This is a genomic window from Agreia sp. PsM10, assembly GCF_030433855.1.
GTDB lineage: Bacteria > Actinomycetota > Actinomycetes > Actinomycetales > Microbacteriaceae > Agreia.
Map to the genome: position 1 here is coordinate 1 of NZ_JARUXC010000012.1, position 56,018 is coordinate 56,018.

Below are 56,018 nucleotides of genomic sequence, written 5' to 3' on the forward strand. Positions count from 1 at the left end.
CATCTTCCACGACCTCACCACCGACCTCCGAACACCCCACATCACCACTTGACATCCATAGGACCATCCGGCGCAGAGGTGCCGTGGGTGGCATGCTCTACCGGCGCAATCCGCTCAGGGCGGGGTGGTCTCACTGCGGCCAGGGTCAGCGCAGAGCGAGGCTCCAGGTGGGGGATTCGACCGTCGTCACGGTTCCGGAGGCGATGCGGGCGCACGCGACGCCCTGCTCGTACAGCGACTGGCTCACGCTCGAGAAGCCCAAAGCCTGAGCGAGCTCGCTGTCGTCCCATCCGCTGACGGCGATGCTCGAGCCAAGAACGTCGAGCGCTCCAGCGGCGAGCTGATCGCTCATGGCGATGACGACGTCGGGTCGCATCTGGGCGAGCGCGTCTTCGGTGGCGCGGCGTGCCTCGTCGCGACTGTGCCGAGCGACGACGGCCACGGGCATGTCCCGCCACAGTCGGCCCGCCTCTTCTGTGGCATCTCGATAGCCCTCGAGTCGCGCCCGCGTCACGGGGAAGCCCACGGACGTGTCCGGTCTCCGATGCAACCCCGCCCGTCTTTCGCGATCCAGGGGCATCGACAGGATCAGCGGCGAGCTGGCTCCGGCGAGCATGTGCGACGCAATGGCTCGAGCTGCGCTCCGATCGTCGGGGGAGACGACGGAGATTCCTGGAGCCGTCGGACCGCCTTGGATGGCTGCGGGTCGGCCCGTCGCTGCGACGGCTTCGAGAACGGCGTCTGAATCGTCCGTCGTCCACAGTACGAAGCCGTCGACGGCCGCCTCACGCACGCGATCGACGTCGTCGGGTCGGCCCGTGCTCGGAATCAGAACAAGGCCGAGGCGGTTCTCGACGCAGACGCTCGATACTCCCGCGAGGAATCGGGCGGCCTGTGGGTCTTCGAAGGCGTAGCTGAGGTGCTCACCCATGACGACGCCGAGGTTGCCCGTGGCTCCGCTGCGCAAAGATCGTGCGACGGGATCGGGGCCGGAGTATCCGAGGCGCCGGGCGGCGGCGAGTACCCGAGCGCGGGTGTCGGGAGCAACGCGATCCGGCCTCGTGTAGGTGTAGCTCACGGTCATCGGAGCAACGCCCGCCTCGGTGGCCACCTGCCGCATGGTGACTCGTTTCGATGCCATGCCGTCAATCCTATCGGGTGCTGTGTATCGTTACACACATGACACGGATCCCGCTTTCCTTCATCGCCTTCGCCGGCTTCGGCGTCTTCTGGGGCGTATGGGGCGCGGCACTGCCCGCGCTGAGAGAGGCGGCGGGCCTGTCCGATGCGCAGCTCGGCAGCGCCCTGCTGTGCGTCGGTCTCGGTGCGCTGCCGGCCATGCTGTTCACCGGACGAGCCGTGGATCGATTCGGTAGCCGGATCACCGGCCTGCTCCTCGGTTGCCTCGCCCTGTCGGGGATCGTGGTGGCCCTGTTCGCGCGGGACATCCTGACCATGTGCATGAGCATGCTGCTGGTCGGCGCAGCGTCAGGGGCGTCCGATGTCGCCGCCAATGCTCTCGCGGGCCAGGAGGAGGCTCGATCGAATCGTCGCATCATCACCCTCGCTCACGCCGTCTTCTCCTCTTTCGTCGTCATCGGCAGCCTCGGCGCCGCCGCGATCTTCGGCGGCGCCGGCGGTGCGCCGCTGACCTTCATCGTCTCCGGTGTGGCGATCCTCGCGAGCGGGATCGCGGTCTTCGTCCGCGGAACCGGTTCCCGTACGACGCTCGCCCGTCGTTCCCTCCCTCCGCGCAGGCCCTTGACCCTGATGCTGCCGTTCGTCGCCGTGGGCCTCGTGGGCGCGCTCGGTTTCGCCGCCGAGAACGCCCACCAGAGCTGGGGCGCGATCTACCTCGTCGACGAGCTGCGCGCTGCGCCCGCTCTCGCGGCCATTGCGCCGGCGACCTTTGCGGCCTGTGCCGCGATCACGCGCTTCGCCGTGGGGTTCTCGAATCGGATGCCTTCTGCCGTGCTTCTCGCGGGCGGCGCCATCGTGGCCGTGGCGGGCACGGTGCTCATCGCTGCCGCAGAAGACATCGCAACGGCCCTCCTCGGACTTGCCCTGGCGGCGGCGGGAACGTCCGTGCTGTTCCCCACGCTGCTGAGCCAGGCCGTGCGGGGCGCGACCGACGACCTTCGCGGCAGCACGACATCGGTGATCGCTACGACCGCCTACATCGGGTTCCTTCTCGGTCCGGTCTACGTCGGCCTGCTCTCGAGCACCACAGGTCTTCGCGGCGCCATGATCGGTGTCGCGACTCTCGTCGCCGCGTTCGCCGTGCTCGCGCCTCTTGTGCTCAGGCTCCGAGCTCTCGCGCCGGCGGAGGCGCCTCAGTCGGGCAGTGCCGTGTCGCCGCGGTGCCCGCCGTAGAACTCCGACTGCGTCCTCATGATGTCGGCCATCGTCGCCTCCGGCCCGACCCCGTACACCGTGCCGACGAAATTCAGGGTGCGCTGCACGGCCCAGATCTCGTCGTGCCTGTCGGGGGAGAAGAGCTGCGCCGGATCGCCGACGGCCACCCAGGAGATGGGAACGACGGCGCCCGCGGCGAGCCTCGTGTTCACCTGCACGACGGCGTTGATGCGCACTTCGGCTCCGTCGCCGATGATCGCGCCGGGAAAGACCGATGAGCCCGTGGCAAGGAACGCGCCATCACCCACGACGCAGCCGTTGACGTGGGCGTGCGGCCCGATCATGACGCTGTCGCCGATGACGGCCGGATAGCCCGCCCGCCCACGGATCACCGCGTTCTCGAGCACGACGACGTCGGCGCCGATGACGACAGGTCCGTCCTCGGCCGTGACGACCGCGCCGTGCATGATGCGCGACCCGGCGCCGATCGTCACGTCGCCGGAGACGATCGCGGATGCCGCGACGAGCGCATCCGGATCGACCCTCGGCCGCGCGCCCCGGCTCTCGTACAGCATGGTCAGTGGGCCTGGTCGAGCACGGCCGCGATACGGGCGGCGGATGCGCGACCGACCGCGCGGCCCGCCTCGGCCGAAGCGCGGCGGGTCGTGGGGTCGAGGGGGTTCGGCCCGAAGGCCGTGATCGACGCGGCGTCGGCGTAGACGATGGCGGTCGGAACGCCGCCGAGCGCCTCGAGTTCGGCTGTGGGGACGGTGCCGACGCCGGGATCGCCCACGCCAGGAAGGGGCGTCACGATGACGACCCAGTCGGAGCCGGCGGCGAGGTCGGCGTTGCTGCCCGACCGGGCCCCGCCATCCATGTATCGGGAGCCGCCGATGGTGACGGGTGGCCAGACGCCCGGAACGGCGCAGCTGGCGGCGATGGCGTCGACGAGGTCGACACCGCTCGACCGGTCGAAGACGACGAACTCGCCGCGCTCGACTTCGACGGCCGTGATCCTCAGGTCGCGCTCGGGCCATTCGCTGTCGGCAAGACGCGATCGGATGACCTCGAGACGAACCGACTCGTCGACAGACGGTGTCTCGAGAGCGAGGCGGCCGATGCGCTGGAGCGCGTCGGTGGGCGAGGTCGCACCCTGGACGGCGGAGAGGAAGCGCGCCTGCAGCTCCTGCACGTCGACGTCTGCACCGAGCTCCGCGGTCTCCTCCTCCAGCTGTGCGGCGAACGACGCGGTGAGACCGGTCGTGCCCGCGAGCTGCGCGGCCACGGCCGAGCCCGCGGATGTTCCGATGAATCTCGTCGACGGCGCGAGCAGGCGGTCGACGAGGGCAGGGTCGGCGTCGAGAAGTCCCTGCACGACGCCCAGCTCCCAGGCGATTCCGGCGACACCTCCACCGGCGAAGACGAGTGATCCTGTGCCCATGCGACGACCTCCAGTTGACTGATTCCCCGTACCGCGAGCCATGCTAGCGCCGACCGGGTGAGGGCACGCTGTGCGTAACAGAGCGACACAGCGGCCCGGATGCGGCGGTTCCGGTCGTACGCTCGACCCATGACGAACATCGACACGCATCCCCTGGCCGCTGCGGCGTCGGGCGACGAGCCCTGTGTCGACCTCGTCGAAGACATCACGCCGTCTGTCGTCTCGCTCATCGGAAACACGCCGCTGATCGAACTCAACGTGCTCGCGCAGGGCCTGCCGGCGCGCGTGCTGGTGAAGCTCGAGAGTCGCAACGCCGGCGGATCGGCCAAGGACCGCATCGCGTTGCACATGGTTCGCGCGGCCGAGGCGAGCGGTGCGCTGAAGCCCGGGGCCACGATCGTGGAGTCGAGTTCGGGAAACACCGGCATCGGCCTGGCACTCGTCGGCCGCCTCACCGGGCACCCCGTCGTGATCATCCACAGCGCCTACATCTCCGACGAGAAGCGCGCCGTGCTGAAGGCCTACGGAGCGCGACTGGTCGAGGCCGACTGGGAGGCGCCGCCCGAGAGCCCGAGCAACGCGCGGGCCATCGCCGATCGCATCGCGGCCGAGCTGCCCAACGCCTGGCGACCCTCTCAATACGAGAACGAGAGCAACCCGGGCGCGCACTACCAGACCACCGGGCCGGAGATCTGGCGACAGACGGCCCACAAGGTCACGCACCTCGTCGCATCCGTCGGCACCGGCGGCACGATCAGCGGCACCGGCCGGTACCTGAAAGACGTCTCGGCCGATCGCATCCGGGTCATCGGGGCCGACCCGACCGGGTCGACCTACAGCGGCAACGTGGCCGGCCAGATCAACGTGGAGGGCGCGGGCAACCGCTGGACCCAGGCGAACTGGCCGCAGACCTACCACCACGAGGTGGTCGACGAGTACCTGGTGGTCTCCGACCAGGAGATCTACGACACGGTGCATACTCTCGCCGCCTCGGAGGCCCTGCTGCTGGGTCCGTCATCTGCACTCGCCGTGGCCGTCGCCCTGAGGGTCGCGGCGAAGGCCCCGCAGGGATCCGTCGTGGTGGCGATCGCCCCCGACACGGGCGCGAACTACCTGACCAAGGCGTTCGACGACGAGTGGCTCACCGACATCGGTGTCGGCACGTATTCGATCTGACCTGGCCCCAGCTGCCCGGCACGCCCGCTCTTCTACTTTTAGGCTCTCTTCATGGCTCTGCTTCACTTCGGATGGTTTCTCGGCGCGGGTTTCGGCGTGCAGGGATGGGGTGACCCCACTTACGGCATCGGCTACGACTGGAAGAAGCCCGACGTCTATCAGGACGCCGCTCGGCTTTTCGAGCACAGCGGTCTCGACCTGCTGATCATCGAAGACGGTGTCACGGTTCCCGACACCTACGGCGGAACGAGCGAGGTCAACCTCGCCAACGCCCGCTTCGCCCCGAAGCACGACCCGCTGCCGCTCGTGCCGTACCTGCTGTCGGCCACCCAGAACCTCGGAATCGTGCCGACGCTCAGCGCCTCGTTCTACGAGCCGTTCACGGCCGCCCGCCTCCTGGCGACGCTGCAGCACTTCGCCGACGGCCGCCTCGGCTGGAACGTCGTGACCAGCGGAAGCGACCTCGCCGCCCAGAACTACGGCCTCGACAAGCAGATCGAGCATGACCTGCGCTACGACCGCGCCGACGAGTGGGTCAGTGTCATCCGCAAACTCTGGCGCAGCTGGGCGCCCGACTCGGTGCTCGAGGACGCCGACCGCGGGGTCTTCGCCGACTTCACGAAGGTGGCGCCGATCAACCACGAGGGCCGATTCTTCAAAGTTCGCGGCCCGATCAACACCGCTCCCATGCCGCAGGAGCCCGTGATGGTGCAGGCGGGCGCGTCCGGCCGCGGCCGCGACTTCGCGGGGCAGAACTCCGACGTGATCATCGCCCTGTCATCGACGCCTGAGCGCAACCGCGAGTTCCGCGACAGCATCCGACAGGTCGCGCTGGCGGCCGGCCGCAACCCCGACCACGTGAAGGTGCTCTTCGCGGTCACGCCGATCGTCACCGCGAATGCCGAGGAGACGGCCAGCGTCAAGGCCCGCCGCTCCGATCTCAACCAGGCCGCGATCGACGAGGCGCTGCAGTCGATCTCGTACCTCTCGGGAGTCGACTTCAAGGCGTTCGACCTCGACGCGCCGCTGCCCGAACTCACCACGAACAGCAACCAGGGCACCCTCGACAACTTCGTGAAGTCGGCACCTCCCGGGTCCACGCTCCGTGAGATCCTGCAGGTGCGAGCGAACCGTGACGGCCTTGCGGTGATCGGCACCGCAGATGAGATCGTCGATCACCTCGAGGCGCTCGGCGAGGCCAGCGGCGGAGACGGATTCCTCTTCGCCGGCCAGGTGCATCCCGCCAACGTGCACCGCACCCTCGACCCGCTCGTGCCGGTGCTGCGCCGACGAGGGCTCATTCGTCGCGAGTTCGGCGATGGCGGTCTGCGCGGCAACCTCCTGGACTTCTGATGCCCGCGCTCCGGCTCGAGGGGCAGCCGGTCACGATCGACGACGTCGTCGCCGTAGCCGATGGGGCGACGGTCGCGCTGGCCCCGGATGTCGTCGGCACGATCGCCCGGTCGCGTCGCGTCGTCGAATCGGTGCAGCACTCAGGAGCCGCCGTCTACGGTCTCAACACCCAGCTGGGCGCCGGTCGGGACACGCTCGTCGCGGCCGACGAGATCGCCGCCTTCCAGAACCGCGTCATCGACAATCACCGCGGCAGCATCGGCGACCCTCTCGCCGAGCGCGAGGTGCGCGCGCTGGTCTTCGCGCGCCTCGTCGGATTCAGCCTCGGAGGTTCGGGCGTGCGACCCGAGCTCGCGGATGCCTACGCGCGGCTTCTCGACGGCGGCCCGCTTCCCGAGGTCTACACGACGGGCTCGGTCGGCGCATCCGATCTCGCCCTGCTCGCCGAGGTGGCGGCGCACGTTCGCGGCACCCTGCCGTTCGGTGCGGGGGAGGCGCTCGCGGCCATCAGCGCGAACTCCTACTCGATCGGCGTCGGCGCTCTCGTGATCGCCGATCTGCGAGCGCTCGTCGACGAGTCCGATGCTGTGGCGGCGCTGTCGCTCGAGGCCCTGGGTGCCGTCGGATCGGGCGGCTCTCTGGCGCCGTTCGACCCGCGCGTGCACGCGCGCCGCTCGGAAGGCAGGCAGCAGACGGCCCGGGCCATCCTGTCGCGGGTGGCCGGAGGCCTGCTCGACGACGGGTCGCGCCCGAAGTCGGTGCAGGATCCGCTGTCGTTCCGCACCGTGCCGCAGGTGCACGGCGCTCTTCGCGACGCCATCGCTCACGCCGCGGCGGCCGTCGAGGCCGAACTCAACACTCCCGGCGACAACCCGCTCGTCGTGCTCGACGAGTCCGGAGCCGGGGGAGCGCTGGTGTCGAACGGCAACTTCGAGCCGCTCGGCCTGGTTCTGGCCTTCGAGAGCCTGCGCGTCGCCGTCGCCCACGCGGCGAGCATCTCCGAACGCCGCATCGCCGTGCTCTCGGGTCTCGCGACGCCGCTCCGGCGTGCGGGCCGCAACGCCGTTCCGGGTCTCACCTGGTACGCGGCGGCCGACACCCTCGCCGAGGTGAGGCACCTCGCCAACCCGGTGTCGACATCCGGAACCACGCTGTCGGAGGTGGAGGACCAGGCGTCGTTCGCGCCCCTCGCGGTGCGCCTGCTGCAGCGGCAGCTGTCGCTTCACCGCCAGATCCTCGCCGTCGAGGCCCTGCATGCCGCCGAGCTCGTGGCGAGCCTCGACGAGGGGCCGACGTTGGGCCGCGGAACCCGAGACCTCGCCGCCGAGCTTGTGGAGCGGATCGGGCACTTCGACACCGGTCGGAACCTCGTAGCCCACGCCGTCAAGGCCGTCTCGTCGGCCGGCGAACGTGACAGCATTGAGCAATGACTACTTCTTCATCATCTGTGCCCACGATCACCCTGAACGACGGAAACACCATTCCCCAGCTCGGCTTCGGCGTGTTCAAGGTCGACCCCGACAAGACGTCGCGGGTCGTCAGCGAGGCGTTCGAGGTGGGCTACCGCCACATCGACACCGCCAAGATCTACGGCAACGAAGAGGGCGTCGGGCACGCCATCAAGACCAGCGGCATCGACCGCGACGAGCTGTTCATCACCACGAAGCTGTGGAACGCCGACCAGGGTTACGAGTCGGGACTCGAGGCCTTCGACAAGAGCCTCGGCCGCCTGCAGCTCGACTACGTCGACCTGTACCTCATCCACTGGCCCGCCCCGGCCAACGACAACTACGTCGAGGCGTGGAAGGCGCTCGAGAAGATCGCCGAATCGGGTCGCGCCAAGTCGATCGGCGTCTCGAACTTCACCGTTCCGCACCTCACCCGTCTGCTCGAAGAGACGAGCGTCGTTCCCGCGGTCAACCAGATCGAGCTGCACCCGGAGTTCCAGCAGCGCGAGATCACCGCGTTCGGCCGCGAGCACGGCATCGCGACCGAGGCCTGGAGCCCGCTCGCGCACGGCGCCCTGCTCAAGGACCCGAACGTGCAGGCGATCGCCGACGCGCACGGAAAGTCACTGGCCCAGGTGATCCTGCGCTGGCACATCCAGCTCGGCAACATCATCTTCCCCAAGTCGAACAGCCGCGACCGCATCGTCGAGAACTTCGAGATCTTCGACTTCGAGCTGAGCGACGACGAGCAGGCCTCGATCACCGCTCTCGAGAAGGACGGCCGCGTCGGCGGTCACCCCGACGAAGTCAACTGATCGAGCGACCGAGCAACGCGCCGACACCGTGAACAGGCTTGAGCACGCGATCAGTCCCTACCTCCGCTCGCACGCCGACAACCCGGTGGACTGGTTTCCATGGGGCACGGAGGCATTCGAGGAGGCTGCGCGTCGCGATGTTCCCGTTCTCGTCTCGATCGGGTACTCGACCTGTCACTGGTGCCATGTCATGGCGCGCGAGTCGTTCTCCGACCCGCAGTTGGCGCAGCAGCTGAACTCCCGCTTCGTGGCGATCAAGGTCGACCGCGAGGAGCATCCCGAGGTCGACTCGGTGTACCTCGCGGCGGCCGGTGCCTTCACGCAGGGGCTCGGCTGGCCGCTGAACGTGTTCGTGACGCCGCAGGGAAAGGCGTTCTTCGCGGGCACCTACTCTCCGCCGGTGCCCGTTCAGGGGCATGCATCGTTCACTCAGGTTCTCGATGCCGTCGACGACGCCTGGAAGGCGAGACGTGACCAGGTCGATCTGACGGCAGCGGCGATCTCGGATGCGCTGACGCAGGCGGCCGCTGCCACGCCGCGAGGCGCGATTCCCTCCGACGCGGATGCTCGGCTCGGAGCGGTCGAGCGCGAGCTCGAGGGCTACGAAGACATCCAGCACGGCGGATTCGGTGGTGCACCGAAGTTCCCCGTCGCCCCCGTGCTGTCGATGCTTCTTCGCCGAGACAGCCCGCTTGCCGCGCGCACCTTGCTCGCCATGAGCCGCTCACCGCTGCGCGACGCGGTCGAGGGCGGCTTCTTCCGCTACAGCGTGAACCGCGACTGGAGCGACCCGCACTACGAGCGCATGCTCTACGACAACGCGCTGCTGCTCGACGACTACGCGAGACTCGGGTCGAGCCCGGATGCCGCAGCCGCAGAGGCGCGCGAGACGGCCGACGGCATCGCCTCGTTCCTGATCAGCGTGCTGCGGCAGCCCGAGGGCGGATTCGGGTCGGCCCAGGACTCCGAGAGCACCGTGGCCGGGGCGCGCAGCGAGGGCGGCTACTACGCTCTGGATGCCGCGGGTCGGGCCCTCGAGACGCCTCCCGCCGTCGACGCCAAGATCCTCACCGGCTGGAACGGATTCGCCATCGCCGCGCTTGCGCGGGCGGGTTTCGCGCTGAACAGGCCCGACTGGATCGCGGCCGCGGAGCGGACCGCCGATCACCTGCTCGAGTCGCATCTCGGACCGGGCGGCGCGCTCGTGCGCGCATCCATCGAAGGGAGACGGTCGGATGCGGCCGCGACGCTCGAAGACTACGGCGCGTTCGCCGGGGGACTGCTGGCACTCGCCACGGCGACCGGCCGGGTGGACTACGCGATCAGCGCGCGTCGGCTCGTCGACGCGGTGCTCGACGCGGGCTTCGTGGCCCCGGGAGGACGGGACTCCGTGCTCTCGGCGCAGGACATCGCAGCCGTCGCCGACACCTCGGAGGGCGCGTACCCGTCGGGCACCAGCGCGGTCTGCGATGCGGCGCTCACCCTGTTCGACCTCACGGGAGACGGCCGCTACCGCGACGCCGTGTCGGCGGCGATCGGCTCGGTCGCCGAGGAGGCGTTCCAGCGACCCATCGGCTACGGCGCCACGCTCGAGCTCGTGCAGAGACTGATCGAGCCGAGCGAGCAGCTGGTGATCGTGTTGCCTGAATCCGGCCAGGCCGCATCCGACGATCTCGTCGACGCGGCCCGGTCTCACGCCTGGTCGTCGACGGTCGTCGTGACCGACGACGAGGCGCGAGCATGGGCCGATGCCGGGTTCGCTCTGCTCGAAGGGCGCACGACGCAGTCCGGGCTGCACACCGGGTACCTCTGCACCGATTTCGTGTGCAGGCTGCCGGTGACCGATGCCGGCGGGCTACAGCTCGCGCTTCGCCCCGTCTGAGGGCGTCACCGTGAAGATCTCCGGGGCCGCGTATCCGGCCTCGGCGAATGCCGCGGCGACCTGAGACGTGACCTCGGCGACCAGGTGCGAGGGAGTGAGCGCGATGGCGGCGCCGCCGAAGCCTCCACCGGTCATGCGGGCGCCGATGGCACCGGCCTCACGGGCTGCGACGACCGCGAGGTCGAGCTCGGGAACCGAGATCTCGAAGTCGTCGCGCATCGAGACGTGCGAGGCGTCGAGGATCTCGCCGATGGCCAGGGGGCCGCTCTCGCGAAGGGCTCGCACGGTGGCGAGCACGCGGGCGTTCTCGGTGACGACGTGGCGGACGCGGCGGAAGGTCTCGTCATCCATCACCTCGCGGGCGCGATCGAGATCGGCCACGCCGACGTCGCGGAGGCTCTCGACGCCGAGGGCGGCGGCACCGGCTTCGCAGGATGCGCGGCGAGCTGCATAGCCGCCGGTCGCGTGGGAGTGGCTGACCTTGGTGTCGATGATCACGATCTCGAGCCCCGCGGCCTGGAAGCCGAGGTCGACGATCTCCGAGCGCAGCGAGCGGCAATCGAGGAAGACGGCGGAATCGCGGCGCCCGAGGAGCGAGGCCGACTGATCCATGATGCCCGTGGGAGCGCCCACGGCCTTGTTCTCCGCCAGCTGCCCGACGCGTGCGAGCGTCGGCCTGTCGATTCCCAACTGCCAGCGCTCGTCGAGGGCGATGGCGACGGCGCACTCGATGGCCGCAGACGACGACAGCCCCGCGCCGACGGGAACGTCGGAGGAGATGTGCGCATCGAAGCCGGCCTGACCGGCGAGGTCGACTCCGTTCTCACCGAGGGCCCAGGCGATGCCCAGCGGGTAGGCGGACCAGCCGTCGAGGACCTCTGGGCTCACCCGCGCGAGCGCGATCTCGACCTCGTCGTCGCTGAACGTGCTCGTGACCCGCGCGGTATTGTCGTCGCGCAGGCCGACCGCAGCCCACGTGCGACGATCGATGGCGAACGGGAGCACGAAGCCCTCGTTGTAGTCGGTGTGCTCGCCGATCAGGTTGACTCGGCCGGGTGCCGACCAGACGCCGTCGGCCGCACGGCCGAAGCGGTCGAGGAAGTCGGCCGCAGCCTGCGCGGTGAAATCGTCGTGGGTCATACGGGGTTCTCCTGGTCTGCACGGGCTATCGCGTCGCGCACGAGCGCCGCGGATGTCTCAGGGGGCACGTCACCGATGAACGCGCCCATGGCGGCCTCGGAGCCGGCGAGGTACTTGAGGCGGTTCGCCGCGCGTCGGGGCGAGGTGACCTGAAGCATGAGTCGCACGTCGTCGCGGCCGCGGTTCACGGGAGCCTGGTGCCACGCGGCGATGTAGGGGGTGGGGGTCTCATAGAGCGCGTCGATGCCCCGCAGCAGTCGCAGGTAGAGCACGGCCAGTTCGTCGCGTTCCTCGGCCGTGGTCGCCGCGAGGTCGGGGATGTGGCGGTGGGGGAGCATGTGCACCTCGACGGGCCAGCGTGCGGCGAATGGAACGAACGCCGTGAAGTGCTCGCCGCGCAGGAGAACGCGTTCGGACGCCTGCTCGCGCTCGAGGATCCGGGCGAACATGTCTGGCCCGAATCGGTCGATCGAGTCGAGGAGCTTCGTCGTGCGGGGCGTGACGTAGGGGTACGCGTAGATCTGGCCGTGAGGGTGATTGAGGGTGACGCCGATCTCGGCGCCACGGTTCTCGAACGGGAAGACCTGCTCGATCGAGGGCATCGCGCTCAGGGCCGCCGTGCGCTGGGCCCATGCCTCGACGATCGTGCGGGCACGAGACGGCGTCTGCGACGCGAACGATCCGGTGTGCGCGGGGCTGAAGCAGACGACCTCGCAGCGACCCACCGACGTGCGGGTGCGCTCGAGCCCCAGCTCGGCGAGGTCCTCCAGGCCGCGGGGCGCATTGTCGTCCTGCAGCAGGGGACCGAACGACGGGGAGCGGTTCTCGAAGACGGCCACGTCGTAGATGTCGGGAATCTCGGAGGGGTTCGAGGGTGTCGCCGGAGCGAGCGGATCGGCGTCGTCCGATGGCAGGAACACACGATTCTGGCGGGCCGCCGCGATCGAGACCCACTCACCGGTGAGCACGTCCTGCCTCATGGTCGCGGTCACGGGGCGGGGATCGAGGACACGCTCGTCGGCCCGGCGCTCGGGAGGGAGCGTGGTGTCGGCGTCGTCGAAATAGATGAGCTGGCGCCCGTCTGCGAGCACGGTCTCGCGAACAACGATGGCGGACATGGCGAACCCTTCGGTGGGAGCGCAGGGCGCGCTCGAGATCAGAACACGCGAAAGTATGGCACGGCAAGAATTGACAAGCAATCGCAAATAAACGAAAGTCAAACAATGATCGACCATGAATACGCAAGCGCGCCCGCTGCCGTTCGCCGCACGCGCACTCTCGACCTGCTGTCCGCGGGCGGTTTCGTGCGGGTCACCGAGCTGAGCACATTGTTCGGCGTCTCCGAGGTGACGATCAGATCCGATCTCGACGCGCTCGAGGCGTCGGGCGACCTCGTGCGGGTGCACGGGGGTGCCGTGACGGCCTCGTCGCCGAGGCGCACGGAGCCCACGTTCGAAGAGGCGCTGGGCTCGCAGCGGCAGGAGAAGCTGAGCATCGCGAGCCACGCGGCATCCCTGGTGTCGCCGGGAGACTCCGTGATCGTCGACGTGGGAACGACGGCCGCGGCCCTCGCGCGTGCGCTGGTCGACCGCAGCGAGCTGCACGACGTGGTCGTGATCACCAACGGCCTGAAGATCGCCCTCGAACTCGAGCGGGCGCTGCCCCGGTTCACCGTGATCGTGACGGGCGGCACGCTCAGAGCGCTGCAGCACTCCCTTGTGAATCCACTGGCCGACGGTCTCTTCGACACGCTGCACGCGGACATCGCCTTCATCGGATGCAACGGCGTCGACGCCGAGCGGGGTATCACGAACATCAATCTGCCCGAGGCAGAGGTGAAGAGGCGGATGCTCGGGGCCGCGACCCGCAGGATCGTGCTGGCCGACGGGTCGAAGATCGGTCAGGTGCATCTGGGTCGCGTGGCCGAGGTGTCGCAGGTCGACGGAGTGATCACGGGCGGTTCGGCCCGCGCGAAGCCGCTAGCCGAGCTGCGCGAGGCGGGGCTCGACGTGACCCGGGTGTAGAGGAGGTCTGCCGCCCCGGTGCGCCAAGGAGTCGAGGTCGCCCGGTCGCTCTTCGAGAAGCCAGCGGGCACGGCCGCCGGTGAGGATCGCCACGCGTTCGTAGCCGGCCTCCCGGAGCACCCGTGCCGACTCCTGGGCGCACAGACCGTCAGTGCCGTCGTAGACGACGACCGTGGTGGCGGCGAGGTCGAGCTGGAGGGAGCGGAGCCGCACTCGATTCGCGGCCTCGACGATGGCCAGGTTGTCGGCCCCGAGGTGGTCGGCGAGCCACTGGGTCGACACGGAGGCCGATGCAAGATAGGGCCCGGGAGCAAGCGGGGTAACGGTGTTCACACGCATACGCTAACCCGGGCCACCGACAGTGCAGCCTCCCTCGTAAGCGGGGGTAACAAACCCTCAGCTAGCCTGTGAGCTGTGGAGGACGCATCCGGAACCGCTCTCGAGTTCGAATACCGGGTGAGAATCGACCATCTGCTGGCCTCGAGCATCCACCGCTATGAGGGCCGCCCGTCGGACGGGCCCAGGCCCGCAGTCGGGCCGGATGACTTCGCACGGGTGACCGTGAGGGCGCACCTCGGCATCGTCGGAGATCGGCATTTCGGCAAGGCGGCGCACCGCACGGCCTCGGTCACGATCATGGCCGTCGAATCGGTGGAGCACGTCGAACGAAGCCTGGGCCTCGCTCACGCACTCGACCCGCTCGACACGCGCCGCAACATCCTGATTCGGGGTGTCGATGTCGACCGTCTTCGCGGAGCCGACTTCTCGCTCGACTCCGGCTCCGGGCCGGTGCTCTTCCACGCGCACCGGCCGGCCAATCCGTGCGCATGGATGGACGTGATGCTCGCCCCGGGCGCACACAAGGCGCTGCGCGGCAGAGGCGGGCTGCGCTGCGAGCCGCTGAGCAGCGGCGAACTCATGAGAGGGCCCGCCGTGCTGCGCTCGTCGCACCGCCTCGACGACGGCGACGCCACGCTCTTCTAGGCCGCCGTCAGCACTCGATCACGTTCACGGCGAGCCCGCCCTCGCTCGTCTCCTTGTACTTCGTCGACATGTCGACGCCGGTCTGGCGCATCGTCTCGATCACCATGTCGAGCGACACCAGGTGCGTGCCGTCGCCGTTCATCGCGAGCCGCGCCGCACTCACGGCGGTCGACGAGGCGATCGCGTTGCGCTCGATGCACGGAACCTGCACGAGGCCGCCGACCGGATCGCACGTGAGTCCGAGGTGGTGCTCCATGGCGATCTCCGCCGCATTCTCGACCTGGCGCGGCGTTCCTCCCAGCACCGCGCAGAGCGCACCGCACGCCATGGCACAGGCCGACCCGACCTCGCCCTGGCATCCGGCCTCGGCGCCCGAGATCGACGCGTTCGACTTGAACAGCGAGCCGATGGCGGTGGCCGTCAGCAGGTAGCGGTGGATTCCCTCGCGGTCGGCGCCGCGCACGAAGTCGAGGTAGTAGCGGCCGACCGCGGGCACGATGCCCGCGGCCCCGTTCGTGGGCGCCGTGACGACCCGCCCGCCCGACGCGTTCTCCTCGTTCACGGCGAGGGCGTACGCGTGCAGCCACTCGGTCGAGGTGTCGTGGTCGCCCGTGGCGGTCAGGCGCTCGAGTTCGAGGCGCTCGCGCAGGCGGGCGGCCCGTCGCGGCACACCGAGACCCCCGGGGAGGGTGCCCGTGTTGTGCAGGCCGGCGTCGATGCAGGCCTCCATGGCGTTCCAGATGCGGTCGAGCTGCGCGAGAACGGCCTCTTCGCCGTGGAGTTCGGTCTCGATGCGCCAGGCCACCTCGGCGATGCTGAGGCCTGTCGATTCGCAGACCTCGAGCAGGGCGTCGGCGCTCGCGAACGACAGGGGATGCTCGACCAGCTGGATGCTCGACGAGTCGTCGCCGTCGCGTCGGATGAAGCCGCCGCCCACCGAGTAGTACGTCTCGCTCAGCACGGGCAGGGCGTCGGAGTCGCCCCAGGCCGTGAGGCTGAGCGCGTTCGGATGCGCGGGCAGCCGAGTGTGCGGCTCGAACGCGATGTCGGACTGTTCGAACGCGATCGGATGCGTGCCGCCCAGTTCGATGGATCGCCGGTCGCCGCCCGCGGCGAGGTCGAGGAAGCCTGCGTCACGCAACGCCGTGGATGAGCCACGAACCAGCCCCGACCAGGCGCCGTGCACCAGCGAGGGATCGCAGGTCTCCGGGTCGAGGCCCATGAGCCCGGCGACCACGGCGTCGGGCGTGCCATGGCCGAGGCCGGTGGCGCCCAGCGAGCCGTACAGGGTGCAGGTCACGCGGCGCACGGCGTCGACAGAACCGGATGCGCGGAGACGGTCGACGAAATCGAGTGCGGCGCGCATGGGGCCGACGGTGTGCGAACTCGACGGGCCGATGCCCACCGAGAACAGGTCGAAGAGGGAGACGTAAGCAGTCACATCCAGACCCTAATCGCCGAGCGGGGCTGGTGGAGCCGTGGCGCAACATCCTGACCCTGCCCGCAGAAAAACCGAGCGCTCGGAGTGCCTGATGGCACGAATCCGCGTGCGGATTGTAGACCTCGAAACGGCCTCGATGCATCGCCTGATCCGTTAATTCTTGGAGTACTAACCTGTTGACGTTTGTCACCTGATTCGACGTTCGAGGGAGTTCACGATGTCGGCTTCTGCACCTGCCCGCGATAAGGACGGCGGCGTCCGCAGCCTCGTGCCCGCCCGCATGGATCGTCTGCCGTGGACGAGATTCCATTGGTCGATCGTCGTCGGGCTGGGCTTCTCGTGGGTGCTCGACGGGCTCGAGATCCAGATCGTGGCCTCGGCCGGTTTCCAGAAGTCGCTCGACATGACCGCGGCCGAGGTGGGACTGCTCGGCACGGTCTACCTGTTCGGGCAGATAGCGGGCGCGCTCATCTTCGGACGGCTCTCCGACAAGCTCGGGCGCAAGAAGCTCTTCATCCTGACCCTGGCGATCTATCTGATCGCGAGCGGGATCGCCGGACTGAGCCCGAACATGTGGTTCCTGCTCGTGTTCCGGTTCTTCGCGGGCATGGGCATCGGCGGCGAATACGCCGCCATCAACTCGGCCATCGACGAGCTCATCCCGTCGAAGTACCGGGGCCGCGTCGACATCGCCATCAACGGCACGTACTGGGGCGGGGCGGCCCTGGGCTCGGCCGCCAACCTGTTCCTGCTGAACCCCGACATCTTCGACGAGAACGTCGGATGGCGCATCGGCTTCTTCATCGGCCCGGTGCTCGGACTCGCGATCATCTACCTGCGTCGGCACATTCCCGAGAGCCCGCGCTGGCTGATGACCCACGGGCGCGAGCAGGAGGCGGAGTCGACGGTCGACGACATCGAGAAGCGCGTGCACGACCAGGGCGGCGACATCGAGCCCGTCGACGAGAGCAAGGCGATCACGGTCACACAGACCGAACACGTGCCCTTCCGCACGATCCTGCACGTTCTGTTCAAGCTCTATCCGAAGCGCACTCTTGTGGGCGCCACGATGATGGTCACCCAGTCGTTCCTCTACAACGCGATCTTCTTCACCTACGCGCTGGTGCTCCAGAACTTCTACGGCACCTCTCCGTCATCGACCCAGTACTTCTTCTTCCCCTTCGCGATCGGCAACCTGCTCGGCCCCCTCCTGCTCGGGCACCTGTTCGACGTGTGGGGCAGGCGCAAGATGATCTTCCTCACCTACGGCGTCTCGGCCGTCGTGCTGGCCGCATCGGCCGTGCTCTTCAGCATGGACGTGCTGAACGCGACGACCCAGACCATCTTCTGGTGCGTGTCGTTCTTCTTCGCCTCGGCCGGAGCATCCAGTGCCTATCTCACGGTGAGCGAGACGTTCCCGCTCGAGATCCGCAGCCAGGCCATCTCGTACTTCTTCGCGCTCGGCCAGATCGCGGGCTCGATCGCCCCGCTGCTCTACGGCATCCTGATCGGCGACGGAACCGACCGCGGCCCCCTGACCTTCGGATACTTCCTGGGGGCCGCGATCATGTTCGTGGGAGGTCTGATCGCCCTGATCTTCGGGGTGGATGCCGAGCGGAAGTCGCTCGAGACCATCACGAATCCGCTGTCGGCCGTCAAGAACGACGGCTGAGCCTTTTCGAGATGGAGTCGAGAATCTTCTCTAGCTCTGGCTGGGCGCTGCCCAGTGCCCGTTCGGTACGTAGCTGAATTCGTAGTAGTCGGTCTGGTAAGAACCAAGTTTGACCAACGAAATGATGAAGTCGACCAGTGCGCCGACTCCGAAAAGCCCCGCGGTCAAGATGTAGAGGATGCCGAGGCCGACTTGTCCGCGCATGAATCGGTGGACCCCGATGCCACCGAAAAAGAAGTTCAGCAGGATGTATGCAACTTTGTTGACGCGTCGGGTCGGCGCGGCAGCTTGGGGCGCAGTGACGTTGACAGTGAGGTTGGCCGGTGTGGCATGGGAAGCGTCGGTCATTGAGTTTCCTCTCGGTGGGCCACATGCCCGTCGTCGGGCTGCATGCTCAGATCATTCACCGCGAGCCTAGGGCACTTCAACACTTGTAGGCCTGTTCGAGTCACTGTGGGACTCCCCCCAATGCAAGGGGTAGGCGCCGTCACCAAAGAAGCCATCGGCACGCATGTCGCCGTCAGCGAGACGTTCCTGACTTCCTCGCAGTCACGTCACACGTGACCGCTGAGCACGGCGAGCACGTCGTCGAACCGGCCCTCGGCCTCGGCGAATCTCAGGAACCGCACCCGGTCTACGAGAATCTCCTCGGCATCCGGATTCGCCTCGAGGATCGACATGGTCTCGTCGAGGAACTCCTCGACGGGCATGCCGTCGGCGTCGTCCTGCTGGCCGAGCAGGGTCGTGGCGACCTTCGGCGGCGCGAGCTCGAGAATCTGGATGCTCGTGTCGGCCAGTTGCACACGCAGGCTCTGCGAGAACGAATGGATGGCGGCCTTGGTCGCGCTGTAGGTGGGCGTGGCCGGCAGCGGTACGAAGGCGAGGCCTGAGGAGACGGTCATGATCGTGGCCGACGGGCGGCTCGACAGGTGCGGGACAAGTGCAGCGACGAGCCGGATCGGGCCGAGCAGGTTCGTGGCGATGGTGCGCTCGGCGGTCTCGAGGAAGTCGGGGGAGTGCAGGTCTTCGAACTCCATGATTCCGGCCATCAGGATCACGGTGTCGAGTTCGGGGTGCTCGGCGATCACCTGCTGCGTGGCGCGCTCGATGGAGGAAGGGTCGGCGGTGTCGATCTGCACCGCGTCGATTCCGGGGTGCTCGGTGACGATCCGATCGAGCAGCTCGGTGCGGCGTCCGCCGACGATCACGTGGTTGCCGGCTGCCTGAAAGCGCAGGGCCAGGCCGAGTCCGAGTCCCGACGTGGCGCCGGGGATGAAAATGGTGTTTCCGGTGATGTTCATGGCTCGACTCAACACCGATCGCGCACGGCGCAGAAGGGAGCGCTTGTCCATGGATTCGCAGTCCCTTGTTGCCGCGGTCGCGCAGCGCCACGATGGACACATGGACAGACCCGCTCTCGCAGACTTCCTCCGGCGTCGCCGCGAGGCGTTGAAGCCACGCGACGTCGGGCTGCTCGACGGATCGCGGCGTCGAACCCCCGGTCTCAAGCGCGAGGAGGTCGCCCTGCTCGTGGGCATGTCCACCGACTACTACTCGCGGCTCGAGCAGCAGCGCGGCCCGCAGCCATCGGAGCAGATGGTGGCCGCGATCGCCCGCGGGCTGCGGCTGACTCCCGACGAGCGCGACCACCTGTTCCGGCTGACCGGGCACAACGCGCCGCGTCGAGCCCTAGCGACGCACCATGTCGCGCCCGCCCTGATGCGCGTTCTCGACCGGCTCGACGACACTCCCGCCCTGGTGCTCTCAGACCTGGGGGAGACGCTCGCGCAGAACGCGATGGCGACCGCGCTGCTCGGCGACGAGACGCGGTTCACCGGCCTGGCCGCGAGCGCCGTGTACCGCTGGTTCACCGACCCAGGGGCGCGCAGCCGGTATCCGCAGCGCGACCACGATCACCAGAGCCGCATCCAGGTCGCCGCCCTGCGTGCATCTGTGTCGGCGTCGGGAGAGTCCGAGCGTGGCCGGGCGATCGTCTCCGAGCTGCTCGCGACGAGCGAGGAGTTCGCGACGATCTGGGAATTGCACGAGGTGCGGAATCGCTTCGACGACCACAAGACCCTCGTGCACCCGGAGATCGGCGAGATCGAGGTCGACTGCCAGGCGCTCTTCACCGAGAACCTGTCGCAGACGCTGCTCGTTCTGACCGCGTCGCCCGGAACCGAGGCGGCCGAGAAACTGGAGCTGTTGCGCGTGGTGGGTCACCAGACGTTCGCGTAGCGGCAGCGTCGGTGCTGCACACAGGTTTCGCAGGATGCCGTGAAACTCTCTTGTGATGGCCCTGCACGACGGCCACCGGACGAGGGCGCAGTACCCGGAACGCGACAAGACTGACCACCACTAAGGAGTGGAACAGTCATGTCTTGGATCATCCTCGTCATCTCCGGAATCCTCGAGGCCGTATGGGCGACCGCCCTCGGCAAGTCGGAGGGCTTCACCCGGCTCTGGCCGAGCACCGTCTTCGTCGGCGCGCTTGCCGCGAGCATGGTCGGCCTCGCCTTCGCGATGCGCGACATCCCGGTCGGCACCGCCTACGCCGTGTGGGTGGGCATCGGCGCCGCGCTCACCGTGGGCTACGCGATGTTCTTCGGGGGAGAAGGAGTCTCGCTCGTGAAGCTGCTCCTGGTCATCGGGATCGTGGCCTGCGTCGTGGGCCTCAAGGTGCTGCACTGACATCCTGTGCAGCCGATCCGATCGGACCGCGATAGTAGGGTTCCGAGCGAGGCGACCAGCGAGTGTAGAGGTCGAAGGAGGCGCCATGATCGCAGAACTGAACAGGCTGGTCGAGCTGGTCGAGGAACGTCTCGGTGACGACCTCGATGTGGCCTCGTTGGCGAGGGAACTCGGCACGACGGAGTACCACCTCCGGCGGATGTTCTCGTCGCTGGCAGGCATGCCGCTGTCGGAGTACATCCGTCGTCGTCGCATGTCGGTCGCTGCAGCAGACGTTCTCGGGCACGGTGACCTGCTGGGCATAGCAGTGCGCTTCGGCTACGGGTCGACCGAAGCCTTCGGTCGCGCCTTTCGCTCCGTGCACGGGGTGAGCCCCGGCGATGTCAGGCGTGATGGCGGCCCCCTTCGTACACAACCGCAGCTCAGGTTCCGCCTGACCGTAGAAGGGAACATCACTATGGACACCCGCATCATCGATCGACCGGCCTTTAGCCTCGTCGGCCACGCCACCCGCGTGCCGCTCATCCACGAGGGCATCAACCCGCACATCCAAGCCCATATCGCGTCTCTTGCGATGTCAGAGCACGCGCGCCTCAAAGGCCTGGGCGACACCGAACCGTCGGGCCTCCTGCAGGTCAGCGTCGACGTCGACCCCGACTACGCCGAGAACACAGAACTGACATACCTGCACGGCGTCGCCGTTGCGGATGCGACTCGGCCGCCACAGGACCTCGACGCGATCGACGTTCCCGCCGGCACCTGGGCGGTATTCCGCACCGCGGGTGAGTATCCTGATGCTCTGCAAGAGGCCTGGGCGGCCACGGCGACCGACTGGTTCCCGTCGAACCCGTGGCGGCTTCGACCGGGCCCCTCCATCGTCGCGGTACTCGACCGCGCCGATGACTTCAGTACGGCCACCTGTGAGCTGTGGTTGCCGGTGGAGCGTGCCTGATGGCGTAGAGCAGCTGCGAGCATGGCTGGTCTCAAGGTGTTGCACCGACGCCGGTTCATCCGCGATAGTCCGTCAGCGCTCAGGCCTTGTTCCCGGTGAGGGCGAGGCCTCCGCCGAGACCGATCATCATGATTCCGCCGCCGGCACTCATTCGGGCGAGGCGTTTCGGGTTGCGGGCGAACCAGGCGCGAGCGGTCCCTGCAGTGAAGGCCCAGACGGAGTCGCTGGCAAGGGCGATCGTGAAGAAGATCATTCCGAGAGCGGCCATCTGGAGAGGAATGGCTCCGTGGGCGTAGTCGACGAACTGAGGCAGGACGGCGACGAAGAAGACGATGGTCTTGGGGTTCGTGGCGCCGACGATGAATCCCTCGCGCAGGAGCCGAAATGACGAAGGTCGAATCTTGGCTGCAGGGGAGGCGTCTGTGTGGTCGTTGCGGTGGCGGACAGCCTGGACGCCGAGATAGATCAGATATGCCGCGCCAATGAACTTGATGATCGTGAAGACGATGACCGATTCGGCCACGATGGAGCCCACGCCGAGGGAGACGAGGGCGACGGCGGGGAGCATACCGAGGGCGTTGCCGAGCACACTCAGGAAGCCGCCCTTCCGGCCGAGAGAGAGCGAGCGTCCGATGACGAAGAGCACGCTCGGACCAGGGATGACGATCAGCGCGAACGCTGCAAGGGCGAAGGCGACGAGGTTGGCGGTGGGGACCATGGTGTGCTCCGATCAACGGCCGGCTGCCGTGAATCGAATGTAGCGCGTGTGCCGTGGCTCGTCGGTCAGCCGTGGGTCGTCACCCAGACGGCGACGACCGACAGAGCCGCGATAAAGACCCACGAGCCGAGGCCGACGATCAGGGCCCTCCACCCCGTGCGCGCCAGCTCGGCGAACCGGATGCCCGTACCGAGCGCGAACAGGGCCGTGGCGAGAAGGGCCGTCTGCAGAACGTCGGCCACCTCGAGCACCCCGGCGGGCAGCGGAACGAGCGTGCGCACGAGCACTGCGGCCAGGAATCCGAGCACGAACAGGGGCACGATCGGCGGGCGCTTCGACGAGCGTTCGTCGACGGCCGAGTCGGCCGAGCCGGAAGACAGCGGGGCGCGGCGCCGCTCGACCGCCCCCACGATCGCGACCATCGGGGCGAGCGTGAGAACGCGGGTGAGCTTCACGACCACGGCGGCGGAGAGGGCGACCGGGCCGGCGATCTGGGCGGTCGCGACGACCTGGCCCACGTCGTGCACGCTGAGACCGACCCAGGTGCCGAACTCCGATGCGTCGAAGCCGAGCGGGATGCGGGCGAGGGGGAGCAGCACGATCGCGAGGGTTCCGCAGAGGGTCACCAGCGCGATGGGGGTCGCGCTCTCGGAATCCTTCGCGCGCGTGACCGCACTCATGGCACCGACGGCGGATGCGCCGCAGATCGAGAATCCCGCGGCGATGAGCAGCGGCTGGCGGCCGGGCAGACCCAGCATGCGGCCGAGAAGCAGCGTGACGCCGAAGGTGAGCACGACGACCATCACGATGGCGACGATGGTGACCACGCCGAGGCCGGCGATGTCGACGAGGCTCAGCTTGAGGCCCAGCAGCACGATGCCGATGCGCAGCAGCCGCCGCGCCGAGAGCGAGAGGCCCGGCTTCAGAGGGCCGTCGAGCAGCGGTCGCAGAGCGGGGATCTGAGCGACGATCATGCCGAGGGCGACTGCAGCCGTCAGCAACGGAACGGCGGGAACCGCGAGGTGTATGAGAAAAGCGGCGAGCGCGGCCGCTCCGGCCGCAGACATGCCGGGCAGCCAGGCGGGCAGGGCTCGCCCTACCGCCACGAGGGCAGCCAGTAGTGCAGCGAGAGGAACCATCCGGGAACGGACTGCGCGGTCCAGACCGGATAGAAGAAGGCGCTGACCGCGGCGCAGATGATGAGGAACGCGATCACCGCACGCACGCCGCCCACACGCATCCATCGCGGATCGGTGCGTCTGCCCAACGCGAGCCCGATCACGAAGACCAGCCCGAGGATCAGATAGGGCTCGAAAGCGATCGTGTAGAACTGGTAGATCGTGCGGTTGATGTAGAGCAGCCACGGCAGGTAGCCCGCGGCCATTCCCATGAGGATGAAGCCGACGACCCATTCGCGTTTGCGGATCAGACGATAGACGAGATAGAGCAGTGCCGCCGTGCCTGCCCACCAGATGATGGGGTTGGCGATCGACGTGATGTTCTCGTAGCAGGTGTCGGCGCCGCAGCCGCCCTGACCGTTCTCGATCGTGCGGATGTACATCTGGGTGGGGCGGATGAGGAACAGCCAGGTGAGCGGATTCGCCTGATAGGGATGCGGTGTGTGCTCGTTGACGTGGTAGTTGTAGACCGCAGCCTCGAGATGCCAGAAGTTCTGCGCCCAGTTGGGCACCCACGCGAGAGGGCCCGTCCAGTACTCGCCCGAGGACTGCACCCACTGGCGGTACATTCCGCCCGAGGTGAGGAACCAGCCCGACCAGGTGGACAGGTAGACGACGATCGCGACCGGCACGGTGAGCAGGAACGTGACCGGACCCTGCTTGAGGATCGCACCGGCCGCCCAGAGGGGAAGGCCCGCGCGGCGCCGCGCGAGGGCGTCGACGACCACGAGATACACGGCGAAGGCCGCGAGGAAGTACAGCCCAGACCACTTGACGCTCGATGCCAGACCGAACAGGATGCCTGCGGCCAGCACCCACGGGCGCCACCACAGGGCAGGGCCCCACTGAGGTACCCGGCCGCGCTTCTCGGCCGCCATGATCTTCATGTCGAGGCGGCGGTTGTGCCACTCCCGATCCATGAGCACCGCGCCGACGCCGGCGAGGGCGATGAGCGCGAAGATGCCGTCGAGAAGCGCCACCCGACTCATCACGATGGCGTGGCCGTCGATGGCCATCAGGAATCCGGCGACCGTCGCGAGGAAGGTGGAGCGGAACAGCTTCTTGGCCACGAGCGTGGTCAGCAGAACGAGCAGGATTCCGCAGACCGCGACCGAGATGCGCCAGCCCACGCTCGAGTCGGCGCCGAAGACGGCGAGCCCGAGGGCGATCACCCACTTGCCGAGGGGCGGGTGGACGGCGAACGACCCCTGCTGGAGGAAGCCGTCGGTGTCTCCCGCGTTGAACGCCTCGTCGGCGTCGGCAGGCCACGAGGACTCGTAGCCGTTGCGCAGGGTCGTGTAGGCGTCTTTGACGTAGAACGTCTCGTCGAAGACAAGCGAGTGCGGGTGCCCGAGGTTCACCAGTCGCAGGACGGCCGCCAGCAGGGTGACCGCGATCGGCCCGCCCCAGGTCCAGAGGCGCTGCCTCTGAGGCGTCGAGAGCATGCGCCCCCACCAGTCGTCGAGTCGCGAACCGGTCGGCTCGGGCGCGATAACAGGAGGGCTCTGCAGGTCGGTCACGTGCCCCATCGTAAAGGCTTCTTCACACGCGGCTCGTCGTCAGCGAACACCCAGAAGCGCATCGACACGAAGATGAAGCCGGCCACGAGCACGATCGCCGCGAGCTGCACGAGCAGGGGATCGAATTCCAGATGCTCGACGAAGATCGCGAGGATGGCGACGTTGATGCCGTAGCCGACCGCATTGACGACGAGGAACCTCACCACGGAGCGTCGCGCGCTGCCCGCGTGCGCGAAGGTGAATGAGCGGTTGCCGACGTAACTCACGATCATGCCCAGCGCATAGGTGATGCTGGCGGCCGCGATGGCGGGAACCCCCGCGATCGTCATCACCGCGAAGAGTCCATACGCCAGAAGATTGTTCGCGACCCCGAGCGCGCCGAACCGCACGACCTTGCTGCGCCACAGGGTGCCGAGGAGTCGGCCGAAACTCATGCCCACTCCTTGTCTCACGACTGCTCGATACTCTTAGGCAATGATCATCCTCGCGGGCACGCCCATCGGCAATCTGAAGGATGCGTCGGTGCGGCTCGTCGAGACGCTCGAGGCCTGCGAGCTCATCGCCGCCGAAGACACGCGTGTCGCGATCAAGCTGCTGCGCGCCCTGAATCTCGAGAACCGGCCCCGGCTGGTGGCGCTGCACGATCACAACGAGAGGGAGAAGGCGGCCGAGCTCGTGGAATTCGCGCGCACGGCCGACCTCGTCGTGATGAGCGACGCCGGCATGCCGACCGTGTCGGATCCCGGATTCCACCTCGTGGCCGCCGCCGTCGCCGCGGGTGTCGAGGTCACCGCGATCCCCGGTCCGTCGGCGGTGCTGATGGCGCTCGCGGTCTCGGGCCTGCCCACCGATCGCTTCACCTTCGAGGGCTTTCTTCCCCGCAAGCAGGGGGAGCGGCTGCAGGTGCTGAAGGGCCTGTCGAGGGAGCCCCGCACGATGGTCTTCTTCGAGTCGCCCAACCGCATCGCCGCCTCGCTCGCCGACATCGTGAGCGCGCTCGGCGCCGATCGCCGCGTCGCCGTGGCGCGGGAGCTCACGAAACTGTACGAGCAGGTGAAGCGCGGCACTGCATCCGAAGTTCTGGAGTGGGCCGAGGCCGGCGTGAAAGGCGAGATCGTGATCGTGGTGGCCGGGGCGCAGCCACTCGAGGTCGACCTGCCCACGGGGGTGGCCCAGGTGCTGGAGCTCGTGGCCGACGGCACGAGGCTGAAGGACGCGTCGGCCGCCATCGCAGAGGCGACGGGGCTGTCGCGGCGCGACCTGTACGAGGCGGCGTTGGAGCATCGCACGGGGCGCACTCCGGCGAACGAGCAGGCGCAGCTGCCGCTTCTGTAGCGCGTAACACGCGGAGGCGCGCCTTTATGATGGGGAGCATGTCCGACGGCTCCTCGTTTTATATCACCACGCCTATTTTCTATGTGAATGACGTGCCCCACATCGGGCACGCCTATACAGAGGTGGCCGCAGACGTCCTCGCGCGCTGGCACCGGCAGGCAGGTGACGACACCTGGTTCCTCACCGGAACCGACGAGCACGGTCAGAAGATCCTGCGCACGGCCACCGCCAACGGCGTCACGCCCAAGGAGTGGGCCGACCGCCTCGTCGAGACGGCCTGGCAGCCCCTGCTCAAGACCATCGACATCTCGAACGACGACTTCATCCGCACCACCGATGAGCGCCACGAGGTCAACGTGCAGCTCTTCCTGCAGCGCCTGTTCGACGCCGGGTACATCTACACCGGTGAGTACGAGGGCTACTACTGCGTGGGCTGCGAGGAGTACAAGGCCGACAGCGATCTCGTCGACGGCACGGGAGAGTACGAGGGCCAGAAGGTCTGCGCGATCCACTCGAAGCCCGTGGAGCTGCTGAAGGAGCGCAACTACTTCTTCCGCATGAGCGAGTTCAGCCAGCGGCTGCTCGACCTCTACGAGGAGAACCCGAACTTCATCCAGCCCGAGAGCGTGCGCAACGAGATCGTGTCGTTCGTGCGACGCGGCCTCACCGACCTGTCGATCTCGCGCCAGACGTTCGACTGGGGCATCAAGGTTCCGTGGGACGAGTCGCACGTGGTCTACGTGTGGTTCGACGCCCTGCTCAACTACATCACCGCCGCAGGATACGGCCACGACGACGAGGCGTTCGCCCGCCGCTGGCCCGCCACGCACATCGTCGGAAAAGACATCGCCCGCTTCCACGCCGTGATCTGGCCCGCCATGCTCATGGCCGCCGGGCTCGAGGTTCCGAAGCAGGTCTTCGGCCACGGCTGGCTGCTCGTCGGCGGCGAGAAGATGTCGAAGTCGAAGCTCACGGGCATCGCGCCGAACCAGATCACCGACACGTTCGGTTCCGACGCCTTCCGCTACTACTTCCTGCGCGCCATCAACTTCGGCCAGGACGGCTCGTTCAGCTGGGAGGACCTGTCGGCGCGCTACCAGGCCGAGCTCGCCAACGGCTTCGGCAACCTCGCCTCGCGCGTGATCGCCATGGTCACCCGCTACTTCGACGGCGTCATTCCCGACGCCGGGGTTCTGGATGCGCCGGATCAGGCGATCCGCGACACCGAGGTGCGGGTGACGGCCGCCGCCGACGAGGCCATCTCTCGACTCGCCATCCACGAGGCCATCGCCTCGATCTGGCAGCTCGTCGACGAGCTCAACGGGTACATCACCCTGCAGGAGCCGTGGGCACTGTCGAAGGATCCGGCGAATCGCGAGCGGCTCGGAACCGTACTGAACACGGCGGTACGAGGAATCGGCACGCTCGCCGTGCTGCTCTCGCCCGTGATCCCCGAGGCCTCGAGCAAGCTCTGGACCGCGTTGAACGGTGCGGGCTCGGTCTCCGACCAGCCCATCCGCTCGGCATTCGAGTGGGCCGGCGGCACCACGGTCTCCACCCTCCAGCCGCTGTTCCCGCGCATCGAGTCGAGCGAGTCCGACGGGTCGGGCGCGTAGTCGTGCCTACCGACCACAGCTATCCGCCGCTGCCCGAACCCCTCGTGGTGGGTGTGTACGACAATCACACGCACTTGGACCCGCCCCCTTCGACAGGCTCGGGGGACGACGAAAACGACGTGCCCGAGCGTGAGGTGCTCGACTACCTCGAGCAGCTCGACAGGGCATCGAGCGTCGGGGTGCGCGGAGTGGTGCAGGTCGGCGGCGACGTCGAGTCGAGCATCTGGTCGGCCGAGCAGGCCGCACGCGAGCCGCGCATGCTGGCGGCCGTGGCCATCCACCCGAACGAGGCGCCTCGGTACGACGCGGCGGGCGAGCTCGACGATGCGCTCGCCGTGATCGCCGAGCTGGCGACGCGTCCGCGGGTTCGGGCCATCGGCGAGACCGGGCTCGACTTCTTCCGAACGGGCGAAGAGGGGCGGGCTGCGCAGTTCCGCTCCTTCGAGGCGCACATCGAGATCGCGAAGCAGAACGGTCTCGCCCTGCAGATCCACGATCGCGACGCGCACGACGACGTGATCGAGACGCTGCTGCGGGTGGGTGCGCCCGAGCGCACCGTGTTCCACTGCTACTCCGGCGACGGAGCGATGGCCCGCATCTGCGCCGACAACGGCTGGTACATGTCGTTCGCCGGAACGGTCACGTTCAAGAACGCCGAGAACCTGCGCGACGCGCTCGAGGTGGCGCCCAGGCAGCTGCTGCTCGTCGAGACGGATGCGCCGTTCCTCACTCCGACGCCGCTGCGCGGGCGGCCCAACGCCCCCTACCTGCTGCCGCACACCCTGCGCTTCATGGCGTCGCATCTCGGCACCGACGTGTCGATGCTCGCGGCGCAGATCACCTCGAACACCGAACTGGTCTACGGCACGTGGGATTCCGAGCCGGTGATCGCCGAATGACCCCTCCGCTCCCTGAGCCTGTCGAAGGAAAGCTCCTCGGCCCCGCCGAGATCCGCGACCTCGCCGAGCTTCTCGATCTGACGCCCACGAAGAAGCTCGGGCAGAACTTCGTGATCGACGGCAACACGGTTCGGCGCATCGTGCGCGTCGCCGGCGTGCAGCCGGGGGAGACCGTCGTCGAGGTCGGGCCGGGCCTCGGGTCGCTGACCCTCGGCATCCTCGAGACCGGAGCGAGCGTCGTGGCCGTCGAGATCGACAAACGACTCGCCGCCCAGCTTCCCGACACCGTTCGCGCGCTGCAGCCCGATGCCCGCCTGACGGTCGTGCGCGACGATGCCATGAGCATCCAGAGCCTGCCGGATGCGCCGGTTCGGCTGGTCGCGAACCTTCCGTACAACGTGTCGGTTCCCGTGCTGCTGCACTTCCTCGAGCACTTCCCGTCGATCCAGTCGGGGGTGGTGATGGTGCAGGCCGAGGTCGGACACCGGCTCGCCGCGGTTCCCGGATCGAAGATCTATGGCAGCCCGAGCGTGAAGGCCGCCTGGTACGGCGACTGGAAGACGAGTGGAAACGTGAGCAGGCAGGTGTTCTGGCCCGTTCCCAACGTCGACTCGGTGCTGGTGTCGTTCCAGCGCCACGAGACCCTTCCCGACACCGAGGAGGTGCGCGTGCGCACCTTCGAGGTCGTCGATGCAGCCTTCCAGCAGCGCCGCAAGATGCTGCGGCAGTCGCTGATCCCGGTGTTCGGAGACACGCAGCATGCCCAGGCCGTGCTCGAGCGCGCCGGAGTGGAACCCACGATGCGTGGAGAAGCGCTGACGATGGAGGATTTCCACCGCATCGGTCGCGCCTCGGCCGAGGCCTGACACCCGTTACCGTCTGTGACGAGGAGGTGAATCGACCCCCTCGACCCTTGCTAGCGTTGGATCGCACCCCCTCCCGACAGCAACCCTGGAGACACCTATGTCCACTCTCACTCGGCGCATCGGCGCCGTCGCCCTCACGGCCGCGCTCGTCGCGGGCGTCTCCGCCTGTTCGTCGTCGGATGCCGGCTCGTCCGACGACGCGTCGCTCGACAAGTCGATCATCCTCATCACGCCGACCGCCGTCGGCTCGAACAACTTCCTGAAGCTCGCCGTCGAGGGTGCAGAAGCCGCCGGCAAGGCGAACGGCGCCAAGGTCGACATCTACGAGAGCAAGGACCCGGCGTCGATCCAGCAGAACATCGACGAGGCCGTGCGTGCCGCGCCCGACGTGATCATCGGCGTCTCGTTCAGCGTGCTCGACCAGGTCACGGCCGCAGCCGCCGACAACCCCGACCAGCAGTTCCTGCTGATCGACACGTCGGCCGAGGAGCCCACCGACAACCTCACCGCCGCCGTGTTCAAGGAGTACGAGTCGAACTACCTGATCGGCGTCGAAGCGGGCCTGCTCACGCAGACGAACAGCATCGGCGCGATCGGCGCCCTCGACACCCCGTTCATCCACCGCTGGATCGACCCTTTCTTCGCGGGGGCCAAGAGCGTGAACCCCGAGGTCAAGACGACCCAGCAGTACGTGGGCGGCGACAACCCCTTCGGTGACCAGGCCCGCGCCAAGGCGCAGGCCCAGATCATCGCCGACTCGGGTGCCGACTACGTGAACGCGGCGGCCTCCGCCGGAAACCTCGGTGTGTTCGAGGCCGCGGCCGCGGGCAGCTTCAAGGCCTTCGGTGTCGACTCCAACCAGTGCCTCGAGTCGCCCGGAAACGTGGTCGACAACTCGATCAAGCGCGTCGACGTCGCGGTCGAGAACGCGGTGAAGGACATCTTCGCGGGCAACGGCGGCGGCTTCAAGTCGTACGGCCTCGCCGAGGGCGGCGTGGGCGTGACCGGGCTCGAAGACGACGTCGCGTCGTCGAAGTGCCTCATCGCCGAGCACCCCGATGTGATCGAGAAGGTCGCCGAAGTGCGCGACCAGATCGTCTCGGGTGAGATCACCGTCGAGGATCCCCTCACCGCCGGATGAGCACCGCCGCAGTAGAGCTGAGAGCGATCAGCAAGAGGTTCGATGCCGTCGTGGCGAACGACGGCATCGACCTCGTGCTGGCCCGGGGCACCGTTCACGCCGTGATGGGTGAGAACGGTGCGGGCAAGTCGACCCTGATGTCGATCCTGTTCGGCCTGGTGCGCCCGGATTCGGGCGACATCGTGGTCGACGGAGAGACGCGCTCCTTCCAGAGCCCCCTCGACGCCATCGCCGCGGGACTCGGCATGGTGCACCAGCACTTCAGACTCTTCGACTCGATGACCGTGGCCGAGAACGTGGTCTTCGGCGCCGAGCCCACCCGGGGCGGCCGCATCGATCGTGCCGCCGCAGCCGAGCGGGTGCGCAGCCTCGCCGATCGCTACGGGCTCGACACCGATCCGCAGGCCCGGGTCGGAGACCTGTCGGCCGGAGCGAGGCAACGCGTCGAGATCCTCAAGGCCCTCCACCGCGACGCCCGCATCCTCATCCTCGACGAGCCGACCGCCGTGCTCACCCCCTCCGAGGTCACCTCGCTGTTCACCGTGATCCGGCGGGCTGCCGAAGACGGCACCACGGTGGTGCTCGTCACCCACAAGATCCAGGAAGTGCTCGACGTGTCGACCGAGGTCACCGTGCTGCGCGACGGCCGGGTCTCCGGTCGATTCGTCACGGCCGACACCACATCGGCCGAGCTCGTGCGCGCCATGACCGGCCGCGAGGTCGAGATCGTCGCCAACCCGGGAACGGGAACGCTCGGCGAGACCGTCCTCGAGGTCGAGGGCGTGTCGGTCACGGATGCCCGCCTCGAGCGGGTCTCGAACGTCTCGCTCTCGGTTCGCCGCGGCGAGATCGTCGGCATCGCCGGCGTCTCGGGAAACGGCCAGCACGATCTCGTGGCCGCCGTCCTCGGAACGACCCCCGTCTCGGCCGGGCGCATCCGGCTCGGCGACCACGACATGACGGGCGCGCCCGTCGCCGCCCGTCGGGCCGCCGGCCTCGCGGTGATCCCCGAAGACAGGCGCGGCGAGGGCAGTGCCGTGACGATGTCGATCACCGAGAACCTCTCGCTCGGCCACCACAGGCAGCCGCCGATCGGCTGGCCGACAGGCTTCGGCAGGGGCTGGATGTCTCTGGCCGCCGCCCGCACACGCGCGAGCGAGCAGATCTCGTCGTACGACATCCGCACCTCGGGCGAGAAGCAGCCGGTCGGTTCGCTCTCCGGCGGCAACGCGCAGAAGGTCGTGATCGCTCGGGAGCTGTCGTTCGACGCCCCGCTGCTCATCGCCGAGCAGCCCACCCAGGGCGTCGACGTGGGGGCCATCGAGGCCATCCACGGGCGCCTGCTCGACTATCGGGCGTCGGGCCGCGGCATCCTGCTCGTCTCGCATGAGATCTCGGAGCTGCTGGCCCTGGCCGACCGGGTTCTCGTGATGTTCGCCGGCGAGATCGTGGCCGAGTTCGACCGGTCGCGGGCGAGCGCCGAGCGCATCGGTGCCGCCATGGCCGGAGCCGCAGCGGCGGCCGGGGAGGAGTGGACAGCATGATCGCCAGACTGACCCGGCATCCCGCCGTCGTGCCCATCGGGGCCGTCGTGCTGGCGATCCTCATCGGCGCCGTCGTGATCCTGCTGGCCGGGCTCAACCCGATCGACGCCTACGCGGCCGTGCTGCAGGGGTCGCTCGACGTGCGCAATCTCGACTACACGTTCTCGGTCTGGGGCTTCATCTGCGGCATGGGACTGGTCGCCGCCATCCCGCTTCGCATGGGCGAGTTCAACCTCGGCGGAAACGGACAGCTCGTCCTCGGAGGCATCACCGCCTACGTCGTGGCCAGTCAGCTCGGCCTGCCCGGAATCGTCGCGGTGCCCCTCGCGCTGATCGCGGCGATGCTCGTGAGCGGCGGCTTCGCGGCCGTATCGGCGCCGCTCGCCACGCGCTTCGGAATCCCGATCATCATCTCGACCCTGCTGCTGTCGCCCGTGGCCGTGGCCGTGGCGTCGTACCTCGTGCGCTTTCCCCTCGCGGAGAAGGGATCGGGCAACGCCCAGACGCCCGTGCTGCCGGAGGACGCGCACATCTGGAGCCTCGGCGACCTGCGCTACACCACGGTCGGTCTGCTGCTGATCATCGCCGTCATGGTGATCTTCTACATCGTCGATTCGCGCTCGGCCGTCGGCTTCGAGCTGCGCGTCACCGGAGCGAACCGGCGCTTCGGCGAGTACGCCGGCCTCAAGCCCGGGCGACTCGCGCTCGGAGCGATGGGTTCGGCCGGAGCCGTGGCCGGCCTCGTCGGCGCGATCATCGTGCTCTCGTCGCCCTACCGCTTCATCGACGGGGCGCTCATCTCGCCCGGCTACACGTTCGCCGGACTCGCGGCGGCCCTGCTCGCCGGCGGTCGACCGGCGCTCGTGCCCGTCACCGCCATCCTGTTCACCATCCTTCAGGTCGGGGGAGCGAGCATGGAGCGCACCGCCGAGGTTCCCCGTCAACTCTCCGACGTGCTGCAGGGCGTGGTCATCGTGATCCTCGCGCTGCGCGTGGTTCTCGACCGTCGGCGGGCCGGCGCCGGAAAGGACAGCTGATGAGCATCTTCGAGTGGAGCTTCGTCGCGGCCGTGCTCACCAGTGCGACGCCCATCCTCTTCGCCGCCCTGGCCGGAGCCCTGTGCGCGCAGGCCGGCGTGTTCAACATCGCCCTCGAGGGGCAGATGCTGTGGGGCGCGTTCGCGGCCGTCGCGGGCAGCTACTACACCGGAAACGCCTGGGCCGGAGTGCTCGTCGCGGTGCTCTCGACCGCCATCTACTCCGTGATTCTCGCCGTAGGCGCGGCTCGGTGGAAGGCCGACCCCATCATCATCGCGATCGGCACGAACCTGCTGTCGCTCGGGCTCACCGGCTTCCTCCTGCGCGTTCTCTTCGACACCTCCGGATCGTTCGCGCCGCAGGGACTCGACGGCATCGGCACCATGCCCTTCCTGAAGGGCATCCCCGTGATCGGCGATGTGTTCGCCGGGCAGTCCGTGCTGGTGCCGCTGGCGTTCGTGCTCATCGTGGCGGCGGGCCTGTGGCTGCGGCTCACGCCCGGCGGGCTGCGCCTGCGCGGCGTGGGCGAGCATCCGGATGCCGCGGCCACGCTGGGCATCGGCGTCGCCCGGTACCAGACGTGGGTCACCATCCTCGGCGGCGGACTCTGCGGCCTGGCCGGAGCCCAGCTGTCGCTCGGCAACGTGACCCTCTTCACCGAGAACATGACTGCCGGTCGCGGATGGATCGCGGTCGCCGCGGTCATCCTCGTCGCCAACAAGGCCTTCTGGCTGCCCGTCGCCTGTCTCGGCTTCGGCGCTGCCGAGGCGCTCGGCTTCCGGCTGCAGGGCATCGGCGCCCCGCAGCAGCTCACCGACGCCGCGCCCTACGCCATCACCCTCGTCGTTCTCGTCATCATGCGCGTCGTGGTGACGCGCCGACGCACGCACGCCCTCACACCCAAGGAGACCCTCGTATGACCGCAGCAGAGCCGAGCGACGTGCGCCACATCATCGTCGACACCGACACCGGAATCGACGACGCCCTCGCGCTGCTCTACCTGGCGGGACGTGACGATGCCGAGATCTCGGCCATCACGAGCGTGTACGGCAACACCCCCGTCGAAGACGCGGTCGCGAACATCGCCCGTGTTCTGAAGATCGCCGGGCTCGAAGACACCCTTGTCGCTCGAGGCGCCGCGGGACCGATCAACGGCGAGCCGCGCATCGCCGGCCACGTGCACGGGGGAGACGGCCTCGGCGACCTCTACAGCGAGAAGCTGGAGCCGAAGAACCTGTCGCCGCTGTCGTCGGCCGAGTTGCTGGTCGAGCTGGCGTGCTCGCGCCCCGGCTACTACGACCTGCTGCCGATCGGCCCGCTCACCAACGTCGGCCTGGCTCTCGAGATCGAGCCCGAGCTGCTGACGCTGTTCCGGTCGACGGTCATCATGGGCGGCTCCGGGCCGTTCCCTCCGCTCGGCACTGTGCAGATGGTGGATGCCAACATCCATAACGACGCCGAGGCCGCCGCCCGGGTGTTCGCCGCGCCGCGCACGAACCTCGTGATGGTGGGCGTGAACGTGACCGCCGGCACCATCGTCGACGAGGTCGCCGTGCAGGCTCTGCACCGCGCGGGCACGGAGTGGGGCACCTTCTCGGCCGAGATCCTCGAGGCCTACATGGACTTCTATCAGTTCTCGTGGGGGCGCCGGGTCTCACCGGCCCACGACGGACTGGCCGCAGCGCTGCTCGTGCAGCCCGAGTGGATCACGTCGTCGCTGAGCGGACCGGTCAACATCACGACCGACGGGTTCGCGACGCGCGCCCACCTGCTGCGCACGCACGAGGGTCTGCCCGTGAGTTGGCCCGTCACGCCCGCCCCCGACACGCAGGTCGTTCTCGACGTCGACAGGCAGGCATTCCTCGCCGACTTCGTGTCTGTGCTGGCTGGCCTCGGGAGGGCATAGCCGGTCGCTCGGAGTGCTGCGGTCGGAACCCGCCTCCGGTTGCATATAGGTTGTTTCCATGGTCACTCAGAGGGCGCTGTCCACAGTGCACGTTCGGGCGCCGGGCAAGATCAACGTCTTCCTCAAGGTGGGGGCGGTCATGGATGACGGCTACCACGACGTCGCCACGGCCTACCAGGCCGTCTCGCTCTACGAAAACGTGCGCGCGAGCATCGCCGACGACTTCTCCGTGACCTTCGGCGGCAGCATCGACTGCTCCGGCCTCGAGGTCGACGGCACGAACCTCGCGATCCGTGCGGCGCGCATGCTGGCGCGCAAGGCGGGCTACCGGGGAGGCGTGCACCTCGAGATCGAGAAGAACGTTCCGATCGCGGGTGGCATGGGCGGCGGGTCCGCCGACGCGGCCGCCACGCTCGTCGCCTGCGACACGCTGTGGGGCACCGACCTCGGACGCGACGAGCTGCTCGCCCTGGCATCCCGTCTCGGCGCCGACGTTCCGTTCGCCCTCACCGGCGGAACCGCGATCGGCACCGGCCGTGGAGACCAGCTGAGCCCCGCGCTGGCCAAGGGGTCGTTCCACTGGGTGCTCGTGCTCGCCGACTTCGGATCGAGCACGCCCGAGGTCTATCGCGAACTCGACAGGCATCGCGACCGCCACGCGCAGGACATCTTTCCGGCGCAGACGCAGCCCACCGTCGACACCGCCGTGCTGCAGGCGCTGCGTTCAGGCGATGCCCTCGTGCTGGCCGACGCCCTCTACAACGACCTGCAGGCTCCGGCGTTGCACCTCAACCCCGCGCTCACGGGCATCCTCGAACTCGGAGAGGCGAACGGCGCCCTCGCCGGGCTGGTCTCGGGTTCAGGCCCGACGGTGGCGTTCCTGGCCGAGAACCTCGACGCCGCCCTCGAGCTGCAGATCGCATTGAGCGCTGCGCGGCACCGCGTCGTGCGCGTCACCGGGCCCGTGCACGGCGCCCGTGTCGTATCGGACTAGACAACACAACGACCGCTCCTCGAAAGGCGTCATGAGACTCACGACAACCGACGGAATCGTGGTCGAGGGAGTACGGCGCTCGTTCGGCAGCGTGCACGCCGTCACCGACATCAGTTTCGAGGCGAGACCGGGAACAGTCACTGCTCTGGTCGGTCCCAATGGCTCCGGCAAGACCACCCTGCTGCTGATGCTCGCGACCCTGCTCGCGCCCGACGAAGGCTCCATCCGCATCGCCGGGCACGATCCCGTCGTCGATCCACTGGCGGTCAGGGCGGTCATGGGGTGGATGCCGGACACGCTCGGCTCCTGGGCGTCCCTGACGGTGCGCACCACACTCCAGCTCACCGCGCGCATGTATGGCCGCGACGTGGCGCAGGCCGCGGCCAGGGCCGACGAGCTCATCGACCTGGTCGAACTGTGGGAGCTTGCCGACAGGCCGACGAGGGTGCTCTCGCGTGGGCAGAAGCAGAAGCTCAGCCTCGCGAGAGCACTGGTGCACGACCCTTCGGTGCTGTTGCTCGATGAGCCCGCATCCGGCCTCGATCCGGCCGCGCGCATCGAGCTGCGCATCCTCGTGCGTCGGCTCGCGGCCGAGGGCAGAACGATCCTCGTTTCGAGTCACGTGCTCGCGGAGCTCGACGAACTCGCCGACACGGCGATCTATGTCGAGCGAGGCGCGTCCATCAGCGCCGAGCGCGTCGCCAGAGCCACGTCGAGCTCGCGGCCGTGGCGCATCCGGGCACTGGAGCCGACCTCGATCGTGCCGGCGCTCATTGCCGCCGGCATAGCGGCCGAGGCGATCGGCGCCGATGGATCAGGGATACTCGTCTCGGTCGACACGGAACAGCGTGCCGCCGCCCTTCTCGGTGCGCTCGTGTCGGCGGGCGTCGAGGTCACCTCGTTCAGCCCGGCGACAGGCGACCTGGAGCACACCTTCCTCGACCTGCAAGCGAGACCGGCCGAGCCCGGCGACGGGATACGACTGTGAAGCTGTGGGCGGGGATCGGCGTGATCGTGGGCCTCGAACTGCGCCAGCGCGTGCGCGGCGTGGCCTGGTACGTGCTGCTGGGCGTCTTCGTCGTGCTCATCGGAATCGTCACGGTGCTCGTCGGATTGGCGACGGCCAGCTTCGGCGGAGAAGACAGTGGCGGTTGGCTGTACTCGCTCATCATCTATTTCGTCTTGATGCTCGGCACCCTGATCGCCCCGGCACTGAGCGGCAACGCCATCAACGGGGAACGCGAGGCGGGCACCCTGGCCACCATGCAGGTCACCCTCGTCTCGGCGACCCAGATCGTGCTGGGCAAATTTCTCGCCGCCTGGATCGCAACCCTGGCGTTTCTGGTGGCCTCCTCACCCTTCCTCGTCGTGGCCGCCGCCCTGGGAGGCCTCTCGGTCGGTACCGTGCTCGTCTCGCTGCTCGTTCTCGCCGTCGAGCTCGGAGTGATCGCCGCCATCGGCGTCGGTCTGTCGGCGATACTCGGCCGGCCCCTGTTCTCGATCGTCGTCAGCTATCTCGCCGTGGCCGCGTTGAGCCTCGGCACGCTGATCGCCTTCGGCCTGGGAGGGGTCGCCATTCAGTCGGAGGTCAGGGCCACCACGGTGCAGTCGATCTACGAGGACGGCAGCGATTCCTACACCTGCGGTCCTCCGACGGTCTCCACCTATTCCGCACCCCGATTCGACCTCTTCTGGCCCATCCTCTCGGCGAACCCCTACGTCGTGCTGGCCGATGCCACGCCGCCGCAGTTCAGCGAGTACGGCAGCCCGACCGATCTGTTCACCGGAGTCGCATCTCTCGTTCGTGCGGTTCAGGTGCCTCCCGACCTGAGCCCGGATTTCGACTACTGCAGTTCGGCGACGTTCGAGCCGGGACCGACCCAGGAGGAGACGTACGGGAAGACAGTGCCGTCGTGGTTCGTCGGCCTGCTGCTGCATCTCGTTCTGGCAGCCGGCGCGCTGCTCTGGGGAATCGCACGCACGAAGACGCCCGCTCGTAGACTCGCCGTCGGCAGCAGGGTCGCGTAAACGGGCGTGGCGTTCCCTGAGCCTGTCGAAGGCCGGGCTACGACGCGGGGTAGCTGCTCAGTTCGAGGATGTCATGGCCGGCAAGGGCGGCCCGTCCTCCGAGGTCGTCGAGGGCGATGACCACGCCGATGCCCGCCACGATCCAGCCGGCGCGCTCGGCGAGTTTCACGACGGCTGCGAGCGTGCCACCGGTGGCGAGAAGGTCGTCGAGGATCACGACGCGCGAACCCTTCGGCAGCACATCCGGCTGCACCTGCAGCGTGGCCGTGCCGTACTCCAGGGCGTAGTCCTCGCTCAGCAGCTCACCGGGCAGCTTGCCCGCCTTGCGAACCGAGACCATGCCCACCTCGCGGGCGTAGGCCATGGCCGCCGCGATGCCGAACCCGCGCGCCTCGATGCCGAGCACGGCATCCACCTGCCCCCAGTCGTGCGAGGCGAACGCGTCGACGACCGAGGCGAACGCCCGGCCGTTCGCATAGACCGACGTGACGTCGCGGAAGAGGATCCCCTCGCTGGGGAAGTCTCGCACGGTGAGCAGGTGGGCGTCGATGAGTTCGGCTGTTGTTTCGTCGGGCATGCAATCACGCTACCGGCGCCCGGACCGGCCCCACGACGAAACGCGCGACCCGGGCGCGATAAGTTGGAGTGATGACCGACTCTCCCTCTCTCGGCGACGAGACACTGGCGCTGCTGCGCGACCTCATCCGCAGCGCGTGCGTGAACGACGGAACCTACGCATCCGGCCAGGAGAAGCGGAACACCGACGTTCTGCGTCGCTTCTTCGAGGGCGTCGACGTCGACCCTGTGGTCGTCGAATCGGCGCCCGGACGAGCAACCCTCGTCGTGCGCATCCCCGGAACAGACCCGACAGCCCCGTCGCTCGCGCTCGTCGGGCACATCGACGTGGTTCCCGTGATGCATGGGGGCTGGAGTCACGACCCGTTCGCCGCCGACATCATCGGCGACGAGCTCTGGGGCCGCGGAACACTCGACATGCTCTATCTGACGGCCGCCTACGCCGTCGCGACCCGCGCCGTCGCATCCGAGGGGCGTGCGTTGAGCGGTGACCTCGTCTTCGTCGCCGTCGCCGACGAGGAGGGCGGCAGCCGCCTCGGCATCGAGTGGCTCATGCAGCATCACCCCGAACTCATCGACGCCGACTACGTGCTCACGGAGTCGGGCGGAATCCCTGTCGGCGGATCCTCCGACGCCCCGCACTCCGTGACCGTCACGGTGGGGGAGAAGGGGCTGGCCCGTCGCCGTCTGCTGATCCGGGGCATACCCGGACACGGTTCGGCGCCCTGGGGATCGTCGAATGCCGGTGTCATCGCTGCCGAGGCCGTCACCCGGCTGACCCGCTTCGCTCCGCGCGCCGTCATCGGCGACTACTGGCCGCGCTACGTCGACGCGCTCGAGCTCGACCCCGACGTGTCGCGCAGGCTCACCTCCGTCGCCGAGATCCTCGGAGCGCTGCCGGAGCTCGGCGAACTGGCCGGATACGCGCACGCCACGACGCACACGACCATCTCGCCCAACGTGATCCGCGCGGGCGACGCCATCAACGTCATCCCTGGCGAGGCGAGCATCGACCTCGACATCAGGCAGCTGCCCGGGATCTCGCCCGAGGAGGTCGACGCCTACGTCACGAGCGCCCTCGGAGACCTGATGCGGCACATCGAGATCGTCGACATCGTGGGGGCGTCGTTCAGCCCCGCCAACGTGTCGCCGATGGATACTCCGCTGTTCGAGGTGCTGACCGACGTGATCGACGAGGCGTACCCCGGGGCCGTGCCCCTGCCGATCATCGCTGCCGGCGGATCGGACGCGCGCTTCTACCGCGCGAAGGGGCGGCGGGCCTACGGCTTCTCGGTGCTGTCGAAGCGCTGGGACTACGGCCGGTTCCGGCACCTCATCCACGGCAATGACGAGCACATCGACCTCGAATCGATCGCCCTCACGGCTCGGGCGATCGACTCCGTCGTCAGGCGCTTTCTGGGCTGACCGGCAGGGCGGCCGCCGGATGGCGGGTAACCTCGACAGGTGGCCCATCTACTGGGAGCGGAATCGCTCCATCTCGAATATCCGACGCGCGTCATCTTCGACTCCGTGACCATCGGTCTCAACGAAGGCGATCGCGTGGGGATCGTCGGTCGCAACGGAGACGGCAAGTCGACCCTGCTCAGACTGCTCGCAGGTCGAATCGAACCCGACGGCGGGCGTGTGACGCGCCGCAACGGCATCACCCTCGCGATGCTCGACCAGTCCGACGACCTCGACGGCGACCTCACCGTGAAAGAGACGATCGTCGGCGACATCGACGAGCACGTCTGGGCCGGCGATCCGATCATCCGCGACGTGATCTCGGGACTCGCCTCGGACATCCCCTGGGACGTGCTCGTCTCGAGCCTGTCGGGCGGCCAGCGCCGACGCATCGCGCTGGCGAAGCTGCTCATCGGCGACCACGACGTGATCTTCCTCGACGAGCCCACCAACCACCTCGATGTGGAGGGCATCGCCTGGCTCGCTCAGCACCTGCGCAAGCGCTGGGCCACGAACTCCGGCGGACTCATGGTCGTGACACACGACCGGTGGTTCCTCGACGAGATCTGCACGGCGACCTGGGAGGTGCACGACCGGCTGATCGAGCCGTTCGAGGGGGGCTACGCGGCCTACATCCTGCAGCGCGTCGAGCGCGACCGCATGGCGGCCACCAGCGAGGCCAAGCGCCAGAACCTCATGAAGAAAGAACTCGCCTGGCTGCGCCGCGGCGCCCCCGCGCGCACGGCCAAGCCGAAGTTCCGCATCGACGCGGCGAACGCCCTCATCGAGGACGAGCCGCCCGTGCGCGACAAGGTCTCGCTGGCGGCGATGGCCATGCAGCGCCTCGGCAAAGACGTGGTCGACCTCGAGAACATCTCCGTGGAGTACGACAACGGCAAGAAAGTGCTGCACGACGTCACCTGGCGCATCACGCCCGGCGAGCGCACGGGCATCCTGGGTGTGAACGGAGCGGGCAAGAGCACGCTTCTGAGCCTCGTCTCGGGCACCCTGCTGCCCACCTCGGGCAAGGTCAAGCGCGGCAAGACCATCCGGGTGGCGACGCTCACGCAGCAGCTCTTCGAGCTCGAGGACATCTGGAACGACCGCGTCAGCGAGGTCATCGGGCGGCAGAAGAGCTCGTATGTCTCCGGCGGAAAAGAGATGACCCCCGGCCAGCTGCTCGAGCGCGTCGGATTCACCAGCGCCCAGTTGTCGACCCCGGTCAAAGACCTCTCGGGTGGGCAGAAGCGCCGCCTGCAGCTGCTGCTGATCATCCTCGACGAGCCCAACGTGCTGATCCTCGACGAGCCCACGAACGACCTCGACACCGACATGCTCGCGGCCATCGAAGACCTTCTCGACTCCTACGCCGGAACGCTCCTCGTCGTGAGCCACGACCGGTACCTGCTCGAGCGAGTCACCGACAACCAGTACGCCGTGATGAACGGCGGGTTCACACACCTTCCCCGCGGAGTGGAGCAGTACCTCGAACTGCGACTCGCGCAGCAGAAGGAACAGGCGCGCATCGCCGCCGGTGGGTCCGCGACGGCACCGGCCAAGAAGACCGGGCTGCAGGGCGCCGAGCTGCGCAATGCGCAGAAAGAGCTCGCCGCGGCCGGTCGCAAGATGGAGAAGCTGGGCAACCAGATCGCCGAGATGGACGCGAAATTCGCGCAGCACGACCAGAGCGACTACGCGGGCCTCGGAGAGATGCAGCAGAAAGTCCAGGCCCTGCGCGAGCAGATGGACACCGTCGAACTGCGCTGGCTGGAGCTGACGGAACTTCTCGACGGCTGATCACTCGTAGGATTGTCGTCGTGTCTAAAGTCTTGAGCAGTCTTCCGGTCGGCGAACGAGTCGGCATCGCATTCTCCGGTGGTCTCGATACCTCCGTTGCCGTCGCGTGGATGCGCGAGAAGGGTGCGGTTCCCTGCACCTATACCGCCGACATCGGCCAGTACGACGAGCCCGACATCGACAAGGTGCCCGCACGCGCTCTCGAGTACGGGGCCGAGGTCGCACGCATCGTCGATGCGAAGTCCGCCCTGGTCGAGGAAGGCCTCGTGGCCCTCGCGTGCGGCGCGTTCCACATCCGCTCGGGTGGCAAGACCTACTTCAACACCACGCCCCTCGGTCGCGTCGCGACGGGCACGCTGCTCGTTCGTGCCATGAAGGAGGACGGCGTCGACATCTGGGGCGACGGCTCCACCTACAAGGGCAACGACATCGAGCGGTTCTACCGCTACGGCCTGCTCGCCAACCCTCGCCTGCGCATCTACAAGCCGTGGCTCGACTCGCAGTTCGTCGGCGAGCTCGGTGGCCGTAAAGAGATGAGCGAGTGGCTCGTCGCTCGCGGGTTCCCCTATCGCGACTCGGTGGAGAAGGCCTACAGCACCGACGCCAACATCTGGGGCGCCACCCACGAGGCCAAGAAGCTCGAGGAGCTGAGCGCCAATATCGAGATCGTCGAACCCATCATGGGCGTCGCGTTCTGGCGCGACGACGTCGAGATCGCCTCAGAGGTCGTGACCGTGCGCTTCGAGGCCGGTCGCCCCGTCGCCATCAACGGAGTCGAATACCCCGATCCCGTGGCCCTCGTTCTCGAGGCGAACGCCATCGGAGGCCGTCACGGGCTCGGCATGAGCGACCAGATCGAGAACCGCATCATCGAGGCGAAGAGCCGCGGCATCTACGAGGCACCGGGCATGGCGCTGCTGCACATCGCCTACGAGCGACTGCTCAACGCGGTGCACAACGAAGACACCATCGCGAACTACCACTCCGAGGGCCGCCGTCTCGGCCGTCTCATGTACGAGGGTCGCTGGCTCGACCCGCAGTCGCTCATGCTGCGCGAATCCATCGTGCGCTGGGTCGGCTCGGCCGTCACCGGCGAGGTCACCGTGCGCCTGCGCCGCGGTGACGACTACACGATCCTCGACACCGCGGGCCCCAGCCTCAGCTACCACCCCGACAAGCTCTCGATGGAGCGCGTCGGCGATGCAGCCTTCGGCCCCGACGACCGTATCGGCCAGCTCACCATGCGCAACCTCGACATCGCGGATTCGCGTGCTCGTCTCGAGCAGTACGCCGCCGCCGGCCTCGTCGGAGGTGCGACGGCTGAGCTCGTCGGACAGCTCGAACAGGGCGAGTCGACCGAGATCTTCGATGCTGTCGAGGAGTCGGAGGGCGGCGAGGCACTGGATCGTGCCACCGACCTCGCCTCCGAGGGCGCGGCGTTCGACTCGGGAACCGACTAGCGCTTAGTCGGTCAGGCTGCGCCGAGAAGTCGTGGATCCGTCGGGTCCTCGACGAAGTCACCGACAATCCATTGGGCTGTCGCGTTGATTCGCGTATTGACCGCCTCGACGCGGTGAGACAACAGGAGCAGTCCGGGGAACATGCCTCGACTGTTCTGACGCTCCTTCGCCGTGCGGGCCTCTCCCGTTCGCGATGCCGTGGCCAACCCCCTCTTCTCCAGCTGTGCAGCAACACGGTTGAGTTCGTCACGTAGACACGCCTGGTCGTTCTCCGGAAGGCTCGTGAACTTCTCGACGAGCCGCTTCGCGCTGGCATCGGCCAACGAGACGACCGCTATGCGGATCGCCTTTCTTCGCCCTTTCGCGGCCTGGTCGACCTTCTTCGTTTGGCGGGGATCACGTAACCGCCTCGTCAGACGCGCCACGCAGGCACAACTACTCACGATGAGAGCGATGAACGCGACGATCACTGCGGCCTGGGGGATGCCGATGTCCTGTTGGTACAGCCAGAACACGAGGGCGACGATCGGGATGCCGAACCCGGGGATCACCCACGCCAGCCCGTCTCTTGGCGGGATGTGGCGAGCGTAGGGAAGCCATCGCAGCGGCTGTGAGACAGCGGCCACGGTCAAGCAAATCGAAGACAGCGTCATCATCCACGGTCGCCATTCGACAGGGATCGAGACGCCGGTTCGTCCAGGGCCGGCAAACGTGAGCCCGACCGAAATGGCGACGGAGACGAGGACGACCGCACTGAGAACGCCGACGAGCCGGTCGACCGCCGGGCGGATCGACCACATCGCCTGGTACGGGGTATCGAGGTTCACGCGAGTCTTCATCGCACCTCGCTCGAATCGATCGAGCTCCTCGTCGACGATCGCGGCGTAGGCCGGAACAGTGTTGATGATCAGCTCATCGAGGACATGCCGAGAACGTCGATACGACCGTGTGCTCACGTGAGCCGCCCATTCCGAGGCGGGCGACGACGTCACATGGGAATCACGGTGCATTGAATCATCTTACGAACGGTGCGCCATCGGAAGACGATTGTGCACCGGTCGGGTGGCAAGATGTCTTCAAGGATGCGCTGATGTGCTTATCTGGCTCGATGACCACCAACCGCAAGGAACTGACATGACGAGACGCAGCGCGGTATCCCGATGGCTGTTCGCCCCGGTATCCGTGCTCGTGCTCGGTCTCGTCGGCTGCGCATCCGAACCGCCGGTGCCCACGGGCGACGAACTCTTCAAACAGGCCAAACAGCACTACTTCGAGTACCGCACGGTGACGAATGACATCCAGGCTCTGATCCACGAGGGACCGTGGGAAGCCGATATCGGCTCCTACGGTATGCAGCCGTCTGGGGCGGGATGCGATGACGACTCCTACGCTTTCGACTTCACGCGCACAACGCGCCTGCCTGAGGAGGGGCAGGAGGAGTTGGGTTCCCGCGTGCTCGACTACCTCGACAAGAACGGGTACGAGGTCGAAGGCCAGGAACTCGGGTCGGGGAGGTCGCAATCGCTCGATCTGATCGTGCGGAAGCAGGCACCTTTCTCGCAGCTCATGGTCACGCTCATCGGCAATGGATCCGTGCTGGTGACGGCCAAAACAGCGTGCTGGCCAGGAGACGAGGACGAGCTCAGCGAACTCATGTTCGGTGATGTCAACCTATCCCAGGGCTACCTGCCAGATCAGGAGTCACCGACGGATCCGCTGTTTTTCGGCGTGACACCCGGCAAGCCTGCGTTCATGTCAGAGACAGCCGGATAGAGGCCGACGATAGCGTGTATCCCCACGGCTTGAGCCAGATGGTGATGGGTCGAAGGATGACTGCGCCGTGGTAAGTGAGGACGGGGTTGCCATAACGGGTGGCGACACCGTGCCAGTGCCTAGGAGGAAAGCGCTGTTTCACGACTCGGCTTTCCCTGCTTCGGGTAGGGGCCACCACCCAGTAAAGGCTCCACCACCTCATAGAGCTGAAACTCGCCCAAAGCTTTCTCACTCATGCGGAGCGGGACCTGACCCTGGTAGAGCCCTTTATTGATGAGCACGGCGAGTACTCCATTTCGTTGGTTTCTCAACCGTTTCTGAACCTTCGGATCGACAGTCCCCGGCACATCGATCGTCTTCACGGCGTCTTGTATCTGCCCAAGCGCCTGTTTGTATTTCGGCATGAGCTCACCGAGGTAGGCGTTGACGGCCGGCTGCACATCGGCGAGGTCCGTTCTCAGAGCACGAGCTGCTCCGGCGTGGCGGACGAGCGCCAGAATTCCGAATCCAACCACGACGAGGGCGCTCACCATCAGTATTGTCAAAGGCGCCCCCACCTCTGGGTCTGAAACCTGCGACGCAACGTAAAGGTTGAACGCGAGCGTAAGCGCGGTCACGACAGCTGCGCCCATTGCCCAATGCGTCATAACTCCAACCCACACGCGATCTCTCAGAGTCGAAAGCACCTTGATAATGCAGAGTGCCGCGGTGAGGGCCAGCAACACCGCGGCTGTCGACACAGTGGTCATATAGTCATACGATCCTCGAAGGCTTATGCCCCAGGCGACTGCTGGCAGCGCGACAATCATGAACGACACCAACGAGAGCAGGAAGTGCTCTGACTGGCGCACGTCCTGGTTTTGTCTCGCTAGAACGGGTGCCATCAATCGACGCCCATCGTGGCGTTGCTCGATCCCCCGCGCAACGGGAGCAAACTCCCCAACGACTCGCCGTATCGAGGACTGTACGTCGTGATAATCCTTGAACAATTCGGCTTCCAGACGAGCCAGCCCGTTGACCGTCAGGTCTTCAGCTCGAAGATTTCGTGCCCAGTCATCGACGTCCGCCATGTGTCTCCTTCGTAACATGCAGACAATAATGCACTTAGTTGACTCTAACGAGGCGGGGCATCCGAGGCCGAACTGGCCCTCACCTTGCCGATGGAGCGGGTCGGCGACTCTGCTTTCGGCCCCGACGACCGCATCGGGTAGCTCACCATGTGCAGCCTCGACATCGCCGATTCGCGTGTGCGGCTCGAGCCGTATGCCGCCGCGGGCCTTGTCGGCGGCGCGACGGCCGAGCTCGTCGGCCAGCTCGAACAGGGCGAGTCGACCGAGATCTTCGACGAGGCCGAGGGATCTGACGGCGACGACGCACTCGACCGGGCCACAGCCCTCGCATGCGAGGGCGCGGCGTTCGACTCGGGAACGGACTAGCAGGAACCAGCGGTTCGGCGCGTCAGGGAGTCAGCGCGAAGACCGTCGCGCAGCCCAGCGGTTCGACACTCGACGAGGTGCCGTCGAGGGGCAGGGCCGCCGCGCACACGCGCACGAGTCCCTGCGCGCCCACGATGGTGCCCCCGCTGAATCCATGATCGCCCCCAGACAGAGGGCTCACCGACAGCGCGCCATCCGAGGTCGAGCCGGCCCTGACCGTCGTCGTCGAGATGCGGCCGGCCGCATCCGTCACCGTGATGCGCACGTCATTGGATGCGCGCACCGAGCTGGGGTCGATCGCCCAGCCCTCGGCGACGATACGCCCGCGCACCACCGTCACGTTCTCGAGTGCACCCTCGGTGATAGCCCCGCGGGTCGGATCGCCGAACCATTCGGAGTAGAAGCGCCAGAAGTTCAGGTTGCCATAGGCGCCGCACGGGTCGTCGGGGCTGCCCGCGACGGTGGCGGGGTTCGGCTGGTAGGGCGTGTAGTAGTACAGCGCGGCCGTGGCGATGTTCTTCAGGGTCACGTCGGCGCTGCCGCAGGATGCATCGGGGTTGTAGGCGATCGGGCTCGGCTCGCCGATGGGGCGGCCCGTGAAGAACTCGCTCGTTCCCGGAGGGTTCGCGTAGCGCTTCAGCTGCCACGCCGCCCAGTAGACCTGGTTGTAGAAGCCGGAGTACTCCACATCGCACGCGGCCGTGTCGGGGCACGCGTAGCCCGTGGCGAATGAGAAGTCGCCGGTCGTCGGGGCGGGATTGCGCACCAGCGACTGCTCCTTCTGCAGCAGAACGAGAAGAGCCTTCTGGCTGATGCCGCAGGCGATTCCGACCTTGGCGATGATCTCGGCGCCGGTCTCGGACTCGCGGCCCCTGTAGGCCCCGCACACGTCGTCGCCCGCACGGGTGACGGTCTTCTGCGTGTAGTCCGCAAGGCACACGATGCCCGGGGCGCACGCGGGCACCTGCTCGTCGAGGAAGGCCTGCACCTCGTCGGCGTCGAGTGCGCCGCCGTCGTAGAAGAGCTCGTCACTGATGATGAAGCCGGCGTCGAAGGCCGGGGGAGTCGCCGCCTCGACCAGTCGTGCGGCCGTGTCGGCGAAGACCGTGGCCGGTGTCCCTGCGATGGATGCGGCATCCGCCCGCGCATCGGCAGCAGCGCCGGCCGGGTTCGCCGGAACGCCGGTCGCCAGGAGCACGAGCGTCAGGAGGGCAGACGTGAGCACGCCGAATCGACGAAGAATAAGGCGCTCCACCTAGTCGAAGTCGACGCTGAGTTTGCGCAGAAGCGACGCGATGCGCTCCTGGTCGGATTTGCTGAGGCGGCCGAGCAGCTCGCCTTCGGCTGTGACGAGCGCGGTGATGGCGCCGTCGACGCGGTCTCTGCCCTCGTCGGTCATCGACACGAGGATTCCCCGGCCGTCGTGCGGGTCTGTGCGGCGCTCGACCAGGCCGCGCCGCGACATCCGATCGATGCGGTTCGTCATGGTGCCCGATGAGACGAGGGTCTGCTCGAGCAGCGCCTTCGGGCTGAGCTGGTGCGGCTCGCCGGCGCGGCGGAGGGCCGAGAGCACGTCGAACTCCCACGACTCGAGCTCGCTGGTGGCGAAGGCCGTGCGCCGCGTGCGCTCGAGGTGCCGAGACAGCCGCCAGACCCGGGAGAGCACCTTCAGGGGAGCGAAGTCGAGATCGGGTCGCTCGCGCTCCCACGCGTCGACGATTCCGTCGACGGAATCCCGGGGAGTCGCATCTGCCACGCATCCATTATGTGGGGCCGGGGCCGTCGGCACCGTTCGTGTCTGGCAGAATTGGCGAATGCGTGCTCCTCGGAGTGCGCGGTCCGCCTTGGTGTAATGGCAGCACGACAGCCTTTGGAGCTGTTAGGTCTAGGTTCGAGTCCTGGAGGCGGAGCCGCTCCGGTATCAGCCACCGAACCATCGAAGAACGGCCCCTCTGCAATGCAGAGGGGCCGTTCTTGCTGGGGAGCCTGGTGTCGCTCTCGGGTTATGCGCGCCTGCGCCGAGCCCCGGTGAACAGGATGACGCCGGCGGCAGCAGCAAGTACGCCGAGACCGACCAGCAGCACGCCCTCGAAACCCGTCGACGCGAGGGAGCCGTTCGACGATGACGGGGTGCCGGAGGTCGTCGTGCCGTTCGACGGAGTCCCCGCCGTCGGGGTCGTCGTCGGGTCGGTGGTGGGGATGACCGTCGAGGTGACCGTCACGCTGATGCTCGCCTGTCCCGTCACTCCATCGGCGTTGGTGGCCCGGTAGTCGACATCGGCCACGACGCCGGTGAACCCGGTCCCAGGCGTGAAGACGATCTCGCCGTCGACCACCTCGAAGGTGCCGCCGGCGACCGTGACGGTCGTCGCAGGGTTGCCGTCAGCATCCAGAAGCGTCAGGGTCGACGGATCGAGTGCCGGTTCGCCCGGGAGTCCATCGTTGGCGAGCACGTCGATCGTGACCGCGGTGCCTGCGGTGGTCGTGGCGGTGTCGTCGACCAGGGTGGTCGGTTCGGTCGGAACGGCGATGGAGTTCTGGGTGATGGTTCCGGTGAGCTGCCAGGCCGGCTTCTCCGGTCCCGGGTACGCCTGGACGACGTACAGCTCATTCGCGGCCGGGGCGTTGTATGTCCAGGATGCTCCGTCTGCCGCGAGTACGAAGTTGGCGTCTCCCAGCACGTTGGTGACGAGTTCGCCTCGGCCGCCGATCAGCGGGTTCGGGGTGCTCTGTCCGACGATCACATCGGGAAGCGTGAGGGTCTGGAAGCGGGCGTGAACCTGGAAGAGCTTGTCGAACTCTGCGGCGATCAGGCCGAGCGGGCTGAGATCGAAGAGGCGGTTTCCTTCCACGGAGATGCCATCGAGTACCGGCAGATTGGTGAGTCCGGTCAGGTCGGAGATTTCGTTGTTATCGGCGTTGATGCTCTCGAGCTTCGGCAGACCGGACAGCGGCGACAGATCGGTGATGTTGTTTCCGCTCACGTCGACTCCGACCAGCGCGAGGAGGCCGCTCAGCGGGGACAGGTCGACGATCTCGTTATCCATGACCGCGATCGACTTGAGGTTCGATAGCGAAGCAACGGGGCCGAGGTCGACGAGGTCGTTGTCGTAGAGGTACAGCATGGTCAGATTCGTCAACGTGCTCAACGGGCTGATGTCGGAGATCTGGTTGCCGTAGGCGCCGACGATGGTCAGAGTCGTCATATTCGACAGCGGGCTGAGGTCGGTGATCTGGTTTCCGCCGACATTGAGCGAGGTCAGAATCGGGAGCATCGAGACTTTTGTCAGGTCAGAGATGCTGTTGTCGGCGAGAGTGAGGTTGTCGAGTGACGTGAAGTTCTCGATACCGCCGAGGTTCGTGATGCCCATGCCGGAGCAGTTGAGTCCCGTCAGGGACGCGGCCTGCGTGGTCGACACCGGAGCAGTAGCTGACTGGCCGAGCCACTGATTGGCGCACGCCTGCAATGCCGGGTCGGCGAACGTGACATCGGCGGCGTTCGCCGGCGCAGCCATGAACAGCGACCCGACGATGGTCGCTGAGAGAATCACCGCGGATGCGATGGAACGTGATCGTTTCACTTGGGGTCTCTTTCGATTGGGTGCGGCGCTACGCCGCTGACGGTCTTCACCGGAGAGAGCGCGGCGGTGCCGCTTTATGACGCGTGAATATTCGTCAATTCCTGCGAGTGCCCTCTCTCGCCACCGTCTGCATGCGCCAATCCCCATTTATGACGCATGCTCGTATATAAGAATTTCTCAGTTATAACAGTCAGACGGGTCCATTTACAACATCGCATCGAGGATTTCTCGGACTCGGGGTGTCTTCGTCGATTTGTGGGAAATAGTCACTGGATGGCGTCACGAATCGGGCTGGAGCACGTCTTACTCCATCGGATGCCGGCTGCCCCATCAGCCGGCATCCCGCTGCAGTTCGACGACCAGAGTTCGCCTCCGCCGAAAGGAATCCCTATGACCGACTACTCCGCCATCGCGGCGCGCCTCACCTCGCCCGACCAGATGCTCGCACTGTGCGACGAGCCGAAGGTCTTCGGGGCGAAGAAACAGGCGCAGGCCGCATACGAGCTCTGGAGTCGGGCGGACGAGCGATTCGTCGGCGCCTATGCGGGCCTTCGCGCGCCCGGTGGATCGGGTACCGGATTCGTCATCAGGCTGTTCTGGGACCCGTCACGGACCACGCCCGACCTCGATGCCATCCGCATGGCCATCGCATCCGAGTTGCCCGTCGGCATGACGCGTGCTGACGAGAAGGCGACCTACAAGGGCCGAGACAAGAAGCAGGGGGTCTTCTTCACGTGGCAGGGCATGTCGTCACGCCCCCTGAGCGCCTGGTTCATGGAGCGATTCGGCGTATACGCCTGTGCCACGCAGCTGTTCGACGAATCCGACCTGACGCAGGACGTCGCGGTGGTGGCCGTGTCGGGCGGGGTGGATCATCTCTGGACCCTGACGGCGCCACGGTGAACGTCGACGTTGCGCCGTCTGGAATCTTTCCGGGGGCCGTTTTCGTCCGTCGCATCATGGATCGAGTCCCGGGGCATCTCTCTCGACGTGACGAACCTGAGTCGAGTCGACGGCGCATGAACAGCGACCATCGTCGCCAACTGCGCGCGCTGTTCGGGCGCGTCAGCGATGAGGCGCACGCAGAGCTCGTGGTGCTCGCGGAGTCTGCAGCGCGAGCGGGGCGGCGGAACAACACGACGGCCGAGCGCGAGCTGCTCGCCGAGTTCGAGCGGTCCTTAGCCCAGGCCTGTCTCGCTATCTGAGTTTTCGTCACAAGCGCTGATGTGGAACGTCTCCCTCTGTGACGGTGCAACGGACAAGCAAACGAGGGAACGAGATTACACCTATGGGCGCAGCAAGGGAACCACGTCGGCGCTCTGGGCCCGCTCAGTACTCCACGCAATCCGACAACGAGCTGGTCGTCGCAACGAGGGAAGGTGATCGCTCTGCCTACGCCGAACTGTGGCGGCGTCACTCTCGAGCAGCGATCAGTGTCGCCCGGTCGTATACCTCGTTCGACGCCGACGACGTGGTGGCCGAAGCCTTCGCCAACATCTACACGACGATCGGAAGAGGGGGAGGGCCCACCGGTGGATTCCGGCCTTATCTGTTCACAACGGTGCGCAATGTGGCGGCCCAATGGGGCCGCGCCGCGAACACTCTGAACGTCGAAGACATCGAGACCATCGGCGACATGTCGAATGAGGCCGACACCCTCGACCGTCTGGAGAAGAGCCTGGCGGCCACCGCCTTCAGGTCTCTGCCCAATTCGTGGCAGGAGGTGCTCTGGTACTCCGAGGTCGAGTCGCTGACTCCACGACAGATCGCTCCGCTGCTGGGGCTGTCGCCGAATTCCGTGTCCGCGCTTGCCATGCGTGCTCGAGAGGGTCTGCGGGTGGCGTGGGTGAAGGCGCACCTGTCATCCGCGAGCGCGGACCCCGAATGCTCGTGGACGATCGAGAGACTTCCCGCGTGGTCGCGAGGTGGGGTCACGCAGCGGACGAAGACGCGAATCGACGCGCACCTCGAGTCGTGTGTCGATTGCCGGGCCGCGGCGGACGAGGCGGAGCACATGAACGGACGTCTGGCCGTGATCCTGCTCCCTTTGGCGGCCGGTGTGGCCGGCGCCGCTGCTTACATCAGGACGGTCGGATCGAACTCGCCGATGGCGCCCGTCGCGATCGCGACAGTCGGTGGCGTCTCCGTGTCGGGTACCGGCATCGCGGTCGTCGCCGGGCTGCTTGCCGCAGCGCTGGTCGTCGCCGTCTGTCTGGTTCCTTCCTCCGGGGGAACAGCTGTCGCAGGCACGGAGAGGCTTCACGCGCCCGCGCAGGTTCCGACATCGTCGGCCCCACCCGAGGGCACGGGCTCGACCGAGCCCGCTCCACCGATGATGACGACATCCCCGGATGCGGATGACAGCCTGGATCCCGCCGCCGTTCCGCCGGCAGCCGGCATGCAGGCCGAACCGGCGGAGGCCACGTCTGCTCCTGCCGAGGACCCGCAGGCCAGCGTTCTCGACGCGCCGAGCATCGAGTCCTCGAGCCGGCCCATGATCGTCTATCCCGCCGTGCACGGCACGGCCGCACCTCACGCCGTCGTCGCTCTTGCTGCGAACGGAGTTGCCGACGAGTGGACGACCACGGCCGATGCGGCGGGATCATGGGAGGCCGAACTGACCGGACTGACTCCGGGCACCTGGTCGGTGACCGCGTCGCAGAGCGTGACCGATACGTCCGACGTGCGACATTCCGAGCGTTCGAGGGAGGTTGTCGTCGAACTCCTGGATGCGCCCCAGGCCGTGAACGGCGCGGTCAGCTCGTCACCCCACGACGGATCGATCTCAGGCGAGGCCGGCGCGTCTTACGTATATACGCTCGTTCTCGCTACGGGGCAGATCGCTGAAAGCATCCTGATTCTGGATGCCGACGGCAACGGATGGGTTCCCATTCCGAGAGACGACGAGGTCGAGTCCATCGCGGTCCACTACGTCTTCGGCGACTGGCGAGGCCCGATCAACGTGATCGTGCCTCCTTTTCGCTGACTCTTCACCAACCGAAGGGAACACGAATGGGAATCGGTCTGACCATGCTGCTCGCCTGGCTGAGCGTGAACCTGCTCCCGAACGCACGGATCGCGACCAGCCCCGACTTCCCGACCCTCGGTGACGAAGCGCGCGACCTCGCCGTCGGAGCGGTCCAGATCGCCACCTCGCAGGGGCGGTGGAACGATCCCGAGACTCGCAGCATCCAGGAGTCGACGTCGCTTCGCTCGAGGATGATTCAGATGTGGGGACTGACCGACCGCGAGACCTGGCTCGAGACGTTTCGTGAACTGCCGAGCCTGAAGAAAAAAGCCCTCGGCTCGGTCGTGCTGCCGGGGCACGAGACGATCGCGTCGGTGCGCGGGTACGCGCACGGGCAGCAGATCGCCGTCGCGACCTGGGGCGTCGCGCTCGGCTTCGCGACGCTCCGAGAGGTCAGTGCGCAGGCGAGGAAAGACTTCGATTCGAACCCCCACGGCCTGATCGCGTATGGACAGCTCTTCGAGGCGAAGCGGGGAAACTCCGGGCCCTGGAGTCAGCTGGGATGGTGACCTCGCCGGTCGCCGGAGCCGAATCCCGGCCCTCCTGGAGACGCTTTGTTCGCATTCAGGGGCTCTCGGGAAGCGGACTCGGCCAGCTCATCGGGGGCGTCGTCTACGCAGGCGCCACCGTCACCGCCGTGGGAATCGGTCTGCCCATTTTTCTGCCGCAATATGCCGCGCTGATCACGTCGGCGGGTGTGCCGCTGCTCGTCGTCCTCTTCGCGATCCTGACGGCATTCGTGGTGAGGTCGATGCGGCGCGGCGTTCTGCTGCAGTCGTGGTCGGAGAGTCGGGGGATGCGGTACGTGCATCAGCGGCGGAGTCGACATCGCAGCGCCTGGCCCGGCTCCCCGTTTCCGCACTCGGGCGGGTATTTCGTGCGACACCACGTGATCGGTACCGACATTGAGACCGGGCGGTTCCGGTCGCTGCCCGACGACTCCGGCTACCACTCGGCGGGTCTTCTCAACTCGTTCACCTTCGTCAGATTCGCCCTGCCGACATCGGTGCCGCATCTCGTGGTCACGAGCAACCGTTCGTCCGCACTCAGCGCGGCCGGGCTCGCGATCTCGGGTGGACGTGTTCTTCGCGGCAGTCTCGAGTTCGACTCGTCCTTCACCCTCCACTGCCCGGCCGACTACGAGCGCGACGCGCTGTACATCTTCACACCGGACCTTCTCGCGCTGATGCTCGACGCCGCCCCCGGGTGCGATCTCGAGCTCATCGACGACATGGCCTACCTCTACGTGTCCCGCGAACCGAAGCTGTGGGTCGGCCCGGTGGCAGACGAGCTGTTGGCCGTCGTCGCGCTTCTTCGGCGCAAATTGGACCGACAGACCCGGCGATACACCGATGTTCGACTCACGGAGAAGATCGTGTCGCCGGGTGCGCCGAGGGTCGCGGTCGAAGGCCTTCGGCTCGCCAATCGCAGGAGCATGCGAAGCCGTGCCATCGCCGCCGCCTTGGCGCTCCCCGGGATGCTGCTGGCTGCGTCACTCGTCGCTCAGGCGCTCGGCTGGATCTCGATCTGATCTGTGAAAAAAACTTCACTTCGCCTCACAAAGTGGCGTCACGAAAGAGGGCAGGGCACGTCTTCCTAACGTCCCCAATGACCTGAATCCTAGAGAGCAGCCTCGTCATGACCTCGGCCCCCCTCACCCGCACGCTCATCACCGGCCTGGCCGCCACCCTGTCGGCCGCTGCCCTCCTCACCGGCTGCAGCGCGATCTCCGACCTCGTACCGCAGAATGCCACGCGCGACGGTGAGACCGGCGTTGTCACCGAGGCCGGCGACACCAGCGTCTTCACCCTTCGCGAGGGCGATTGCATCAACGACGTCGCCGAGATGGTCTCCGATGTCCCGACAGTTCCCTGCGACCAGCTGCACGACTGGGAGGTCTACAGGAACGTGACCATGACCGATACGGACTTTCCCGGAGACGAGGCCATTGCCGCGTTCGCCGACGAACAGTGCAATGCCGAGTTCGGTACGTTCATCGGAGTCGCCTACGAGTCATCCGTGTATGAGAACAACTACTACGTGCCCAACGCCGACTCATGGGAGCAGCTCGGCGACAGGATAGTGAGCTGCCTCGTGGGAGATCCGGCTGGCCAGGTCACCGGTTCATTGCGCGGAATCGGAGCCTGATCGCCGTGACCTCTTTCCGCCAGGCTCACTCTCTCTCCAGTCGACTGGAGACAGGATCGTGGTGAATCTGCTCGCGCAGCCGGCCTTATCGCCTCCGCAGCAGAAGAGGGCTTTCGAACGACGGGCCGCCTGCATCGACGCCGCGCGCGAGATCCTCCTGGTCGATGGAGTGGACGGTCTCACGATGCACGGAGCGAGCGAGGCCGCGGGCGGAAGCAAGGCCGCGATCTATCGGTACTTCAGCGACAGGACGGACCTCGTCGATGCTGTTGTGCAGGCCGATCGTGAGCGACTCGAGTCGTTGTTCGAGCGCTATGCGGATGCGATGACGATGGGCACCGAGCTCGACGTTCTGCACCAAGCGGTTCGGGCCATGGTGGACCTACGGGTGAGCGCGACAGGTGCAGTGCCGATCTCCCTGAACTCGCTCGGGCGGTCGCGCCATCGCGATCACGTGTCGAAGTTCGCGTGGAGCATCGCTGCACGCGTCCACTTCGCGTCCGAGGCAGGACTCGTGAATCTGCGGCTCAACCGATACGAGTACATCGTGGCCTCGGTGGATGCCGTTCTGGTGCGTGCGCGACGGTCGGCGACACGTG

At 67.3% G+C, this 56,018-nt stretch carries 54 protein-coding genes, 1 tRNA gene, 1 pseudogene and 1 riboswitch (1 of these 57 running past the window's edge); of the genes and pseudogenes, 37 read left to right on the top strand and 19 right to left on the bottom strand.

The genetic code is table 11. The features are described 5' to 3' along the window. Nucleotides 1-145: 145 nt before the first annotated feature. Nucleotides 146-1,141, bottom strand: coding sequence for a LacI family DNA-binding transcriptional regulator (locus tag QCD70_RS14180; protein WP_301217363.1), 996 nt, complete (start codon nt 1,139-1,141; stop codon nt 146-148). Nucleotides 1,142-1,179: 38 nt separating this feature from the next. Here QCD70_RS14180 and QCD70_RS14185 point away from each other — a divergent pair, with 38 nt between their 5' ends. Further along, nucleotides 1,180-2,373, top strand: coding sequence for an MFS transporter (locus QCD70_RS14185; protein WP_301217365.1), 1,194 nt, complete (start codon nt 1,180-1,182; stop codon nt 2,371-2,373). Here QCD70_RS14185 and QCD70_RS14190 read toward each other — a convergent pair. Both QCD70_RS14190 and QCD70_RS14195 read right to left on the bottom strand, forming a co-directional pair. After that, a complete protein-coding gene (locus tag QCD70_RS14190; protein WP_301217367.1) occupies nt 2,334-2,930 on the bottom strand; it encodes a gamma carbonic anhydrase family protein in 597 nt (198 codons plus the stop codon). The genes QCD70_RS14185 and QCD70_RS14190 overlap by 40 nt on opposite strands. A 2-nt stretch (nt 2,931-2,932) precedes the next feature. Beyond that, nucleotides 2,933-3,796, bottom strand: a complete 864-nt coding sequence (locus QCD70_RS14195; RefSeq protein ID WP_301217369.1) for a patatin-like phospholipase family protein — start codon at nt 3,794-3,796, stop codon at nt 2,933-2,935. A 129-nt stretch (nt 3,797-3,925) separates the two neighbouring features. Between QCD70_RS14195 and QCD70_RS14200 the strand changes: the two genes are divergently transcribed. Genes QCD70_RS14200 through QCD70_RS14220 form a run of 5 tightly spaced genes read left to right on the top strand, consistent with a single transcriptional unit; the run spans nt 3,926 to nt 10,470 of the window. After that, entirely contained in the window at nt 3,926-4,972 is a 1,047-nt protein-coding gene (locus QCD70_RS14200) for a PLP-dependent cysteine synthase family protein (RefSeq protein WP_301217371.1), read from the top strand. A gap of 51 nt (nt 4,973-5,023) precedes the next feature. Next, a complete protein-coding gene (locus QCD70_RS14205; RefSeq protein ID WP_301217374.1) occupies nt 5,024-6,325 on the top strand; it encodes an NtaA/DmoA family FMN-dependent monooxygenase in 1,302 nt (433 codons plus the stop codon). Beyond that, nucleotides 6,325-7,755 (top strand): aromatic amino acid lyase, encoded by a 1,431-nt coding sequence (locus QCD70_RS14210; protein ID WP_301217376.1) that lies wholly within the window; start codon nt 6,325-6,327, stop codon nt 7,753-7,755. The genes QCD70_RS14205 and QCD70_RS14210 overlap by 1 nt, the downstream gene beginning before the upstream one ends. Further along, nucleotides 7,752-8,588: an aldo/keto reductase gene (locus tag QCD70_RS14215; protein ID WP_301217378.1), complete on the top strand. Its 837-nt coding sequence runs from the start codon at nt 7,752-7,754 to the stop codon at nt 8,586-8,588. The genes QCD70_RS14210 and QCD70_RS14215 overlap by 4 nt, the downstream gene beginning before the upstream one ends. A 28-nt stretch (nt 8,589-8,616) precedes the next feature. After that, nucleotides 8,617-10,470 (top strand): thioredoxin domain-containing protein, encoded by a 1,854-nt coding sequence (locus QCD70_RS14220; protein WP_301217380.1) that lies wholly within the window; start codon nt 8,617-8,619, stop codon nt 10,468-10,470. Here QCD70_RS14220 and galK read toward each other — a convergent pair. Next, nucleotides 10,444-11,610, bottom strand: coding sequence for a galactokinase (gene galK / locus QCD70_RS14225; protein WP_301217382.1), 1,167 nt, complete (start codon nt 11,608-11,610; stop codon nt 10,444-10,446). The two genes, QCD70_RS14220 and galK, sit on opposite strands and share 27 nt — an antisense overlap. Further along, entirely contained in the window at nt 11,607-12,728 is a 1,122-nt protein-coding gene (gene galT / locus QCD70_RS14230; protein WP_301217384.1) for a galactose-1-phosphate uridylyltransferase, read from the bottom strand. Before galT ends, galK begins: the two co-directional genes overlap by 4 nt. 105 nt (nt 12,729-12,833) lie before the next feature. Here galT and QCD70_RS14235 point away from each other — a divergent pair, with 105 nt between their 5' ends. Then, complete coding sequence (locus QCD70_RS14235; RefSeq protein WP_301217386.1) at nt 12,834-13,634, top strand: DeoR/GlpR family DNA-binding transcription regulator; 801 nt, start codon at nt 12,834-12,836, stop codon at nt 13,632-13,634. On the opposite strand, the gene QCD70_RS14240 is transcribed toward QCD70_RS14235, so the two are convergent. Next, on the bottom strand, nt 13,590-13,967 hold the full coding sequence (locus QCD70_RS14240) for a rhodanese-like domain-containing protein (RefSeq protein ID WP_301217388.1): 378 nt from the start codon (nt 13,965-13,967) through the stop codon (nt 13,590-13,592). The genes QCD70_RS14235 and QCD70_RS14240 overlap by 45 nt on opposite strands. An 81-nt stretch (nt 13,968-14,048) precedes the next feature. Between QCD70_RS14240 and QCD70_RS14245 the strand changes: the two genes are divergently transcribed. Further along, on the top strand, nt 14,049-14,618 hold the full coding sequence (locus QCD70_RS14245) for an MOSC domain-containing protein (protein WP_301217390.1): 570 nt from the start codon (nt 14,049-14,051) through the stop codon (nt 14,616-14,618). A gap of 7 nt (nt 14,619-14,625) precedes the next feature. Here QCD70_RS14245 and QCD70_RS14250 read toward each other — a convergent pair whose 3' ends face one another. Then, complete coding sequence (locus QCD70_RS14250) at nt 14,626-16,059, bottom strand: L-serine ammonia-lyase (RefSeq protein WP_301217392.1); 1,434 nt, start codon at nt 16,057-16,059, stop codon at nt 14,626-14,628. Between the two features lie 217 nt (nt 16,060-16,276). Between QCD70_RS14250 and QCD70_RS14255 the strand changes: the two genes are divergently transcribed. Further along, nucleotides 16,277-17,731 (top strand): MFS transporter, encoded by a 1,455-nt coding sequence (locus QCD70_RS14255; protein WP_301217394.1) that lies wholly within the window; start codon nt 16,277-16,279, stop codon nt 17,729-17,731. 30 nt (nt 17,732-17,761) lie between these two features. On the opposite strand, the gene QCD70_RS14260 is transcribed toward QCD70_RS14255, so the two are convergent. Together QCD70_RS14260 and QCD70_RS14265 are read right to left on the bottom strand one after the other, a co-directional pair. Beyond that, nucleotides 17,762-18,079: a TM2 domain-containing protein gene (locus QCD70_RS14260; protein ID WP_301217396.1), complete on the bottom strand. Its 318-nt coding sequence runs from the start codon at nt 18,077-18,079 to the stop codon at nt 17,762-17,764. A gap of 206 nt (nt 18,080-18,285) precedes the next feature. Next, nucleotides 18,286-19,032: an SDR family oxidoreductase gene (locus QCD70_RS14265; protein ID WP_301217398.1), complete on the bottom strand. Its 747-nt coding sequence runs from the start codon at nt 19,030-19,032 to the stop codon at nt 18,286-18,288. 100 nt (nt 19,033-19,132) lie between these two features. On the opposite strand from QCD70_RS14265, the gene QCD70_RS14270 reads away from it, so the two are divergent. The 3 genes from QCD70_RS14270 to QCD70_RS14280 all read left to right on the top strand — a co-directional run bounded on the left by QCD70_RS14270 (nt 19,133) and on the right by QCD70_RS14280 (nt 21,374). Beyond that, on the top strand, nt 19,133-19,969 hold the full coding sequence (locus tag QCD70_RS14270) for a helix-turn-helix transcriptional regulator (RefSeq protein ID WP_301217571.1): 837 nt from the start codon (nt 19,133-19,135) through the stop codon (nt 19,967-19,969). A 53-nt stretch (nt 19,970-20,022) separates the two neighbouring features. After that, nucleotides 20,023-20,088, top strand: a riboswitch (guanidine-III (ykkC-III) riboswitch). 19 nt (nt 20,089-20,107) lie between these two features. Next, nucleotides 20,108-20,422, top strand: a complete 315-nt coding sequence (locus QCD70_RS14275) for a DMT family transporter (RefSeq protein WP_301217400.1) — start codon at nt 20,108-20,110, stop codon at nt 20,420-20,422. 85 nt (nt 20,423-20,507) lie between these two features. Then, nucleotides 20,508-21,374 carry an AraC family transcriptional regulator gene (locus QCD70_RS14280; RefSeq protein WP_301217402.1) on the top strand — a complete coding sequence of 289 codons (867 nt, stop codon included), beginning with the start codon at nt 20,508-20,510 and terminating at the stop codon, nt 21,372-21,374. Between the two features lie 79 nt (nt 21,375-21,453). Here the strand turns inward: QCD70_RS14280 and QCD70_RS14285 are convergent, their stop codons facing one another. From QCD70_RS14285 to QCD70_RS14300, 4 genes are all read right to left on the bottom strand, one after another. After that, complete coding sequence (locus QCD70_RS14285) at nt 21,454-22,092, bottom strand: LysE family translocator (RefSeq protein WP_301217404.1); 639 nt, start codon at nt 22,090-22,092, stop codon at nt 21,454-21,456. A 65-nt stretch (nt 22,093-22,157) separates the two neighbouring features. Beyond that, nucleotides 22,158-23,159, bottom strand: a complete 1,002-nt coding sequence (locus QCD70_RS14290) for a YeiH family protein (RefSeq protein WP_301217573.1) — start codon at nt 23,157-23,159, stop codon at nt 22,158-22,160. Nucleotides 23,160-23,188: 29 nt separating this feature from the next. Next, a complete protein-coding gene (locus QCD70_RS14295) occupies nt 23,189-24,790 on the bottom strand; it encodes a dolichyl-phosphate-mannose--protein mannosyltransferase (protein ID WP_301217406.1) in 1,602 nt (533 codons plus the stop codon). After that, nucleotides 24,787-25,224 carry a GtrA family protein gene (locus QCD70_RS14300; RefSeq protein ID WP_301217408.1) on the bottom strand — a complete coding sequence of 146 codons (438 nt, stop codon included), beginning with the start codon at nt 25,222-25,224 and terminating at the stop codon, nt 24,787-24,789. Before QCD70_RS14300 ends, QCD70_RS14295 begins: the two co-directional genes overlap by 4 nt. A 40-nt stretch (nt 25,225-25,264) precedes the next feature. On the opposite strand from QCD70_RS14300, the gene rsmI reads away from it, so the two are divergent. The 12 genes from rsmI to QCD70_RS14360 all read left to right on the top strand — a co-directional run bounded on the left by rsmI (nt 25,265) and on the right by QCD70_RS14360 (nt 38,156). Then, entirely contained in the window at nt 25,265-26,125 is an 861-nt protein-coding gene (gene rsmI, locus QCD70_RS14305; protein ID WP_301217410.1) for a 16S rRNA (cytidine(1402)-2'-O)-methyltransferase, read from the top strand. A gap of 38 nt (nt 26,126-26,163) precedes the next feature. Further along, a complete protein-coding gene (gene metG / locus QCD70_RS14310; RefSeq protein ID WP_301217412.1) occupies nt 26,164-27,741 on the top strand; it encodes a methionine--tRNA ligase in 1,578 nt (525 codons plus the stop codon). Between the two features lie 2 nt (nt 27,742-27,743). Further along, entirely contained in the window at nt 27,744-28,640 is an 897-nt protein-coding gene (locus QCD70_RS14315) for a TatD family hydrolase (protein WP_301217414.1), read from the top strand. Further along, complete coding sequence (rsmA, locus tag QCD70_RS14320) at nt 28,637-29,506, top strand: 16S rRNA (adenine(1518)-N(6)/adenine(1519)-N(6))-dimethyltransferase RsmA (RefSeq protein WP_301217416.1); 870 nt, start codon at nt 28,637-28,639, stop codon at nt 29,504-29,506. Before QCD70_RS14315 ends, rsmA begins: the two co-directional genes overlap by 4 nt. 97 nt (nt 29,507-29,603) lie before the next feature. Continuing rightward, nucleotides 29,604-30,647 carry a BMP family ABC transporter substrate-binding protein gene (locus QCD70_RS14325; protein WP_301217418.1) on the top strand — a complete coding sequence of 348 codons (1,044 nt, stop codon included), beginning with the start codon at nt 29,604-29,606 and terminating at the stop codon, nt 30,645-30,647. Then, nucleotides 30,644-32,191, top strand: a complete 1,548-nt coding sequence (locus QCD70_RS14330) for an ABC transporter ATP-binding protein (protein ID WP_301217420.1) — start codon at nt 30,644-30,646, stop codon at nt 32,189-32,191. The genes QCD70_RS14325 and QCD70_RS14330 overlap by 4 nt, the downstream gene beginning before the upstream one ends. Then, nucleotides 32,188-33,228: an ABC transporter permease gene (locus QCD70_RS14335; RefSeq protein ID WP_301217422.1), complete on the top strand. Its 1,041-nt coding sequence runs from the start codon at nt 32,188-32,190 to the stop codon at nt 33,226-33,228. Before QCD70_RS14330 ends, QCD70_RS14335 begins: the two co-directional genes overlap by 4 nt. After that, nucleotides 33,228-34,148, top strand: a complete 921-nt coding sequence (locus QCD70_RS14340; RefSeq protein WP_301217424.1) for an ABC transporter permease — start codon at nt 33,228-33,230, stop codon at nt 34,146-34,148. Before QCD70_RS14335 ends, QCD70_RS14340 begins: the two co-directional genes overlap by 1 nt. After that, the gene (locus tag QCD70_RS14345) at nt 34,145-35,134 is read left to right on the top strand and encodes a nucleoside hydrolase (RefSeq protein ID WP_301217426.1); all 990 of its coding nucleotides are present in this window, start codon (nt 34,145-34,147) and stop codon (nt 35,132-35,134) included. The genes QCD70_RS14340 and QCD70_RS14345 overlap by 4 nt, the downstream gene beginning before the upstream one ends. Before the next feature lie 58 nt (nt 35,135-35,192). Then, nucleotides 35,193-36,128: a 4-(cytidine 5'-diphospho)-2-C-methyl-D-erythritol kinase gene (locus QCD70_RS14350; RefSeq protein ID WP_301217428.1), complete on the top strand. Its 936-nt coding sequence runs from the start codon at nt 35,193-35,195 to the stop codon at nt 36,126-36,128. 31 nt (nt 36,129-36,159) lie between these two features. Next, nucleotides 36,160-37,116, top strand: coding sequence for an ABC transporter ATP-binding protein (locus tag QCD70_RS14355; RefSeq protein ID WP_301217430.1), 957 nt, complete (start codon nt 36,160-36,162; stop codon nt 37,114-37,116). Beyond that, nucleotides 37,113-38,156: an ABC transporter permease gene (locus QCD70_RS14360; RefSeq protein WP_301217432.1), complete on the top strand. Its 1,044-nt coding sequence runs from the start codon at nt 37,113-37,115 to the stop codon at nt 38,154-38,156. Before QCD70_RS14355 ends, QCD70_RS14360 begins: the two co-directional genes overlap by 4 nt. A gap of 37 nt (nt 38,157-38,193) precedes the next feature. Here the strand turns inward: QCD70_RS14360 and QCD70_RS14365 are convergent, their stop codons facing one another. Further along, the gene (locus QCD70_RS14365; protein ID WP_301217434.1) at nt 38,194-38,733 is read right to left on the bottom strand and encodes an adenine phosphoribosyltransferase; all 540 of its coding nucleotides are present in this window, start codon (nt 38,731-38,733) and stop codon (nt 38,194-38,196) included. A 71-nt stretch (nt 38,734-38,804) separates the two neighbouring features. On the opposite strand from QCD70_RS14365, the gene QCD70_RS14370 reads away from it, so the two are divergent. Genes QCD70_RS14370 through argG form a run of 3 tightly spaced genes read left to right on the top strand, consistent with a single transcriptional unit; the run spans nt 38,805 to nt 43,453 of the window. Further along, nucleotides 38,805-40,157, top strand: a complete 1,353-nt coding sequence (locus QCD70_RS14370; protein ID WP_301217436.1) for a M20/M25/M40 family metallo-hydrolase — start codon at nt 38,805-38,807, stop codon at nt 40,155-40,157. A 39-nt stretch (nt 40,158-40,196) separates the two neighbouring features. Next, on the top strand, nt 40,197-41,993 hold the full coding sequence (locus QCD70_RS14375) for an ABC-F family ATP-binding cassette domain-containing protein (protein ID WP_301217439.1): 1,797 nt from the start codon (nt 40,197-40,199) through the stop codon (nt 41,991-41,993). A gap of 20 nt (nt 41,994-42,013) precedes the next feature. Then, nucleotides 42,014-43,453 carry an argininosuccinate synthase gene (argG, locus tag QCD70_RS14380; protein WP_301217441.1) on the top strand — a complete coding sequence of 480 codons (1,440 nt, stop codon included), beginning with the start codon at nt 42,014-42,016 and terminating at the stop codon, nt 43,451-43,453. A gap of 11 nt (nt 43,454-43,464) precedes the next feature. On the opposite strand, the gene QCD70_RS14385 is transcribed toward argG, so the two are convergent. Continuing rightward, on the bottom strand, nt 43,465-44,463 hold the full coding sequence (locus QCD70_RS14385) for a hypothetical protein (protein ID WP_301217443.1): 999 nt from the start codon (nt 44,461-44,463) through the stop codon (nt 43,465-43,467). 82 nt (nt 44,464-44,545) lie between these two features. On the opposite strand from QCD70_RS14385, the gene QCD70_RS14390 reads away from it, so the two are divergent. Continuing rightward, nucleotides 44,546-45,226: a hypothetical protein gene (locus QCD70_RS14390; RefSeq protein WP_301217445.1), complete on the top strand. Its 681-nt coding sequence runs from the start codon at nt 44,546-44,548 to the stop codon at nt 45,224-45,226. Nucleotides 45,227-45,345: 119 nt separating this feature from the next. Here the strand turns inward: QCD70_RS14390 and QCD70_RS14395 are convergent, their stop codons facing one another. Further along, nucleotides 45,346-46,296, bottom strand: coding sequence for a hypothetical protein (locus tag QCD70_RS14395; protein ID WP_301217447.1), 951 nt, complete (start codon nt 46,294-46,296; stop codon nt 45,346-45,348). An 84-nt stretch (nt 46,297-46,380) separates the two neighbouring features. Between QCD70_RS14395 and QCD70_RS14400 the strand changes: the two are divergent. Then, nucleotides 46,381-46,662: pseudogene (locus QCD70_RS14400) on the top strand (argininosuccinate synthase); the annotation flags it as partial. A 22-nt stretch (nt 46,663-46,684) separates the two neighbouring features. On the opposite strand, the gene QCD70_RS14405 reads toward QCD70_RS14400, so the two are convergent. Further along, nucleotides 46,685-47,917: a hypothetical protein gene (locus QCD70_RS14405; RefSeq protein WP_301217449.1), complete on the bottom strand. Its 1,233-nt coding sequence runs from the start codon at nt 47,915-47,917 to the stop codon at nt 46,685-46,687. Next, the gene (locus QCD70_RS14410; RefSeq protein WP_055930391.1) at nt 47,918-48,418 is read right to left on the bottom strand and encodes a MarR family winged helix-turn-helix transcriptional regulator; all 501 of its coding nucleotides are present in this window, start codon (nt 48,416-48,418) and stop codon (nt 47,918-47,920) included. Between the two features lie 82 nt (nt 48,419-48,500). Here QCD70_RS14410 and QCD70_RS14415 point away from each other — a divergent pair. Continuing rightward, nucleotides 48,501-48,572: transfer RNA gene (locus QCD70_RS14415), tRNA-Gln, on the top strand. 93 nt (nt 48,573-48,665) lie between these two features. Here the strand turns inward: QCD70_RS14415 and QCD70_RS14420 are convergent. After that, a complete protein-coding gene (locus tag QCD70_RS14420) occupies nt 48,666-50,243 on the bottom strand; it encodes a leucine-rich repeat domain-containing protein (protein ID WP_301217452.1) in 1,578 nt (525 codons plus the stop codon). 390 nt (nt 50,244-50,633) lie between these two features. Here QCD70_RS14420 and QCD70_RS14425 point away from each other — a divergent pair, with 390 nt between their 5' ends. From QCD70_RS14425 to QCD70_RS14455, 7 genes are all read left to right on the top strand, one after another. After that, nucleotides 50,634-51,146: a hypothetical protein gene (locus QCD70_RS14425; RefSeq protein ID WP_301217454.1), complete on the top strand. Its 513-nt coding sequence runs from the start codon at nt 50,634-50,636 to the stop codon at nt 51,144-51,146. A 116-nt stretch (nt 51,147-51,262) separates the two neighbouring features. After that, nucleotides 51,263-51,448 (top strand): hypothetical protein, encoded by a 186-nt coding sequence (locus QCD70_RS14430; RefSeq protein ID WP_301217456.1) that lies wholly within the window; start codon nt 51,263-51,265, stop codon nt 51,446-51,448. An 83-nt stretch (nt 51,449-51,531) separates the two neighbouring features. After that, a complete protein-coding gene (locus QCD70_RS14435; RefSeq protein ID WP_301217458.1) occupies nt 51,532-53,229 on the top strand; it encodes a sigma-70 family RNA polymerase sigma factor in 1,698 nt (565 codons plus the stop codon). A gap of 26 nt (nt 53,230-53,255) precedes the next feature. Further along, nucleotides 53,256-53,780 (top strand): hypothetical protein, encoded by a 525-nt coding sequence (locus QCD70_RS14440; RefSeq protein ID WP_301217460.1) that lies wholly within the window; start codon nt 53,256-53,258, stop codon nt 53,778-53,780. After that, the gene (locus tag QCD70_RS14445; RefSeq protein ID WP_301217462.1) at nt 53,774-54,802 is read left to right on the top strand and encodes a hypothetical protein; all 1,029 of its coding nucleotides are present in this window, start codon (nt 53,774-53,776) and stop codon (nt 54,800-54,802) included. The genes QCD70_RS14440 and QCD70_RS14445 overlap by 7 nt, the downstream gene beginning before the upstream one ends. Before the next feature lie 107 nt (nt 54,803-54,909). Then, entirely contained in the window at nt 54,910-55,419 is a 510-nt protein-coding gene (locus tag QCD70_RS14450; RefSeq protein ID WP_301217464.1) for a septum formation family protein, read from the top strand. A 58-nt stretch (nt 55,420-55,477) separates the two neighbouring features. Further along, a protein-coding gene (locus tag QCD70_RS14455; RefSeq protein WP_301217466.1) for a TetR/AcrR family transcriptional regulator crosses the window boundary here: on the top strand, nt 55,478-56,018 show its 5' portion. 62 nt of this gene lie beyond the right edge of the window; the window shows 541 of its 603 coding nt (coding positions 1-541); it begins with the start codon at nt 55,478-55,480; the stop codon falls past the right edge of the window.

Excerpts from the sequence above, each read along its gene's own strand:
- QCD70_RS14180 (WP_301217363.1), bottom strand. The coding sequence starts at position 1,141 with ATGGCATCGAAACGAGTCACCATGCGGCAGGTGGCCACCGAGGCGGGC.
- QCD70_RS14185 (WP_301217365.1), top strand. The coding sequence starts at position 1,180 with ATGACACGGATCCCGCTTTCCTTCATCGCCTTCGCCGGCTTCGGCGTC.
- QCD70_RS14190 (WP_301217367.1), bottom strand. The coding sequence starts at position 2,930 with ATGCTGTACGAGAGCCGGGGCGCGCGGCCGAGGGTCGATCCGGATGCG.
- QCD70_RS14195 (WP_301217369.1), bottom strand. The coding sequence starts at position 3,796 with ATGGGCACAGGATCACTCGTCTTCGCCGGTGGAGGTGTCGCCGGAATC.
- QCD70_RS14200 (WP_301217371.1), top strand. The coding sequence starts at position 3,926 with ATGACGAACATCGACACGCATCCCCTGGCCGCTGCGGCGTCGGGCGAC.
- QCD70_RS14205 (WP_301217374.1), top strand. The coding sequence starts at position 5,024 with ATGGCTCTGCTTCACTTCGGATGGTTTCTCGGCGCGGGTTTCGGCGTG.
- QCD70_RS14210 (WP_301217376.1), top strand. The coding sequence starts at position 6,325 with ATGCCCGCGCTCCGGCTCGAGGGGCAGCCGGTCACGATCGACGACGTC.
- QCD70_RS14215 (WP_301217378.1), top strand. The coding sequence starts at position 7,752 with ATGACTACTTCTTCATCATCTGTGCCCACGATCACCCTGAACGACGGA.
- galK (WP_301217382.1), bottom strand. The coding sequence starts at position 11,610 with ATGACCCACGACGATTTCACCGCGCAGGCTGCGGCCGACTTCCTCGAC.
- galT (WP_301217384.1), bottom strand. The coding sequence starts at position 12,728 with ATGTCCGCCATCGTTGTTCGCGAGACCGTGCTCGCAGACGGGCGCCAG.
- QCD70_RS14235 (WP_301217386.1), top strand. The coding sequence starts at position 12,834 with ATGATCGACCATGAATACGCAAGCGCGCCCGCTGCCGTTCGCCGCACG.
- QCD70_RS14255 (WP_301217394.1), top strand. The coding sequence starts at position 16,277 with ATGTCGGCTTCTGCACCTGCCCGCGATAAGGACGGCGGCGTCCGCAGC.
- QCD70_RS14260 (WP_301217396.1), bottom strand. The coding sequence starts at position 18,079 with ATGACCGACGCTTCCCATGCCACACCGGCCAACCTCACTGTCAACGTC.
- QCD70_RS14265 (WP_301217398.1), bottom strand. The coding sequence starts at position 19,032 with ATGAACATCACCGGAAACACCATTTTCATCCCCGGCGCCACGTCGGGA.
- QCD70_RS14270 (WP_301217571.1), top strand. The coding sequence starts at position 19,133 with ATGGACAGACCCGCTCTCGCAGACTTCCTCCGGCGTCGCCGCGAGGCG.
- QCD70_RS14275 (WP_301217400.1), top strand. The coding sequence starts at position 20,108 with ATGTCTTGGATCATCCTCGTCATCTCCGGAATCCTCGAGGCCGTATGG.
- QCD70_RS14280 (WP_301217402.1), top strand. The coding sequence starts at position 20,508 with ATGATCGCAGAACTGAACAGGCTGGTCGAGCTGGTCGAGGAACGTCTC.
- QCD70_RS14285 (WP_301217404.1), bottom strand. The coding sequence starts at position 22,092 with ATGGTCCCCACCGCCAACCTCGTCGCCTTCGCCCTTGCAGCGTTCGCG.
- QCD70_RS14290 (WP_301217573.1), bottom strand. The coding sequence starts at position 23,159 with ATGTCTGCGGCCGGAGCGGCCGCGCTCGCCGCTTTTCTCATACACCTC.
- QCD70_RS14300 (WP_301217408.1), bottom strand. The coding sequence starts at position 25,224 with ATGAGTTTCGGCCGACTCCTCGGCACCCTGTGGCGCAGCAAGGTCGTG.
- rsmI (WP_301217410.1), top strand. The coding sequence starts at position 25,265 with ATGATCATCCTCGCGGGCACGCCCATCGGCAATCTGAAGGATGCGTCG.
- metG (WP_301217412.1), top strand. The coding sequence starts at position 26,164 with ATGTCCGACGGCTCCTCGTTTTATATCACCACGCCTATTTTCTATGTG.
- rsmA (WP_301217416.1), top strand. The coding sequence starts at position 28,637 with ATGACCCCTCCGCTCCCTGAGCCTGTCGAAGGAAAGCTCCTCGGCCCC.
- QCD70_RS14325 (WP_301217418.1), top strand. The coding sequence starts at position 29,604 with ATGTCCACTCTCACTCGGCGCATCGGCGCCGTCGCCCTCACGGCCGCG.
- QCD70_RS14330 (WP_301217420.1), top strand. The coding sequence starts at position 30,644 with ATGAGCACCGCCGCAGTAGAGCTGAGAGCGATCAGCAAGAGGTTCGAT.
- QCD70_RS14335 (WP_301217422.1), top strand. The coding sequence starts at position 32,188 with ATGATCGCCAGACTGACCCGGCATCCCGCCGTCGTGCCCATCGGGGCC.
- QCD70_RS14340 (WP_301217424.1), top strand. The coding sequence starts at position 33,228 with ATGAGCATCTTCGAGTGGAGCTTCGTCGCGGCCGTGCTCACCAGTGCG.
- QCD70_RS14345 (WP_301217426.1), top strand. The coding sequence starts at position 34,145 with ATGACCGCAGCAGAGCCGAGCGACGTGCGCCACATCATCGTCGACACC.
- QCD70_RS14350 (WP_301217428.1), top strand. The coding sequence starts at position 35,193 with ATGGTCACTCAGAGGGCGCTGTCCACAGTGCACGTTCGGGCGCCGGGC.
- QCD70_RS14355 (WP_301217430.1), top strand. The coding sequence starts at position 36,160 with ATGAGACTCACGACAACCGACGGAATCGTGGTCGAGGGAGTACGGCGC.
- QCD70_RS14365 (WP_301217434.1), bottom strand. The coding sequence starts at position 38,733 with ATGCCCGACGAAACAACAGCCGAACTCATCGACGCCCACCTGCTCACC.
- QCD70_RS14370 (WP_301217436.1), top strand. The coding sequence starts at position 38,805 with ATGACCGACTCTCCCTCTCTCGGCGACGAGACACTGGCGCTGCTGCGC.
- QCD70_RS14385 (WP_301217443.1), bottom strand. The coding sequence starts at position 44,463 with ATGCACCGTGATTCCCATGTGACGTCGTCGCCCGCCTCGGAATGGGCG.
- QCD70_RS14395 (WP_301217447.1), bottom strand. The coding sequence starts at position 46,296 with ATGGCGGACGTCGATGACTGGGCACGAAATCTTCGAGCTGAAGACCTG.
- QCD70_RS14425 (WP_301217454.1), top strand. The coding sequence starts at position 50,634 with ATGACCGACTACTCCGCCATCGCGGCGCGCCTCACCTCGCCCGACCAG.
- QCD70_RS14430 (WP_301217456.1), top strand. The coding sequence starts at position 51,263 with ATGAACAGCGACCATCGTCGCCAACTGCGCGCGCTGTTCGGGCGCGTC.
- QCD70_RS14435 (WP_301217458.1), top strand. The coding sequence starts at position 51,532 with ATGGGCGCAGCAAGGGAACCACGTCGGCGCTCTGGGCCCGCTCAGTAC.
- QCD70_RS14440 (WP_301217460.1), top strand. The coding sequence starts at position 53,256 with ATGGGAATCGGTCTGACCATGCTGCTCGCCTGGCTGAGCGTGAACCTG.
- QCD70_RS14445 (WP_301217462.1), top strand. The coding sequence starts at position 53,774 with ATGGTGACCTCGCCGGTCGCCGGAGCCGAATCCCGGCCCTCCTGGAGA.
- QCD70_RS14450 (WP_301217464.1), top strand. The coding sequence starts at position 54,910 with ATGACCTCGGCCCCCCTCACCCGCACGCTCATCACCGGCCTGGCCGCC.